At 69.7% G+C, this 54739-nt stretch carries 53 protein-coding genes (1 of these 53 cut by a window edge); 28 read left to right on the forward strand and 25 right to left on the reverse strand.

The features are described 5' to 3' along the window. Positions 1–89, reverse strand: partial view of an NAD-dependent epimerase/dehydratase family protein gene (locus ACY0MJ_RS13765; protein WP_462639040.1) — the 5' portion only. It extends 1027 nt beyond the left edge of the window; 89 of the gene's 1116 nt are visible here — the first part of the coding sequence; its start codon is at positions 87–89; its stop codon lies beyond the left edge, outside the window. A 187-nt stretch (positions 90–276) separates the two neighbouring features. On the opposite strand from ACY0MJ_RS13765, the gene ACY0MJ_RS13770 reads away from it, so the two are divergent. From ACY0MJ_RS13770 to ACY0MJ_RS13780, 3 genes are read left to right on the forward strand one after another with little or no spacing between them, the layout of a single operon-like run. Further along, positions 277–1428, forward strand: a complete 1152-nt coding sequence (locus tag ACY0MJ_RS13770) for an inositol-3-phosphate synthase (RefSeq protein ID WP_462639041.1) — start codon at positions 277–279, stop codon at positions 1426–1428. A gap of 10 nt (positions 1429–1438) precedes the next feature. Beyond that, a complete protein-coding gene (locus tag ACY0MJ_RS13775; protein ID WP_462639042.1) occupies positions 1439–2368 on the forward strand; it encodes a glycosyl hydrolase in 930 nt (309 codons plus the stop codon). Further along, positions 2365–2964 carry a histidine phosphatase family protein gene (locus tag ACY0MJ_RS13780; RefSeq protein WP_462639043.1) on the forward strand — a complete coding sequence of 200 codons (600 nt, stop codon included), beginning with the start codon at positions 2365–2367 and terminating at the stop codon, positions 2962–2964. The genes ACY0MJ_RS13775 and ACY0MJ_RS13780 overlap by 4 nt, the downstream gene beginning before the upstream one ends. A gap of 27 nt (positions 2965–2991) precedes the next feature. On the opposite strand, the gene ACY0MJ_RS13785 is transcribed toward ACY0MJ_RS13780, so the two are convergent. Next, positions 2992–3978 carry a glycosyltransferase family 9 protein gene (locus ACY0MJ_RS13785; protein WP_462639044.1) on the reverse strand — a complete coding sequence of 329 codons (987 nt, stop codon included), beginning with the start codon at positions 3976–3978 and terminating at the stop codon, positions 2992–2994. Continuing rightward, positions 3975–5024 (reverse strand): UDP-glucuronic acid decarboxylase family protein, encoded by a 1050-nt coding sequence (locus ACY0MJ_RS13790; protein ID WP_462639045.1) that lies wholly within the window; start codon positions 5022–5024, stop codon positions 3975–3977. Before ACY0MJ_RS13790 ends, ACY0MJ_RS13785 begins: the two co-directional genes overlap by 4 nt. 196 nt (positions 5025–5220) lie before the next feature. On the opposite strand from ACY0MJ_RS13790, the gene ACY0MJ_RS13795 reads away from it, so the two are divergent. Genes ACY0MJ_RS13795 through dcd form a run of 3 tightly spaced genes read left to right on the forward strand, consistent with a single transcriptional unit; the run spans position 5221 to position 8187 of the window. Then, positions 5221–6294, forward strand: a complete 1074-nt coding sequence (locus ACY0MJ_RS13795) for a BMP family ABC transporter substrate-binding protein (RefSeq protein WP_462639046.1) — start codon at positions 5221–5223, stop codon at positions 6292–6294. A gap of 5 nt (positions 6295–6299) precedes the next feature. Beyond that, on the forward strand, positions 6300–7586 hold the full coding sequence (guaD, locus tag ACY0MJ_RS13800; protein WP_462639047.1) for a guanine deaminase: 1287 nt from the start codon (positions 6300–6302) through the stop codon (positions 7584–7586). A gap of 34 nt (positions 7587–7620) precedes the next feature. Continuing rightward, the gene (dcd, locus tag ACY0MJ_RS13805; RefSeq protein WP_462639048.1) at positions 7621–8187 is read left to right on the forward strand and encodes a dCTP deaminase; all 567 of its coding nucleotides are present in this window, start codon (positions 7621–7623) and stop codon (positions 8185–8187) included. Between the two features lie 15 nt (positions 8188–8202). Here the strand turns inward: dcd and ACY0MJ_RS13810 are convergent, their stop codons facing one another. Continuing rightward, complete coding sequence (locus ACY0MJ_RS13810; RefSeq protein ID WP_462639049.1) at positions 8203–9144, reverse strand: delta(1)-pyrroline-2-carboxylate reductase family protein; 942 nt, start codon at positions 9142–9144, stop codon at positions 8203–8205. 106 nt (positions 9145–9250) lie between these two features. Here ACY0MJ_RS13810 and ACY0MJ_RS13815 point away from each other — a divergent pair, with 106 nt between their 5' ends. Then, positions 9251–9568: a hypothetical protein gene (locus ACY0MJ_RS13815; RefSeq protein WP_462639050.1), complete on the forward strand. Its 318-nt coding sequence runs from the start codon at positions 9251–9253 to the stop codon at positions 9566–9568. A 7-nt stretch (positions 9569–9575) separates the two neighbouring features. After that, entirely contained in the window at positions 9576–9905 is a 330-nt protein-coding gene (locus tag ACY0MJ_RS13820) for a hypothetical protein (RefSeq protein WP_462639051.1), read from the forward strand. A gap of 1 nt (position 9906) precedes the next feature. Here the strand turns inward: ACY0MJ_RS13820 and recJ are convergent, their stop codons facing one another. After that, positions 9907–11616, reverse strand: a complete 1710-nt coding sequence (recJ, locus tag ACY0MJ_RS13825; RefSeq protein ID WP_462639052.1) for a single-stranded-DNA-specific exonuclease RecJ — start codon at positions 11614–11616, stop codon at positions 9907–9909. Beyond that, positions 11613–12545: a phosphoglycerate mutase gene (locus ACY0MJ_RS13830; RefSeq protein ID WP_462639053.1), complete on the reverse strand. Its 933-nt coding sequence runs from the start codon at positions 12543–12545 to the stop codon at positions 11613–11615. The genes recJ and ACY0MJ_RS13830 overlap by 4 nt, the downstream gene beginning before the upstream one ends. A 79-nt stretch (positions 12546–12624) precedes the next feature. On the opposite strand from ACY0MJ_RS13830, the gene ACY0MJ_RS13835 reads away from it, so the two are divergent. Together ACY0MJ_RS13835 and lolD are read left to right on the forward strand one after the other, a co-directional pair. Then, positions 12625–13878 (forward strand): lipoprotein-releasing ABC transporter permease subunit, encoded by a 1254-nt coding sequence (locus ACY0MJ_RS13835; protein ID WP_462639054.1) that lies wholly within the window; start codon positions 12625–12627, stop codon positions 13876–13878. Beyond that, positions 13871–14599 carry a lipoprotein-releasing ABC transporter ATP-binding protein LolD gene (gene lolD / locus ACY0MJ_RS13840; RefSeq protein WP_462639055.1) on the forward strand — a complete coding sequence of 243 codons (729 nt, stop codon included), beginning with the start codon at positions 13871–13873 and terminating at the stop codon, positions 14597–14599. The genes ACY0MJ_RS13835 and lolD overlap by 8 nt, the downstream gene beginning before the upstream one ends. Positions 14600–14704: 105 nt before the next feature. Here the strand turns inward: lolD and ACY0MJ_RS13845 are convergent, their stop codons facing one another. Genes ACY0MJ_RS13845 through ACY0MJ_RS13860 form a run of 4 tightly spaced genes read right to left on the reverse strand, consistent with a single transcriptional unit; the run spans position 14705 to position 18761 of the window. Then, a complete protein-coding gene (locus ACY0MJ_RS13845) occupies positions 14705–15745 on the reverse strand; it encodes a VWA domain-containing protein (RefSeq protein ID WP_462639056.1) in 1041 nt (346 codons plus the stop codon). Positions 15746–15759: 14 nt separating this feature from the next. Further along, on the reverse strand, positions 15760–16758 hold the full coding sequence (locus ACY0MJ_RS13850; RefSeq protein ID WP_462639057.1) for a DUF58 domain-containing protein: 999 nt from the start codon (positions 16756–16758) through the stop codon (positions 15760–15762). After that, a complete protein-coding gene (locus ACY0MJ_RS13855; RefSeq protein WP_462639058.1) occupies positions 16739–17746 on the reverse strand; it encodes an AAA family ATPase in 1008 nt (335 codons plus the stop codon). Before ACY0MJ_RS13855 ends, ACY0MJ_RS13850 begins: the two co-directional genes overlap by 20 nt. A gap of 28 nt (positions 17747–17774) precedes the next feature. Next, positions 17775–18761: a S1C family serine protease gene (locus ACY0MJ_RS13860; protein WP_462639059.1), complete on the reverse strand. Its 987-nt coding sequence runs from the start codon at positions 18759–18761 to the stop codon at positions 17775–17777. Positions 18762–18877: 116 nt separating this feature from the next. Here ACY0MJ_RS13860 and ACY0MJ_RS13865 point away from each other — a divergent pair, with 116 nt between their 5' ends. Continuing rightward, a complete protein-coding gene (locus tag ACY0MJ_RS13865; protein WP_462639060.1) occupies positions 18878–19696 on the forward strand; it encodes a TatD family hydrolase in 819 nt (272 codons plus the stop codon). A 2-nt stretch (positions 19697–19698) separates the two neighbouring features. On the opposite strand, the gene ACY0MJ_RS13870 is transcribed toward ACY0MJ_RS13865, so the two are convergent. Then, on the reverse strand, positions 19699–20649 hold the full coding sequence (locus ACY0MJ_RS13870; protein WP_462639061.1) for a hypothetical protein: 951 nt from the start codon (positions 20647–20649) through the stop codon (positions 19699–19701). A gap of 176 nt (positions 20650–20825) precedes the next feature. Between ACY0MJ_RS13870 and ACY0MJ_RS13875 the strand changes: the two genes are divergently transcribed. From ACY0MJ_RS13875 to ACY0MJ_RS13910, 8 genes are all read left to right on the forward strand, one after another. Next, positions 20826–21575 (forward strand): spermine/spermidine synthase domain-containing protein, encoded by a 750-nt coding sequence (locus ACY0MJ_RS13875; protein ID WP_462639062.1) that lies wholly within the window; start codon positions 20826–20828, stop codon positions 21573–21575. A gap of 138 nt (positions 21576–21713) precedes the next feature. After that, the gene (gene tfpB / locus ACY0MJ_RS13880) at positions 21714–23498 is read left to right on the forward strand and encodes a type IV pilus assembly ATPase TfpB (protein ID WP_462639063.1); all 1785 of its coding nucleotides are present in this window, start codon (positions 21714–21716) and stop codon (positions 23496–23498) included. A 95-nt stretch (positions 23499–23593) separates the two neighbouring features. After that, a complete protein-coding gene (locus ACY0MJ_RS13885) occupies positions 23594–24082 on the forward strand; it encodes a tripartite tricarboxylate transporter TctB family protein (protein WP_462639064.1) in 489 nt (162 codons plus the stop codon). A gap of 15 nt (positions 24083–24097) precedes the next feature. After that, entirely contained in the window at positions 24098–25609 is a 1512-nt protein-coding gene (locus ACY0MJ_RS13890) for a tripartite tricarboxylate transporter permease (protein ID WP_462639065.1), read from the forward strand. Positions 25610–25684: 75 nt separating this feature from the next. Next, positions 25685–26614, forward strand: coding sequence for a DMT family transporter (locus ACY0MJ_RS13895; protein ID WP_462639066.1), 930 nt, complete (start codon positions 25685–25687; stop codon positions 26612–26614). A gap of 137 nt (positions 26615–26751) precedes the next feature. Next, on the forward strand, positions 26752–27069 hold the full coding sequence (locus ACY0MJ_RS13900; RefSeq protein WP_462639067.1) for an HAD family hydrolase: 318 nt from the start codon (positions 26752–26754) through the stop codon (positions 27067–27069). 8 nt (positions 27070–27077) lie between these two features. Then, the gene (locus tag ACY0MJ_RS13905) at positions 27078–27845 is read left to right on the forward strand and encodes a fumarylacetoacetate hydrolase family protein (protein ID WP_462639068.1); all 768 of its coding nucleotides are present in this window, start codon (positions 27078–27080) and stop codon (positions 27843–27845) included. Positions 27846–27871: 26 nt separating this feature from the next. Next, complete coding sequence (locus ACY0MJ_RS13910) at positions 27872–28879, forward strand: 2-dehydropantoate 2-reductase (protein ID WP_462639069.1); 1008 nt, start codon at positions 27872–27874, stop codon at positions 28877–28879. A gap of 109 nt (positions 28880–28988) precedes the next feature. Here the strand turns inward: ACY0MJ_RS13910 and ACY0MJ_RS13915 are convergent, their stop codons facing one another. Together ACY0MJ_RS13915 and ACY0MJ_RS13920 are read right to left on the reverse strand one after the other, a co-directional pair. Further along, positions 28989–29897 carry a M48 family metalloprotease gene (locus ACY0MJ_RS13915; RefSeq protein ID WP_462639070.1) on the reverse strand — a complete coding sequence of 303 codons (909 nt, stop codon included), beginning with the start codon at positions 29895–29897 and terminating at the stop codon, positions 28989–28991. Further along, positions 29894–30460, reverse strand: coding sequence for an SH3 domain-containing protein (locus ACY0MJ_RS13920; RefSeq protein WP_462639071.1), 567 nt, complete (start codon positions 30458–30460; stop codon positions 29894–29896). The genes ACY0MJ_RS13915 and ACY0MJ_RS13920 overlap by 4 nt, the downstream gene beginning before the upstream one ends. Positions 30461–30494: 34 nt before the next feature. On the opposite strand from ACY0MJ_RS13920, the gene ACY0MJ_RS13925 reads away from it, so the two are divergent. Then, positions 30495–31292: an SDR family oxidoreductase gene (locus tag ACY0MJ_RS13925; RefSeq protein WP_462639072.1), complete on the forward strand. Its 798-nt coding sequence runs from the start codon at positions 30495–30497 to the stop codon at positions 31290–31292. A 64-nt stretch (positions 31293–31356) separates the two neighbouring features. Here the strand turns inward: ACY0MJ_RS13925 and ACY0MJ_RS13930 are convergent, their stop codons facing one another. Next, a complete protein-coding gene (locus ACY0MJ_RS13930; RefSeq protein ID WP_462639073.1) occupies positions 31357–34884 on the reverse strand; it encodes a two-partner secretion domain-containing protein in 3528 nt (1175 codons plus the stop codon). A 180-nt stretch (positions 34885–35064) separates the two neighbouring features. Further along, positions 35065–35967: a DMT family transporter gene (locus tag ACY0MJ_RS13935; RefSeq protein ID WP_462639074.1), complete on the reverse strand. Its 903-nt coding sequence runs from the start codon at positions 35965–35967 to the stop codon at positions 35065–35067. A gap of 107 nt (positions 35968–36074) precedes the next feature. Between ACY0MJ_RS13935 and ACY0MJ_RS13940 the strand changes: the two genes are divergently transcribed. The 3 genes from ACY0MJ_RS13940 to ACY0MJ_RS13950 all read left to right on the forward strand — a co-directional run bounded on the left by ACY0MJ_RS13940 (position 36075) and on the right by ACY0MJ_RS13950 (position 38414). After that, a complete protein-coding gene (locus ACY0MJ_RS13940; RefSeq protein ID WP_462639075.1) occupies positions 36075–37058 on the forward strand; it encodes a quinone oxidoreductase family protein in 984 nt (327 codons plus the stop codon). After that, entirely contained in the window at positions 37055–37843 is a 789-nt protein-coding gene (locus tag ACY0MJ_RS13945) for an NUDIX domain-containing protein (RefSeq protein ID WP_462639076.1), read from the forward strand. Before ACY0MJ_RS13940 ends, ACY0MJ_RS13945 begins: the two co-directional genes overlap by 4 nt. A gap of 118 nt (positions 37844–37961) precedes the next feature. Continuing rightward, entirely contained in the window at positions 37962–38414 is a 453-nt protein-coding gene (locus ACY0MJ_RS13950) for a response regulator (protein WP_462639077.1), read from the forward strand. Positions 38415–38490: 76 nt separating this feature from the next. Here ACY0MJ_RS13950 and ACY0MJ_RS13955 read toward each other — a convergent pair whose 3' ends face one another. The 4 genes from ACY0MJ_RS13955 to ACY0MJ_RS13970 all read right to left on the reverse strand — a co-directional run bounded on the left by ACY0MJ_RS13955 (position 38491) and on the right by ACY0MJ_RS13970 (position 44804). Next, entirely contained in the window at positions 38491–40158 is a 1668-nt protein-coding gene (locus ACY0MJ_RS13955) for a Na/Pi cotransporter family protein (protein ID WP_462639078.1), read from the reverse strand. Positions 40159–40331: 173 nt separating this feature from the next. Then, complete coding sequence (lspA, locus tag ACY0MJ_RS13960) at positions 40332–40847, reverse strand: signal peptidase II (protein ID WP_462639079.1); 516 nt, start codon at positions 40845–40847, stop codon at positions 40332–40334. Continuing rightward, entirely contained in the window at positions 40847–43690 is a 2844-nt protein-coding gene (gene ileS / locus ACY0MJ_RS13965) for an isoleucine--tRNA ligase (RefSeq protein ID WP_462639080.1), read from the reverse strand. The genes lspA and ileS overlap by 1 nt, the downstream gene beginning before the upstream one ends. A gap of 103 nt (positions 43691–43793) precedes the next feature. Beyond that, complete coding sequence (locus ACY0MJ_RS13970) at positions 43794–44804, reverse strand: bifunctional riboflavin kinase/FAD synthetase (protein ID WP_462639081.1); 1011 nt, start codon at positions 44802–44804, stop codon at positions 43794–43796. Between the two features lie 173 nt (positions 44805–44977). Between ACY0MJ_RS13970 and ACY0MJ_RS13975 the strand changes: the two genes are divergently transcribed. Next, positions 44978–45535 (forward strand): HNH endonuclease, encoded by a 558-nt coding sequence (locus ACY0MJ_RS13975; protein WP_462639082.1) that lies wholly within the window; start codon positions 44978–44980, stop codon positions 45533–45535. 179 nt (positions 45536–45714) lie between these two features. On the opposite strand, the gene ACY0MJ_RS13980 is transcribed toward ACY0MJ_RS13975, so the two are convergent. The 4 genes from ACY0MJ_RS13980 to ACY0MJ_RS13995 are packed head-to-tail and all read right to left on the reverse strand — an operon-like array spanning position 45715 to position 50132. Next, positions 45715–47085: an alpha/beta fold hydrolase gene (locus ACY0MJ_RS13980; protein WP_462639083.1), complete on the reverse strand. Its 1371-nt coding sequence runs from the start codon at positions 47083–47085 to the stop codon at positions 45715–45717. Next, entirely contained in the window at positions 47085–48200 is a 1116-nt protein-coding gene (locus ACY0MJ_RS13985; protein WP_462639084.1) for an acyl-CoA dehydrogenase family protein, read from the reverse strand. Before ACY0MJ_RS13985 ends, ACY0MJ_RS13980 begins: the two co-directional genes overlap by 1 nt. Before the next feature lie 55 nt (positions 48201–48255). Further along, entirely contained in the window at positions 48256–49434 is a 1179-nt protein-coding gene (locus ACY0MJ_RS13990) for an acyl-CoA dehydrogenase family protein (protein ID WP_462639085.1), read from the reverse strand. A gap of 26 nt (positions 49435–49460) precedes the next feature. Next, positions 49461–50132, reverse strand: a complete 672-nt coding sequence (locus tag ACY0MJ_RS13995; protein ID WP_462639086.1) for a YceH family protein — start codon at positions 50130–50132, stop codon at positions 49461–49463. Between the two features lie 27 nt (positions 50133–50159). Between ACY0MJ_RS13995 and purN the strand changes: the two genes are divergently transcribed. The 4 genes from purN to ACY0MJ_RS14015 all read left to right on the forward strand — a co-directional run bounded on the left by purN (position 50160) and on the right by ACY0MJ_RS14015 (position 53863). Continuing rightward, positions 50160–50741, forward strand: a complete 582-nt coding sequence (purN, locus tag ACY0MJ_RS14000; protein WP_462639087.1) for a phosphoribosylglycinamide formyltransferase — start codon at positions 50160–50162, stop codon at positions 50739–50741. 5 nt (positions 50742–50746) lie between these two features. Further along, complete coding sequence (locus ACY0MJ_RS14005; RefSeq protein ID WP_462639088.1) at positions 50747–52015, forward strand: RsmB/NOP family class I SAM-dependent RNA methyltransferase; 1269 nt, start codon at positions 50747–50749, stop codon at positions 52013–52015. 118 nt (positions 52016–52133) lie between these two features. Then, positions 52134–53348, forward strand: a complete 1215-nt coding sequence (locus ACY0MJ_RS14010) for a DesA family fatty acid desaturase (RefSeq protein ID WP_462639089.1) — start codon at positions 52134–52136, stop codon at positions 53346–53348. A gap of 164 nt (positions 53349–53512) precedes the next feature. Beyond that, a complete protein-coding gene (locus ACY0MJ_RS14015; RefSeq protein ID WP_462639090.1) occupies positions 53513–53863 on the forward strand; it encodes a hypothetical protein in 351 nt (116 codons plus the stop codon). Between the two features lie 135 nt (positions 53864–53998). On the opposite strand, the gene rpmG is transcribed toward ACY0MJ_RS14015, so the two are convergent. After that, positions 53999–54169 carry a 50S ribosomal protein L33 gene (gene rpmG, locus ACY0MJ_RS14020; protein ID WP_187081797.1) on the reverse strand — a complete coding sequence of 57 codons (171 nt, stop codon included), beginning with the start codon at positions 54167–54169 and terminating at the stop codon, positions 53999–54001. Positions 54170–54180: 11 nt separating this feature from the next. Beyond that, positions 54181–54414, reverse strand: coding sequence for a 50S ribosomal protein L28 (gene rpmB / locus ACY0MJ_RS14025; RefSeq protein ID WP_043118471.1), 234 nt, complete (start codon positions 54412–54414; stop codon positions 54181–54183). Positions 54415–54739: the final 325 nt, after the last annotated feature.

Consider the following 54739-nt stretch of genomic DNA (forward strand, 5'->3'; position numbering starts at 1 on the left):
ACCCGCACGCGGTAGCCATGCGCCAGCAGCTCGTCGGCCAGGTGCGAACCGATGAAGCCGGCGCCTCCCGTGATCAATACTTTCTGCATGCAGCTTCCCTGTTGTTTGTTGATCCTTCATGTTATGTCGATGGCTCAACCAGTGGGGGCGTTTTCAATGAAATTTGGAAAACGCCCCACGGCCGAGTTCTGAATCGGTACGATGCCCGTCCGCCTTGTCGATGAGCCATGCGCAACGCGACAGCAAGATAAGGTGCCGACGAAAAGGGAGAAGAACATGGGCAAGATCCGCGTAGCGATCATCGGCGTGGGCAACTGCGCTTCCTCGCTGGTGCAGGGCGTTCACTTCTATCGCGACGCCGCCGCCGACGATTTCATCCCCGGCCTCATGCACGTGGACCTCGGCGGCTACCACCCGCGCGACATCGAGTTCACGGCCGCGTTCGACGTGAGCGCGTACAAGGTGGGCCTGGACCTCTCGGAGGCGATCTGCGCGGAACCGAACAACACGTTCCGGTTCGCGGAGGTGCCCCACCTCGGCGTGCCGGTCTCGCGCGGCATGACGCACGACGGACTGGGTTCCTACCTGAAGGACGTGGTGCCGAAGTCGGAGCGCAGCACCGACGACATCGTCGGCATCCTGAAGGCGACGAAGACCGACGTCGTGGTGTCCTACCTGCCGGTCGGCTCGGAAATGGCGACCAAGTGGTACGTCGAGCAGATCCTGGAAGCGGGCTGTGCCTTCGTCAACTGCATCCCCGTGTTCATCGCCTCGCAGCCGTACTGGAACAAGCGCTTCGCCCAGCGGCACCTGCCCATCATCGGCGACGACATCAAGTCGCAGGTGGGCGCGACCATCGTGCACCGCATGCTCACGGACCTGTTCCGCAAGCGCGGCGTGAAGGTGGACCGCACCTACCAGCTGAACGTCGGCGGCAACACGGATTTCCTCAACATGCTGGAACGCGAGCGGCTCGTGTCCAAGAAGATCTCCAAGACGCAGGCCGTCACCAGCCAGCTCGGGCATCCCATGCTGGAGCGCGACGTGCACGTCGGCCCCAGCGACTACGTGCCCTGGCTGGCCGACCGCAAGTTCGCCTTCATCCGCATGGAAGGCACGTCCTTCGGCAACGTTCCCCTCAGTTGCGAGCTGAAGCTGGAGGTCTGGGACTCGCCCAACTCCGCCGGCGTGGTGATCGACGCCATCCGCTGCGCCAAGATCGCGCTGGACCGCGGCATCGGCGGCGCGCTCAACGGCCCCTCCAGCTACTACATGAAGTCGCCGCCGCTGCAGTTCACCGACGACCAGGCGCGCGAGCTGGTCGAGGCCTTCATCCGCGGCGACGAGGAAATCACGCTGGAACCGCGCCGGCCCGCCGGCGGCGGCAAGCCCGAGAAGCTGGGCACCCTGCAGCAGAAGAACATCTGACCCACCCGCCATGATCGAAGCCGCGAAATTCTGGAACGAGCCGAACAACAAGTCGCATTGGGATCCGGAGGTCGACCCGGGCTGGGTGAAGTACGCGGAGATGGTGAAGCTGGCGACGGCGGCCGTGCGCGCGGAGTCGCCGCGGCTGACGCGCGTGCTGGGCGGCATCTCGCCCATCGACCCCGGCTTCATCCAGAACCTGCAGGGGCAGGGCGTGCTGGACTGCGTGGACGCGGTGGCGGTGCACGGCTTCCCCCTGGACTGGAACCACTGGCAGATCGACCAGTGGCCCGAGCGCATCGCCGAGATCGAGGCGGTGACGCACCTGCCCGTGTGGGTGACCGAGGTCGGCGTCTCCACCTTCGGCGCCGAGGAGGTGCAGGAGTTCGGGCTCAAGCGCACGGCGCAGCTGCTCGCCGGCCGCGTGCCGCGCATCCACTGGTATTCGCTCTACGACCTGCCCAAGGCCTGGCCGGCCACCACGCGGCACCGCGAGGCCGAAGGCTCCAGCTACTACCGGCATTTCCACATGGGCCTGCTGCGCGAGGACGGTTCGCCCAAGCTCGCCTGCCGGCACTTTTCCGATTTCACGCCGGAGTTCGGCATCTGCCAGTGGTTCCATTTCGAGGACCACCGCCTCGACGATGCGGTGCGCTGGCTGAAGAAGCTGGGCGTGAAGAAGCTGCGCACGGGCCTCAGCTGGGCGGACAGCTTCCGTCCCGGCGCCGACGCCTGGTTCGACCGGCAGATGGCGGCGCTGGACGATTTCGACGTGACGCTGACCTTCTGCTTCACGCCCGAGCACCGCGGCATCCAGCCGCACCACACGAGCGCGCCCCAGGTGCCCGAGGAATTCGCCGAGTTCTGCGGCCGCATGGTGCGGCGCTACGCCGGCGGCTCGGCCACGCCGGTGGAGCGCGCGGCGGCCGCCGTGGCGTGACGACGTTTCTTCTGGTGCGCCACGCGGCGCACGACTGGCTGGGGCGCGGGTTCGCCGGCAGGCTGCCGGGCGTGGGCTTGAACGAGGCGGGGCGCGCGCAGGCCGAGCAGCTGGCCGTGCGCCTGCAGGGGCAGCCGCTCGCCGCGATCTACTGCAGCCCGCAGCCGCGCACGCGCGAGACGGCGGCGCCGCTGGCCGCGCAGCGCAGCCTGCCGATCCGCATCGACCCGGCCTTCGACGAGATCGACGTGGGCGACTGGCAGGGCCGCAGCTTCGACGAGCTGCGGGCGCTGGGGGAGCCATGGACGCAATGGTGCGAACGCCGCGGCAGCGCCACGCCGCCGGGCGGGGAGCCCTTCGCGGGTGTGCCGGAGCGCGCGGTCGCGGGGCTGCGGGCGCTGGCGGCGGAACATGGCGATGCGCAGGTGCTGGTGGTCTCGCACGGCGACGTGATCAAGGCGATGGTGGCGCGATGCCTGGGGCTCTCGCTCGACAACCTGGAGCGCTTCGAGGTCGCGCCGGCGTCGGTGAGCGTGATCGTCATGCAGGGAGACTGGATGCAGTTGCGGCTGCTGAACTCGCTCGGCGGGATCTAGCTGGGGTTCGCTGCGCTCACCGCCAGCCTACGAGGTGATCGCCGCAGGCCTTTCGTAGGCTGGCGGTGAGCGAAGCGAACCCCAGCATTCCAGCCCTTCACGCACCGCGCGCACCACGCTGTCCCAATCCCCCGGCCGCGGCTGCCTGAACAGGTGCGCCGTCGGATACCACGGGCTGTCGGCGCGGCGCTCCATCCAGCGCCAGTCGGCGTCGTTCTTGAGCAGGACCCAGGTGGGGCGGCCGAGCGTCGCCGCCAGGTGCGCGGGCATGGCGTCGATGCTGATCACCAGGTCCAGTCGAACCATCGCGGCGGCGGCCTGCGTGAGCTCGCGCGTGCGCGGCGACAGGATGTCGATGCCGAAGCGCTGCAGCAGCGGGTCTTCCGCGGCCGGCCCCTGCTGGAGCGAGAAGAAGCGCACGTGCGGCAGTGCGAAGAGCGGCGCCAGCGCCTGCAGCGGCACGGAGCGCGAGAGGTCCCATTCGCTGGACGCCCACAGCAGGCCGACGCGCAGGCGGCCGTCGTCCTCCGGCAGCAGGTCGTCGCACGGCGGCAGCTGCGCGGCCAGGTGCGGGCAGGGCGGCGGCAGCGTCGCGGCCGTGACGCGCAGGGCGTAGGCGAGTTCCATCACTTCCATGTCCACGTCGTGCGGCGGCAGAGGGTCCTCGGTCCAGTAGTTGCGCACCTCGCCCAGCCCGGGCGCGCCGCGCAGCAGGCCCACCAGCGGCGGCTGCACGAGGAAATGGACGTGCCGCGCGCCCAGCCGCGGCAGGAAGCGCATGAACTGCAGCGTGTCGCCGAGTCCGTGTTCGCAGCGCACGAGCACCGTGCGGCCGGCCGGCGGCGTCCCGTCCCAGCGCAGGTGTTCGGGGCCCGGCGTGAAGCCCGGCTGCCGCTGGCGGGCGCGCCGCGGCAGCTCGATCCGGTCGGTGGCGCGCCACGCGGCCTCGAAGTCGCCGCGGCGCATGGCGGCGAGCCAGTCGCCGCAGACGTCGGGGGAGCGGACCTTGCTCAAGCGGCCAGCACCGCGCTCCGGCCGTTGGCGCGGCGGCCGTTCACGCGGCGGCGGGGCGCCGGGCTGGCATCGGCCGGATGCGTGACGGCGCCGTTGGTGAGCAGTTCGTCGAAGTACGCGATGGTCTTCACCAGGCCATCCTTCAGGTCGACGGTCGGCACCCAGCCCAGCTTCTCCTGCGCGATCGTGATGTCGGGCCGGCGCAGCATCGGGTCGTCGACCGGGCGCTTGGCGAACACGATCTTCGACTTCGAGCCCGTGAGCTCGATCACCTGCCGGGCCAGCTCCAGGATGGTGAATTCGCCCGGGTTGCCGAGGTTGATCGGCCCGGGGCAGGGCGCCTCCAGCGCCATGAAGCGCAGGAAGCCCTCGATCAGGTCGTCCACGTAGCAGAAGCTGCGCGTCTGCTCGCCCTGGCCGTACACGGTGATGGGCTGGCCGCGCAGCGCCTGCACGATGAAGTTGGACACCACGCGGCCATCGTTGGGGTGCATCCGCGGGCCGTAGGTGTTGAAGATGCGGCCGACCCGGATGTCCACGCCGTACTGCCGGTGGTAGTCGAAGAACAGGGTCTCGGCGCAGCGCTTGCCTTCGTCGTAGCAGCTGCGCGGGCCGATCGGGTTGACGTTGCCCCAGTAGCTCTCCGGCTGCGGGTGGTAGTTGGGGTCGCCGTACACCTCGCTGGTCGACGCCTGGAAGATCCGTGCCCGCGTGCGCTTGGCCAGCCCGAGCATGTTGATCGCGCCGTGCACGCTGGTCTTGGTCGTCTGCACCGGGTCGTGCTGGTAGTGCACGGGCGAGGCCGGGCAGGCGAGGTTGTAGATCTCGTCCACTTCGACGTACAAGGGCAGCGTCACGTCGTGGCGCACCAGCTCGAAGCGCGGGTCGTCCAGCAGGTGCTCGATGTTGTCCTTGGTGCCGGTGAAGAAGTTGTCGACGCACAAGACGTGATGTCCCTGCGCCACCAGCCGCTCGCACAGGTGGCTGCCGAGAAAGCCAGCGCCACCGGTGACCAGGATGGTGCTGCAGCCGTTGTACTTGCGCATGTCGTTTTCCCTGTCGTGATGAATTTTGTCGAAGCACTCTTTGCGGTGCTTCGGGTTTCTTTATACGCAAACACGGGCCTTCCGTGGGGCGATGGAACGCGGCCTTGCGGCACGGCCGCGCTTAAAATGCGTGGATGAGGTCGCGCCCCGGCGGCCTTTTTCTTTTTGTCATCCCGGGGCCATGTAGAGGAACACCATGTACAAAAACCTCGCCGCCATCGCCATGGCGGCACTCTCCTTCTCCCTGGGCGCGCAAGCACAGCAGGCGGAACCGCTGAAGGTCGGCTTCGTCTACGTCGCGCCGCTCTCCGACGCCGGCTGGGTGCACCAGCACGAGGTGGCGCGGCAGGCGGTGCAGGCCGCCTTCGGCGCGCGCGTGAAGACCTCGTACGTGGAGAACGTGCCCGAGGGTCCCGACGCCGAGCGCGTGATCCGCGACCTCGCGGCCACGGGGCACAAGCTCATCTTCACGCCCAGCTTCGGCTACATGGAGCCGACGCTGAAGGTCGCGAAGGATTTCCCCGGCGTGAAGTTCGAGTCGATCACCGGGCTGAAGACAGCGCCCAACGTCGCGATCGCGAACGCGCGCTACTACGAAGGCCGCTATCTCGCCGGCATCGCGGCGGGCCGCATGACGAAGAGCAACCTGGCCGGCTACGTCGCGGGCTTCCCGATTCCCGAGGTCCTGCAGGGCATCAACGCCTTCACGCTGGGCATGCGCTCGGTCAACCCGAAGGCGCAGGTGCGCGTGGTCTGGCTCAACACCTGGTTCGATCCGGGCAAGGAACGCGACGCGGCCATGGCGCTCATGGACCAGGGCGCCGACGTGCTGTCCTTCCACACCGCGTCCACGGCCGTGATGGCGGCGGCGCAGGAGCGCGGCAAGCTGGCGATCGCGTACCACTCGGACATGCGCAAGGTGGCGCCGGACGCGCAGGTCCTGGCCGTCACGCACCAGTGGGCCGACTACTATAAGGCGCGGGTGAAGGCGGTGCTGGACGGCACCTGGAAGCCCGTGGCCGTCTGGGGCGGCGTGAAGGAGGGGATGATCCGCGTCGGCTGGTTCGGCAGCAAGGTGCCCCGGGCCGTGCAGCAGGAGGTGCTGGCGCGGCAGAAGGACATCGCGTCCGGGAGGCTGCGGCCCTTCGCCGGCCCGATCGCCGACAACCAGGGCCGGCAGGTGCTGGGCAAGGGCCAGGTGATGACGGACGCGCAGATACTGTCCATGAACTTTCTCGTATCGGGCGTGCTGGGCAAGGCTGGACAATAGCGGCCATGCACGCCTACCGAGCCGCGCTCCTCTCCTTTGCCGACGACGGTTCCGCCCGCCTCGAAGAAGACGGCCTGCTGGTGGTCGGCCCCGATGCAGGCGGCCGCCGGGTCGTGCGCGCGGCCGGCCCGCATGCGCAGCTCGCTTCGAATTTCCCCGGCGTGGCCGTCACGCACCTGCCGGGCCGCATCCTGGCGCCGGGCTTCATCGACCTGCACGTGCACTTCCCGCAGACGGACGTGATCGGCTCGCCGGCCGCCGGCCTGCTGCCCTGGCTGGAGAACTACACCTTCCCGCACGAGGCGCGCTTTTCCGACCACGCTTATGCGCTGGGCGTCGCCCAGGTGTTCCTGGACGAACTGCAGCGCAACGGCGTCACCACCGCGCTGACCTTCTGCACCTCGCATCCGCACTCGGTGGATGCGCTGATGGAGGCGAGCGAGGCGCGCGGCCTGCGCATGATCGCCGGCAAGGTGCTGCAGGACCGGCATTCCCCGGACGGCGTGCGCGACGAGACCGAGCAGTCGCTGGTGGACACCGAGGCGCTGATCCGCCGCTGGCACGGGCGCGGCCGCCTGGGCTACGCCATCACGCCGCGCTTCGCGCCCAGCTGCAGCGAGGCGCAATTGCGCGGCGCCGGCGCGCTGGCGGCGCAGTATCCCGACGTGTGGATCCAGTCGCACGTGGCCGAGAACCGCGACGAGGTCCGCTGGGCGCGCGAGCTGTTCCCGCAGGCGCGCAGCTATCTCGCGATCTACGAGGGCTTCGGCCTGATGCGCGAGCGCGCGATCTACGCGCACTGCATCCACTTCGACGACGCCGACCGCGCCCTGATGCGCGACACGGGGGCCGCGGCCGCCGTCAGTCCCACCAGCAACCTGTTCCTGGGCAGCGGCTTCTTCGATTACGAGGGCGCGCGGCGCATCGGCTTCCGCCACGGCCTGGCCAGCGACGTGGGCGGCGGCACCAGCTTCTCGCCTTTCCACACCATGCTCGCGGCCTACTACGTCGGGCGCGAAGGCCAGACCAAGCCGGGCCTGAGCCTCAGCCCGCAGGACCTCTGGTGGCAGCACACCGCCGGCGCCGCGCAAGCCCTGGGCCTGGACGGCGTGATCGGCAACCTGCGCCCCGGCTGCGAAGCGGACTTCCTGGTGCTGGATCCCCGGGCCACGCCCCTGCTGGCGCGCAAGACGGAGCACGCGCGCGACCTCGACGAACTGCTGTTCTCGCTGATCGTGCTGGGGGACGACCGGGTCGTCGAGCGGACCTACGTGAACGGCCAGGCGCTCTGAGGCCCATACAATCCGCCCGCAGGAGCCCCCGCAAATGAGCATCAAGAGCGACAAGTGGATCCGCCGGATGGCGGAGCAGCATGGCCTGATCGAGCCCTTCGAGCCGGGGCAGGTGCGCGAGGTGGAGGGGCGGCGCGTCATCAGCTACGGGACGTCCAGCTACGGCTACGACATCCGCTGCGCCCCGGAATTCAAGGTCTTCACCAACATCCACAGCACGGTGGTGGACCCGAAGAACTTCGACGAGAAGAGCTTCGTGGACTTCCACGACGACGTCTGCATCATCCCGCCCAACAGCTTCGCGCTGGCGCGCACGCTCGAATACTTCCGCATCCCGCGCAACGTGCTGACCATCTGCCTGGGCAAGAGCACCTATGCCCGCTGCGGGATCATCGTCAACGTGACGCCCTTCGAGCCCGAATGGGAAGGCTACGTGACGCTGGAGTTCTCCAACACCACGCCGCTGCCCGCCAAGATCTACGCGGGCGAGGGCTGCGCGCAGGTGCTGTTCTTCGAGAGCGACGAGGAATGCGCGGTCAGCTACAAGGACCGCGGGGGGAAGTACCAGGGGCAGCATGGGGTGACGTTGCCGAAGGCCTGAGCCTCGCGACCGCCCTCACCCCGGCCCTCTCCCGCCAGCGGGAGAGGGAGCAAGAAGCGCCGCGCGCGCGGCGGCCAGGTCCCAGCCGGCCCAGCCGCAACTCTTGAACAGCACCGGCCCGCGCCCGCGCGGCGCGGACGCATCGACATCGCGCAGGCTGGGGATCGCCGGGACGTCGAGTCCCGCCTGCAGCAGGTCGCCCGCTTCGTGATCGGCGTCGCGCGTGTCCACCACGATGCGCCCGTGGCGCGCGCAGTGCCGCGTGAACGCGGGATCCAGTTCGATCATCTGCGGCGTGAACGCGCCGACCGCCGCCACGAAGGCGTCGTCGCGCGGCAGGGCGCGCAGCACCACGCCCGCGGCGGGCGTGCACGTGACCACCAGAGGGCATTCCGCGAGTGCGGAATCAGGTTCGGAAATCACGCGCGCGTGTAGTCCCAATTCACGTGCCCGGGAGGCCAACACGTGTGCGCTCGCTTCGGTGCGTGAATGGATGAGCACCTCGCGGATGCCCAATCCCTGGGCAAATGCCTCCACGTGGGCGTGTCCCTGGGCCCCCGCGCCGACCACCAGGAGGGGTCCTTGCGTGTTGGGCGCAAGCCACTGCGCCGCCAGCAGCGACACCGCCGCGGTGCGCCGCGCCGTCACCGCGGGCCCATCGAGCACCAGGCGGCGCGCGCCCGATTCCACGTCGAACACCACCACATCGCCCTGGATCGTCGGCGTTTTCGTGCCCGTATTGCGGGGCGTGAAGGTAATCAGCTTGGTGATGGCGACGCGCGCATCGCACGCCGGCATGACCAGCAGGCTCCCGCCGCCGGCCAGTTTCTGCACCAGGCGCGGTGGCACTTCCGCAACAGGGTCGTGCATGACATTCACGAGCTCGCGCACCAGCAGCGGGTAGGGCAGGCGCGCGGCCGTGGCGCGCGGATCGAGGGTGTCGTTCATGGTCGGCATGGCTCCAACGGTAGCGCCAGGATTTTGTCCTACAGCATGTCGCGCCAGCCACTCTGGCGCGGCGGCAGGGCCGGGCCTAGGATCGATTCACTCAAGGAAGTCCGCCATGTCCCTCGCCGCCAACGCCATGCAACCCGCCCCGCAGCAACAAGAACGCGGCCGCCTCTGGTGGGTGCTGCTCGGCGCGCTGGTGGCGGGACAGCTGTTCGCGTTCTGGCTCGTGTGCAGCCACCAGGTCCGCAAGGCCGAGGCCCGCCACAACGAGCAGATCGTGCAGCAGATGGCCCTGGCGGACTGCCTGCAGTACATCCCCGGCTCCACCATCGCCAGCTGCACCAGCCAGAGCGATGCGGTGCAGGCCGCTTCGCATCCGACGGTGACCACCGTCAGCGGTGCCGTCCCGGTCAGTTTCAGCTATCGCTGAGGTCGCCATGAACCGCTTGCACGCGCATCCCGCCGCCCCCGAGGTCCAGCCAAAGGTCGAAGCCCCGTCGCTCGAGGCGAGCGACGACCTCGAAGGCCTGCAGTCTTCGCCGCGCTACTGCCCCACCGGGCTGCTGGCGAGCTTCGCGCTGCTGATGGCGGGCCACGGCCGCTGCGTCATCACCGACATGATGCTGGGCGACCGCGAATACGCGATGTGGCAGCTGGCCTGCGCCCGCGCCACCGAGGACCGCGAACTCCAGGAAGTGGCCGCGCGCCTGTTCGCCTACTTCGACGAGCCGCAGCAATCGGCGCTGCCGGTGATGGGCACCGCCTGACCTAGAGCTCCGCGCCTTCCACCAGGAAGCGCACCCTCCGCGTCCCCTGCCACTCGTCCGCCTCCAGCCGGAAGGCGATCTTCACCTTCGCCGGGAGCGGTTCGGTGTGGCCGAACCAGATGCCCTCGACCGGCTGGCCCTGGTGGCGCAGCTTGATCGCGAGGTGCTTCTCGCCTACCAGCTTCTGCGACAGGATCTCCACCTCCTCGCTGAACACCGGCGGCGCGAAGCCCTGGCCCCAGACTTCCTGGTGCAGCGTGTCGACCAGGTCGGGGCGGCGGTACTCGGGCGCGAGCGGGCCGTCGGTGTGCAGGCTGCGCAGCAGCGTCGCCGTGTCCAGCCATTCCTGCGCCACCTGCGCGAGCGCCTGCTCGAAGGTGTCGAAGTGTTCTTCCGCGACGGTGCAGCCCGCGGCCATGGCGTGGCCGCCGAAGCGCAGCAGCACGCCCGGATGCCGCTTGGCCACGAGGTCCAGCGCGTCGCGCAGGTGGAAGCCGGGGATGGAGCGGCCCGATCCCTTCAGCTCGTGTTCCTTGCCGGGCGCGGCGCTCGCGGCGAAGACGAAGGTCGGCCGGTGCAGCTTGTCCTTGATGCGCGAGGCGACGATGCCGACCACGCCCTCGTGGAAGTCGGGGTCGAAGACGCAGATCGCGGGCGGCGGCTCCTCGCCCTCCTCGAACAGCGATTCCGCCATGGCCAGCGCCTGCTCGCGCATGTCGCCCTCGATCTCGCGCCGTTCGCGGTTGATGCCGTCGAGGGTGCGCGCGAGTTCGTCCGCGCGCGCCGCGTCGTCGGTCAGCAGGCATTCGATGCCCAGCGTCATGTCGGCCAGGCGCCCGGCCGCGTTCACGCGCGGGCCCAGCGCGAAGCCGAAGTCGAAACTGGTCGCCACCTCGGGCTTGCGCGCCGCCACGGCGAACAGCGAGCGCAGGCCGCAAGGCATCGCGCCCGCGCGGATGCGCTTGAGACCCTGCGCCACCAGCCGCCGGTTGTTGGCGTCCAGCTTCACCACGTCGGCGACGGTGCCCAGCGCCACCAGCGGCAGCAGCGCGTCGAGCTTGGGCTGCGTGCGCTCGTCGAACACGCCGCGCGCGCGCAGCTCCGCCCGCAGCGCCAGCAGCACGTAGAACATCACGCCGACGCCGGCGATGGACTTGCTCTCGAAGCCGCAACCCGGCTGGTTGGGGTTCACGATCAGCGCGCCTTCGGGCAGCACCGGGCCGGGCAGGTGGTGGTCGGTCACCAGCACCTGCAGGCCCAGCTCCCGTGCCGCCGCCACGCCGTCGAGGCTGGCGATGCCGTTGTCCACGGTGACCAGCACGTCCGCGCCCTGCGCCTTCACGCGCTGCGCGATCGGCCGCGTGAGGCCGTAGCCGTCCACCACGCGGTCCGGCACGAGGTAGCCCACGTGCTGCGCGCCGAGCAGGCGCAGCCCGCGCACGGCGACGGCGCAGGCGGTGGCGCCGTCGCAGTCGTAGTCGGCCACGATGCACAGCCTGCGCCCGGCGGCGATGGCGTCGGCGAGCAGCACGGCGGCTTCGGCCGCGCCCTTCAGCGACGCGGGCGGCAGCAGGCGGGCGAGGCCGTTGTCCAGTTCCTCCTTGGCCAGCACGCCGCGCGCGGCATAGAGGCGCGCGAGCAGCGGGTGGATGCCGGCCTGTTCCAGCGCCCAGGCGGCGCGCGGGGGGACGTCGCGGGTGAGGATCTTCACAGTCCCTCCAGCAGGCGGGCCGCCGTGGGCGCCGAGAACAATTGCTTCACGCGCTGCCAGCCGCTGGCCGCCGCCGACGACCAGGTGCGGGCGCCGGCTTCGCCGCACAGCGTGATGCGCACCGGGCGGCCGCGTTCCAGTTCCTGCAGCAGCAGCGCGCACTCGCGTCCGTCGAGGCGCTGCCAGGCGGCGGCCCAGGCCCGCCAGTCGCCCAGGAGGGCGGCGTCGCGCAGGTGCGGCGAGACCTGCAGGCCGGGCGCGCGCGGCGCCGTGCCCGCGGGCAGCGCGCCGCTGCCGCTGGCCCAGAAGGAGTTGATCGGCAGCAGCCCGCCGCGCTCCCGCGCGTCGTTCAGCGGCAAGGTGTAGAGCAGCATCTGCATTTCCTGTTGCAGCCGGCGCAGGGGCGCGCCGGACTCGCCGGCGGGCAGCCAGCGGTCGATCGCGCGGCCGACCACGCGATCGAGCGAGGCGGTGGGCAGCCGCCGGAAGAGCGGGCCCCGCGCCAGCCAGCGCAGCGGGGCCTCGTAGCTGAGGGTGATGCCGTCCTCGGCGAAGAAGGGCTGCATCGCCGCGAGCAGCGCCTGCGAGTCCTCGGCATCGAGCTGCAGGTCGCGCTGCAGCGCCATGGCGACGTGGTCGCGGCCGACGTTCCAGTGGCTGGGGCTGATCCAGGCCCAGCCCTCGCCGGCCGCGTCGCCGCCGGCCTGCAGCACCTGCAAGGCCGCCAGGGGCACCAGGCCATCGGGCACGTCCAGGCCGTAGGCGCGCGCCAGCGCCCGCTCGTGCGGCGGCGACAGGCTGGCTTCGTCGCCGGCGTCCTCCGCTTCCAGCGCGAGCCGGCGCAGCAGCCGCTGCAGGTTGGGCAGGGCGAGGGCGCCCCGGGCCTCGGCGCAGCCGGCGGCCGAGCACGAGGCGAAGGGAACGAGCAAGTGGACTCCGTCTGACACAGCCGTATTGTCGGGGATGCCACAATGCCGCCGGAATGGAAAAACGATCCTGAGGGCCACGATGGCCCTTCCCTACGAGCTCGTGCTGGGCTGGCGCTACACCCGCGCCGGCCGCGCCACCCGCCGCAACGGCTTCATCTCCTTCATCTCCGGCGTCTCGATGCTCGGGATCGCGCTGGGCGTGGCCGCGCTGATCATCGTGCTGTCGGTGATGAACGGCTTCCAGAAGGAGGTGCGCGACCGGATGCTGGGCGTGGTCTCGCACATCGAGGTCTACGGGCCGGGCGGCGGCGTGCTGCCGGACGTCAACCGCACGCTCACCGAGGTGCGCCGCAACCCCGAGGTGGTGGGCGCCGCGCCCTTCGTGGCGGCGCAGTCGCTGCTGGCCCGGGGCGACGACATGCGCGGCACCATCGTGCGCGGCATCGACCCGAAGCTGGAGCCACAGGTGACCGACCTCGCCGCCACGGCGCCGCGCGCGCTGGACCGGCTGGTCTCGGGCGAATTCAACATCGTGCTGGGCGTGGAACTGGCGCGCAACCTGGGCGTGCGCGAGGGCGACGCCGTGACCATGATCGCCCCCGGCGGCCAGGTGACGCCCGCGGGCATCGTGCCGCGCCTGAAGCAGATGAAGGTGGTGGGCACCTTCGACTCCGGCCACTTCGAATACGACAGCGGCCTGGTGCTGATGCACATCGAGGACGCCGAACGCCTGTTCCGCCTCGACGGCCCCACGGGCGTGCGCGTGAAGCTGCGCGACCTGGACCGCGCACGCGAGGTGGCCGCCCAGCTCACGCAGACGCTCAGCGGCGACTTCCTGGTGCGCGACTGGACCCAGCAGAACCGCACCTGGTTCGCCGCCGTGCAGCTGGAGAAGCGGATGATGTTCATCATCCTGACCCTGATCGTCGCCGTGGCCGCCTTCAACCTGGTGAGCACGCTGGTGATGACGGTCACCGACAAGCGCGCCGACATCGCCATCCTGCGCACGCTGGGCGCGAGCCCGGGCAGCATCATGGGCATCTTCGTCGTGCAGGGCGCCGCGGTGGGCGTGATCGGCACCCTGGCGGGGCTGGTGTTCGGCCTGGCGGTGGCGCTCAACATCGACGTGATCGTGCCGGCGCTGGAGCACGCGCTCAACGCGAGCTTCCTGCCCAAGGACATCTACCTGATCAGCCGCATGCCCAGCGACCCGAAGTCCTCGGACATCGTGCCCATCGCCCTGATCTCGCTGGCGCTGGCCTTTGTCGCCACGCTGTACCCGAGCTGGCGCGCGAGCCGGGTCAACCCGGCGGAGGCCCTGCGCTATGAATGACACGACGCTCGCCGCCGCGCCCGCGCCGCTCGCCGCGGTGGAGCCGCACACCGGCGTCGTGCTGGCCTGCCAGGGGCTCACCAAGCGCTTCAGCGAGGGCGGGCTGGACGTGGAGGTGCTGCGCGGCGTGGACCTCGAGGTGCATGCCGGCGAGACGCTCGCGATCGTCGGCGCCTCGGGTTCGGGCAAGAGCACGTTGCTGCACCTGCTGGGCGGGCTGGACGCGCCGACCTCGGGCTCGGTGCAGCTGATGGGCCAGGAGATGGCCAGGCTCGACCCGGCCGCGCAGGGGCGCCTGCGCAACCAGCACCTGGGCTTCGTCTACCAGTTCCACCACCTGCTGCCGGAGTTCAGCGCGCTCGACAACGTCGGCATGCCGCTGCGCATCCGGCGCATGGCCGTGGAGGACATGCACCGCGCCGCGGCCGACATGCTGGGCGCGGTGGGACTCAAGGAGCGCATGCAGCACCGTCCCGCCGAACTCTCGGGCGGCGAGCGCCAGCGCGTGGCGATCGCCCGCGCGCTGGTGGCGCACCCGGCCTGCGTGCTGGCCGACGAGCCCACGGGCAACCTCGACCGCGGCACGGCGGACGTGGTGTTCGCGCTGATGCTGCGGCTGGCGAAGGAACGCGGGACGGCGTTCGTGATGGTCACGCACGACGAGGCGCTGGCGGCGAGGTGCGGGCGCACCTTGCGGTTGACGTCGGGGCGGTTGGGCTGAACAGCCTTGTCATTGCGGCCTTGAGCCGCAATCCATGGTGGAGTGGCACGCAACCGTGGATCCCGGGTCAAGCCCGGGATGACAAGGCATGGTGAGGGACGACGCTCAGAGGATCCGGTTGAACCACACCAGCGACAGCCCTGCCGACAGCAGGGCCAGCGCCGCCGCCGCCATCGCGAACAGGGCGGAGATTTCCGTTTCCTTCTTCTCCACCGTCAGGCGCGAGCTGAGCGTCTCGTAGACCTTGCGCAGGTCCTGCGCCGTGCCGGCGTAGAAGTATTCGGCCGAGGTCTTGTTGGCGATGGCCTTGAGCGTTTCCTCGTCCAGGCGCACGCGCATGGACCAGCCCTCGAAGCCGATGGTCTCGCCGTCGACCGTGCCGATGCCCACCGTGTAGACGCGCACGCCGCGGTCGGCGGCCATCTTGGCGGCTTCGATCGGGTCCACGCCCGTGGTGCGCTGGCCGTCGGTCAGCATGATGATCGCGGCGGAGGGGTAGGAGCCCGGCGCCACCGGCACGAAGTCCTTCCTGGGCTTGCGCTCGGCGTCGATCGCGAAGCCGCGCTGGCGGTCGCGGCCGACCTGCAGCGACTCCAGCTCGATGCCGGCGTCGGGGAACAGCGTCGCGAGCGAGATCACGATGGCGTTGCCCGTGGCCGTGGCGCGCTGCAGCTGGAAGCGGTCGATGGCCGTGACCAGGTCCTCGCGGTTCACCGTGGGCAGCTGCGCGACCTGCGCGGAGCCGGCGAAGGCGACCACGCCCACCTTCACGTGGCGCGGCAGCTCCTGCAGGAAGGCCTTGGCGGCATTCTGCGCGGCGACCAGGCGGTTCGGCTGCACGTCCGTGGCGCGCATGCTGCCCGACACGTCCATCGCCAGGATGATGGTCTGCTGGTTCGAGGGCAGCGTGACCACCGCCACCGGCCGCGCCGCGGCCAGCAGCAGCGCCGTGATCGCGAGCAGGAACAGCGCCGGCGGGATGTGGCGGCGGATCTGCGAGCCCGTGCCCATCGCTTCCTTCACGATGGACAGCGAGGCGTAGCGCACCGCCATCTTCTTCTTGCGCCGCAGCAGCAGCACGTACAGCCCCACCAGCAGCGGCAGGGCCAGCAGCAGCCAGAGGAATTGGGGCCAGAGGAATTGCATGGTCGTCTCCGGATTCAGGCGGCGTGGCGCAGGTGCGCGGGCAGGCTGCCGCCCGCCAGCTGGCTGCGGCGCTTGCGCATCTCGACGAAGCGCACGATGGCGTCCACGAGGTCGGCGTCGGTGGCGAGCTCGAGCGCGTCCACGCCGCTCGCGGCGAGCGCCTGGCGCAGTTCCGACTCGCGCTGCGCGGCGATGCGGGCGAAGCGCTTGCGGAACCCCGCGTCGTGCGTGTCCACCACGACCTGCTCGCCGGTCTCGGCGTCGCGCAGGGTGAGCAGGCCCAGGTCGGGCAGGTCCAGTTCCAGCGGGTCGAGCACGCGCACGGCCACGACCTCGTGGCGCTGCGCCAGCTGCGCCAGCGCCTTTTCCCAGCCGGGCTCGCTGATGAAGTCGGACACCACGAACACGGTGGAGCGGCGCTTGATCAGGCTGGCGGCGGAAGCCAGCAGCTCGTGCAGGCGGGTCGGGCCCGCTTCGGCGACGGTGACCCGGTCCAGCATGCTGTGCAGCAGGTGCAGGACGTGGCGGCGGCCGCTGCGCGTGGGGATCACGGTGTCCACGCCCGATCCGTACAGCAGGGCGCCGACGCGGTTGCCGTGGCGCGTGAGCACGCGCGCGAGCACCGTCACGAATTCGGCCGAGACGTTGCGCTTGCGCAGTTCGCCCGAGCCGAAGTCCACCGAGGGGCTCAGGTCCAGCAGGAACCAGGCCGACATCTCGCGGTCCTCGGTGAACACGCGGACGTAGGGCGACTGCATGCGCGCCGTCACGTTCCAGTCGATGTGGCGCACGTCGTCGTGCACCTGGTATTCGCGCAGGTCGGCGAGGTCCAGGCCGGTGCCGCGCAGCAGGGTGCGGTAGTCGCCCTGCAGCAGGCCGTCGAGGCGCCGGATCACCTTCCATTCGAGGCGGCGCAGCACCTGCTCGGCGTGGTGCGCGGCCGTGGGCAAAGCCGCGCTCGCCTCCGCCGCGGCGGGAGTTTCTCCCGCGCCTTTACGCCACCAGCTTTTCATGCTCGAGCGGCTTCGCCGGGGGCGGGATCTTGGCCATGATCTTCTGGACGATGGCGTCCGAGCTCAGGCCTTCGGAGAGCGCCTCGTACGAGAGCACGACGCGGTGGCGCAGCACGTCGGGCACCAGGTCCACCATGTCCTCGGGCAGCGCGTAGCCGCGGCCCCGCAGCATGGCCAGCGCGCGCGCGCCTTCGGTGAGGTTGATCGTGGCGCGCGGGCTGGCGCCGTAGGTGATGAAGCGGCTCAGGTCCTTCAGGCCGTGGCGCTCGGGCGCGCGCGTGGCCGACACGAGCTTCACCGCGTACTGCACCAGCGAGGGATCGACGTAGACCTGGCGGCATTCGCGCTGCAGGGCGGCCAGCTGTTCGGTGCTCGCCACCGGCGCCACGTCCACGGCGGCGCCGGTGACGCGCTGGACGATCACGAACTCCTCCTCGTCGGTCGGGTAGTCCACCAGCACCTTCATCATGAAGCGGTCCACCTGCGCTTCCGGCAGCGGGTAGGTGCCCTCGGTCTCGATCGGGTTCTGCGTGGCCATCACCAGGAAGGGGCTGGGCACCTTGTGCGTCTCGCCCGCGATGGTCACCTGGCGTTCCTGCATCACTTCGAGCAGGGCGCTCTGCACCTTGGCGGGCGCGCGGTTGATCTCGTCGGCCAGCAGCAGGTTGGCGAACACGGGGCCCAGCGAGGTGGAGAAGTCGCCCGTCTTCTGGTTGTAGATGCGCGTGCCCACCAGGTCGGCCGGCACGAGGTCGGGCGTGAACTGGATGCGCTTGAACTCGCCCCGCATGGTGTTGGCCAGCGTCTTCACCGTGAGCGTCTTGGCCAGCCCGGGAACACCCTCGACCAGCAGGTGGCCCTGCGCCAGCATCGCGACCATCACGCGCTCGAGGAAGCGGTCCTGGCCGACCACGACGCGCTTGACCTCGTAGAGGATCTGTTCCATCAGTTGCGCCGTGGCGCTGTCGGTGCGGCTGGTGTTGTCCATGGAGTCCCTGGGTGGAGGAAAGGAAGGCTCAGAAGGGCGGCAGGCCGGCGGCCGCGGCGGCGTTCTCGATCGGCACGGCGAAGCCGATGCCGAGGAAGGTGCGGGCGGACGTGGGGTTCAGGATCGCCGTGACGATGCCTACCACCTCGCCGTCCATGGTGACCAGCGGGCCGCCGGAGTTGCCGGGGTTGGCCGCCGCGTCGAACTGGATCAGGTTCTTCATCTCCTGCTTGCCTTCCGGCGAGCGGAACACGCGACCCAGGCCGGAGATGACGCCGCCGGAAGCCGAGGGGCCGATGCCGAAGGGGAAGCCGACGGCCATCACCTTGTCGCCGGGGGCGAGGTCGCCGGTGGAGCGCATGGTGGCGGCGATCAGGTCGTCGGGGATCTTGCTGGCCTGCAGCACCGCGAGGTCGTTCTCGGCCTGCACGCCGGTGATCGTGGCCTGCGATTCCAGCCCGTCGTGGAAGGTCACGCGGATCCGGTCGGCGCCGTTCACCACGTGCAGGTTGGTGAGGATCACGCCCTTGTCGATGATCACCACGCCGGTGCCCACGCCGTTCTCGACCTCGTCGTTCTCGGGGCCCCCGTCGGCCGCCGGGCCCAGCGACTTGGGCCGGGCGCGCAGCGCCTTCTGGTCCTCCTCGCGCAGGCGGCTCTTCTTGACGTAGCTCACCACCCGCACCACGGCCGGGCGGATGTTGTCGTAGGCCCGCGCGTACTCGGACGGCATGACCTGCGTTTCCATGGTCTTGAGCACCGCGGCGTTGATGTCCTCCTGCGTCAGCTTGCGCTGGGTCGGCCGCAGCGCCAGCGAGCTGGCGAGCGCGATGCCGAGCAGCAGGATCGCCGCCCACAGGAGGGCGGGGCTGGAGGGCGAGAGGAGACGCCGCCAGCGGCGCGGCGCCGGCGCGGCCACCGCGGGCTGCGGATCCACAGGGGAAGGCGCCGCCCCGGAAGGGGCCGCCGCGGTGCGGGCAGGGCGGCTGGAGCTGTAGAGGGCGGGCCTGCGCATCCGTAATCCTTGGCTGTTCCGGGAAAGCTGGGGCCACGCCGTTGCAGCCCTGGCGATGGCACACGGTATCACGGTTTTCCCCCCGCTGCACGGCTTGCGGCATCATCGCCGGCGCGATGTGGATTGATACGCACTGCCACCTGGATGCGCGTGAATTTGACGCCGATGTGGACGCCGTGCGCGGCCGGGCGGCGGCCGCCGGCGTGGCCCATTGCGTGCTGCCGGCGGTGGCTCCCGGCAACTTCGACGCGGTGCGGACCCTGGCCCGCTGCCACGGCGACAGCTACGCCCTGGGCATCCATCCGCTGTGCACGCCGACGGCGACCGACGAGGACCTGCTGCGGCTGGACCGCGCGCTCGCCGCGCACCGCGACGACCCGCGGCTGGTGGCGGTCGGCGAGATCGGCCTGGACTACTTCGTGCCCGGACTGGACGGCGCGCGCCAGGAGCACTTCTACCGCGAACAGCTGGCGCTGGCCCGCCGGTACGGGCTGCCGGTGCTGCTGCACGTGCGCCGCTCCGCCGACCAGCTGCTCAAGGAGCTGCGCAAGGGCGGCGTGGGCGGGATCGCCCATGCGTTCAACGGCAGCGCGCAGCAGGCGGCCGAGTTCGTGCGGCTGGGTTTCCGGCTGGGGTTCGGCGGCACGGTGACCTTCGACCGCGCGCTGCAGATCCGCCGGCTGGCGCGCGAGCTGCCGCTGGAGTCGCTGGTGCTGGAAACGGATGCGCCGGACATCCCGCCGCACTGGCTGTACCGCACCGCCGGGGAGCGCGAGGCCGGCGCGGCCCAGGGCCGCAACGAGCCGGGCGAGCTGCCGCGCATCGGCGGCGTGCTGGCGGAACTGCGGGGGATGACGCCGGAGGAGCTGGCGGCGGCGACGACGCGGAATGCCTGCGAGGCCTTGCCGCGGTTGGGCGCCCTGCTGTGCCCCTGACTTCAGCCCAGCTGCCGCGCCTTCTCCGCCATCTCCTGCAGCTGGTTCGCGATGTCCTGCTCGCCCGCGCGCAGTTGCGCGACCTGCGCGGCGGCCTGGGTCAGCGCGACCTGGAGGGTGTGGCGGGCGTCGATCGCGCCTATCAGTTCGGTCGGGACCAGCGCCCGGTAGCCGGCCGCGTGCAGCAGGGGCTGCAGCGCCTGCTCCAGTTCCTTGCAGGCCGGCAGCACCTCGGCCTGCAATTGCGTGCACAAGGCCGAGCGCTCGGCCGCGACCTGTTCGCACAGGCCGTGCACCGTGCGCGCCTGCCGGCACAGCCGGTGCGCCGTCTGCAGCTTCTCGTGCATGGCGGCGCCGCGGCGGGCGAGCTGCTCGATCGCGCGCAGCGTCACGTCGGTGTTGGAGCCCCTGCGGCGCACCTGCAGGTCCCGGTCCATCTCGGCCAGCCAGTGGGCGCCCTGGCGCACGCGCTTGTGCAGCGAGCCCGATTCCAGCACCAGGTCGATCCAGACCAGGCGCGCCACCGGCGATTCGCTGCCGTGCCGCTCCACGAAGGGCGTGACCAGGCCGGCGACGGCCTCCATCGCCGCGGCGAGGACCTCGCCCTGGCGCAGGAAATCGGTCGACTGCTCGCCGCCGCAGCGGCCCGCCAGGAAGTCCAGCGCGGTCGTGGCCCCGTGCAGGGCCCGCAGCGCCTCCTCGACGCCATCGAGCTCCATGCCCGTGCGGGCCTGCACGACCCGCTCGCGCACGGCGTCCAGCCGGGGCACCCGCTTGCGGGCCATCGATTCGAGCAACTCGTTCACGTCGGCCGCGAGCGCGGGCGCGGAGCGCCGCAGCGCGCGCCCGGCCGGCCGGGCGGCGTTCGCTTCCTGGTTCGGCGCGGGGCGGCTGGACTCCCAGAACTCGGGGGCGGCCGTCGAAGGCGTATCGGACCAGCGGGACTGCGGCATGAAATCCGTCATCGAAAGGTGTCGTGCATGGGAATGGCTACATTCTGTAACGACTCGCGTGCGCGACCCCGCCGCCGCCCGTGAATTGCGTCACGCGTGCGTGCCGGTCCGCCCGCCTGCCCGCGCACGGCGACGGACGGCGGGGCCGTTGTGGCGAATGGTCATAATCCGCCGCCGTGAAGTCCGCTGTCCGCAAGCTCCCCGAAGTCAACTTCTCCGACCACGGGGACGTGCGCTACCTCCACCTCGGCACCGAATGGGTCCAGGGCTCCATGCGGCTCGACGCGCCCTTCGAGCTGGAGCTGGAATACGTGCAGCGCATGATGGCGTGGCTGCTGTTCGTCGACCCCAAGACGGTGCCCGCTCGCCACGCGATGCAGCTGGGGCTGGGCGCCGCGGCGCTGACCAAGTTCTGCCGCCGCAAGCTGCGCATGCGCACGACAGCCATCGAGCTCAACCCGCAGGTGGTGGCCGCGTGCCGCCTCTGGTTCAAGCTGCCGGCGGACGACGCCAAGCTCTCGGTGATCCTCGGCGACGCGCAGGAGGTGGTGGCGCACGAACACTGGCGCGGGCAGGTCGATGCCCTGCAGGTGGACCTGTACGACCACGAGGCGGCGGCGCCGGTCCTGGACAGCGAGGAGTTCTATCGCGGCTGCCGCAGCCTGCTGACCGAGGACGGCTGCATGACCGTCAACCTCTTCGGCCGCTCCTCCAGCTACCAGCGCAGCCTGGGCCACATCCAGTCCGCCTTCGGCCGCGACGCCACCTGGGCCTTCCGGCCCACGCGCGAAGGCAACACGGTGGTGCTGGCGCTGCGCGAACCCGTCTTCCCCCTGCGCGGCCAGCTCGCCGCCCGCGCCGACGAAATCGAATCCCGCTGGGGCCTGCCCGCGCGCAAGTGGCTGCGGGTCTTCAAACCGGCCTGAATCCGGACATCCGGACGCAAAAGTCGCAAAGGTTACGCAAAGATCGCCAAAAAGCCATTGGATGTCCTTTCGCGACTTTCGCGGAACCTTTGCGACCTTTGCGTCCGGTAGTCCTGTTCCCCTGAGTACCATTCGTCCATGAGCGCCCAGCCCCGCATCTCCGCCCGCACCCCGCCGCGCGGGCCCTTGCATTGGCAGCAGCTGGTGGAGTGGTTGTCGGAGGACGGGGTGATCTCGGCGGAGGAGGCGCGCCGCACGATCGCGCGCTGCGCGCAGGCGGAGAGCGCGCAGCACCCGCTGGTGCGCCTCGCGGCCGTGGCGATGACGCGCGCGGCCGACGGCAAGCCGCTGGACATCGAGTCGCTCACGCAATACCTCGCGGGGCGCGCGCAGATGGAATACCTGCGCATCGACCCGCTGAAGGTCGACGTCGCCAAGGTCGCCGACGTGATGAGCGCCGCCTACGCCGAGCGCCACCGCGTGCTGCCCGTGCAGGTGAACGCCAACGAGGTGGTGGTGGCGACGGCCGAGCCCTTCCTCGGCGACTGGATCGAGGAAGTGGAGCGCCAGGCGCGCCGCAGCGTGCGCCGCGTCGTCGCGAACCCGCAGGACATCCACCGCTATACGGCGGAATTCTTCGCGCTCGCCAAGTCGGTGCGCGCGGCGCAGAAGTCCGGCGGCAACAGCGGCGCGGCCAGCTTCGAGCAGCTGGTGGAGCTGGGCAAGGCCAACAAGCAGCTCGACGCCAACGACCAGGGCGTGGTGCAGGTCGTCGACTGGCTGTGGCAGTACGCCTTCGACCAGCGCGCGAGCGACATCCACCTGGAGCCGCGGCGCGAGCAGGGCGTGATCCGCTTCCGCATCGACGGCGTGCTGCAGCCGGTCTACCAGATGCCCATCGCGGTGCTCAACGCCATGACCGCGCGCATCAAGCTGCTGGGCCGCATGGACGTGGTGGAGAAGCGGCGGCCGCAGGACGGCCGCATCAAGACCCGCAACCCGCGCGGCGACGAGGTGGAGATGCGCCTGTCCACGCTGCCCACGGCCTTCGGCGAGAAGATGGTGATGCGGATCTTCGACCCCGACACCGCCGTCAAGGACCTGGACGCCCTGGGCTTCTCGCCGCACGACGCGCAGCGCTGGGAGGCGCTGGTGCAGCGGCCCCACGGCATCATCCTGGTGACCGGGCCCACCGGCTCGGGCAAGACCACCACGCTCTATTCCACGCTCAAGCGCCTGGCCACCGAGGAGGTGAACGTGAGCACGGTGGAGGACCCCATCGAGATGATCGAGGCCTCCTTCAACCAGACGCAGGTGCAGCCGCAGCTGGATTTCGGCTTCGCCGAGGGCCTGCGCGCGCTGATGCGGCAGGACCCGGACATCATCATGGTGGGCGAGATCCGCGACCTCGCGACGGCGGAGATGGCCGTGCAGGCCGCGCTCACCGGCCACCTGGTGTTCTCGACGCTGCACACCAACGACGCGCCCTCGGCCATCAGCCGCATGCTGGAACTGGGCGTGCCCTCCTACCTGATCAACGCCACGGTGATCGGCGTGCTGGCGCAGCGCCTGGTGCGCACCCTGTGCCGGCAATGCCGGCAGCCGGACACGGCGACGCCCCGTTCGGCGCTCGACGACGTGGTGAAACCCTGGAAGGTCACGGGCACCTGGCAGCCGTACCGGCCCGTGGGCTGCGTGGACTGCCGCATGACCGGCTTCCTGGGCCGCATGGGCCTGTACGAGCTGCTCGCGGTGAGCGACGCGTTCAAGGAGCAGGTGACGCGCGAACCGAGCATGCAGGCGCTGAAGCGCCAGGCCATCGCCGACGGCATGCGGCCCCTGCGCCTCGCCGGCGCGCTGCGGGTCGCGGAAGGCCAGACCACCCTGGAAGAAGTCCTGAGCGCCACGCCTCCCCTCGACTGACGGGCGCGTAACGGGATGTAGGTGGAATCCACATCCGGAGCCCCTTTCTTTGCCTCCAGAATCCGCCGGTTCCATTTCCGTGACTGGAGACAACAATGAGGATCAAGAGCCAGAGGGACTTCTATTCCGGGCTCATGTTCATGGCGGTCGGCATCGCCTTCGCATGGGGCGCCACGAACTACACCATCGGTGAGGGCGCCCGCATGGGCCCCGGCTACTTCCCGCTGATGCTGGGCATCCTGCTGGCGGTCATCGGCCTGTTCATCACCTTCGAGGCCATGGTGGTCGAGACGGAAGACGGCGAGAAGGTCGGCAAGTGGGCCTGGAAGCCCCTGTTCTTCATCATCGCGTCCAACGTGGTGTTCGGCATCTGCCTGGGCGGCATCCCGAAGATCGGCATTCCCGCCATGGGGCTGATCGTCGGCATCTACGCGCTCACCTTCATCGCGGCGCTCGCCGGCGAGGAGTTCAAGGCGAAGGAAGTGGCGGTGCTCGCCACCATCCTCGCGATCCTCAGCTACGTCGCCTTCATCGTGCTGCTGAAGCTGCAGTTCCCGGTGTGGCCCAGCTTCCTGACGGCCTGACGGACGGAGTACGACATGGATCTCTTCAGCAACCTCGCCCTCGGCTTCAGCGTCGCCTTCACGCCGATCAACCTGCTGTACGCCTTCATCGGCTGCGTGCTCGGCACGGCCATCGGCGTGCTGCCCGGCATCGGCCCGGTGGCGACCATCGCCATGCTGCTGCCCGCCACCTACGCGCTGCCTCCCGTGTCGGCGCTGATCATGCTGGCCGGCATCTACTACGGCGCCGCCTACGGCGGCTCCACGACGGCCATCCTGGTGAACCTGCCGGGTGAATCGTCCTCGGTGGTGACAGTCATCGACGGCTACCAGATGGCGCGCCAGGGCCGCGCGGGCCCCGCGCTCGCGGCCGCCGGCATCGGCTCGTTCACGGCGGGCTGCTTCGCCACGCTGGTGCTGGCCGGCTTCGCCGCCCCGCTGACCGAAGTCGCCTTCAAGTTCGGCCCGGCCGAATACTTCTCGCTGATGGTGCTGGGCCTGATCGGCGCCGTGGTGCTGGCCTCCGGCTCGCTGGTCAAGGCGATCGGCATGATCGTGCTGGGACTGCTGCTGGGCCTGATCGGCACCGACGTGAACTCCGGCGTCGCCCGCTACTCCTTCGACATCCCGGAACTCACCGACGGCATCGGCTTCATCGTGATCGCCATGGGCGTGTTCGGCTACGGCGAGATCATCTCGAACCTGGGCAAGCACGAGTCCGAGCGCGAGGTCTTCACCTCCAACGTGCAGGGCCTGTTCCCGACCAAGGAAGACTTCAAGCGCATGGCCCCGGCCATCCTGCGCGGCACGCTGCTCGGCTCCGGCCTGGGCATCCTGCCGGGCGGCGGCGCGCTGCTGTCCGCCTTCGCGGCCTACACGATCGAGAAGAAGACCAAGCTGAAGCCGGGCGAGGTGCCCTTCGGCAAGGGCAACATCCGCGGCGTCGCGGCGCCGGAGTCGGCCAACAACGCCGGTTCGCAGACCTCCTTCATCCCGCTGCTGACGCTGGGCATCCCGCCCAACGCGGTGATGGCGCTGATGGTGGGCGCGATGACCATCCACAACATCCAGCCGGGCCCGCAGGTGATGACCAGCAACCCCGAGCTGTTCTGGGGCCTGATCGCCTCGATGTGGATCGGCAACGCCATGCTGGTGATCCTGAACCTGCCGCTGATCGGCGTGTGGATCAAGCTGCTGACCATCCCCTACCGCTGGCTGTTCCCCGCCATCGTGCTGTTCTGCGCCATCGGCGTGTACTCCACGAACAACAACACCTGGGACATCTGGATGGTCGCGATCTTCGGCGTGATCGGCTACCTGTTCATCAAGCTGGGATGCGAGCCGGCGCCGCTGCTGCTCGGCTTCATCCTCGGCCCGATGATGGAGGAGAACCTGCGCCGCGCCCTGCTGCTGTCGCGCGGCGACTGGGGCGTGCTGGTCACGCGGCCGCTGTCGGCCGGCCTGCTGGCCGCGGCCCTGCTGCTGGTGGTGATCGTGGCGCTGCCCGCGGTGAAGAGCAAGCGCGAGGAAGCCTTCGTCGAGGACTGATCGCGCGAAGCCTCGCTTCGCCAAGAGAGAAGGGCGCCCCGCGGGGCGCCCTTTCGCATGCGCGACAATCGACGCATGCCCCAGACCACCGCGTCGCCGCCCCAGGCGACGCTGCCACAGACCAGCCCCCGGCTGACGGGCATCCTGCTCGCCCTGGGCGGCGCGATGGCCTTCAGCGGCAAGGCCATCATCGTGAAGCTCGCGTACCGCTACGGCGTCGATGCCGTCACGGTGATCATGTACCGCATGCTGTTCGCGCTGCCCATTTTCCTGGCGATGTCCTGGTGGGCCGGGCGCGGGCGCGCGGCGCTCACCGGCCGCGACTGGCTGGGCGTCGTGGGCCTGGGCTTCAGCGGCTACTACCTCTCCAGCTTCCTCGACTTCATCGGCCTGCAGTACATCACCGCCTCGCTGGAGCGGCTGATCCTGTACCTGAATCCGACGCTCGTGCTGCTGCTCGGATGGCTGCTCTATGGCAAGCGCTGGTCGCGCGCGCAGGTCGCCGGCATGGCGATCAGCTACGCCGGCGTGGTGCTGGTGTTCGGCCAGGAGGTGCGGCTGGAGGGCAGCAACGTGGCGCTGGGCGCGCTGCTGGTGTTCGTGAGCACGATCAGCTACGCGCTGTACATGGTGTACAGCGGCCAGATGGTGCAGCGCCTGGGCGCGCTGCGGCTCGTGGGGCTCGCGACCAGCGTGGCCTGCGTGCTGTGCATCGTGCAGTTCCTGCTGCTGCGGCCGGTGTCCGTGGCGCTGACGGTGGCGCCGGAGGTGATCTGGCTGTCGCTGCTGAACGCCGTGCTCTGCACCGCGGTGCCGGTGCTGCTGGTGATGATGGCCATCGAGCGCGTCGGCGCCTCGGTGACGGCGCAGACGGGGATGATCGGCCCGGTGTCCACCATCCTCATGGGCGTGTGGCTGCTGGGCGAGCCCTTCACCGCCTGGGTTGCGGCGGGCACGGTGCTGGTGATCGCGGGGATCTTCGTGTTCAGCCGCGGGGCGCGCTGAATTTCTCCCTCTCCCGCTTCGCGGGAGAGGGAGAAAGAGTATCAACGATCGTCGATGGTGACGATCAAATACTTTCACTATCCTTTATCGCTGCGGCCCCCTAGATTTCCTTCCAGTTCGCATCGAAGGAGATCATCTTGCTGCCCCAACCCCTGCACCCGCCCGCACCGGCCGACGCGGCCTCCGAGGCGCACCGCCACGCCTACAACAGCGCCTTCCACGCGCTGGACCTGCCCTGGCACTGGGACCGCGAGACCTTCGCGCGCCTGCACCCCTACGGGCGCGCCGGCATCCGTTCCTACCTGGAGAACGAGCAGCCGCACCTGCTGCGCGCCTACGAGGCCGACTTCCTGGTCGACGTGATCGAGCGCACGCAGGCGGACTGCCACGCCCGCATCGTCCAGGCGCGGCACGCGCCTGCCGAGGGAGCCCGCGCCACGCGCCGCTTCGGCTAGGAGCCGCCATGCAGCTCCAGTGGGTGCGCTTCAGCGAAGGCGGCACCGTGCGCTTCGGCACGCTCGAGGGCGAGCGGGTGCGCGTGTGGCACGGCGACATGTTCGAGTATCCGCAGCGCGGCGACCGCACGGTCGCGCTCGCCGACGTGCGCCTGCTCACGCCGGTGCAGCCGAGCAAGGTGATCGCGCTGTGGAACAACTACAAGGCCCTGGGCGACAAGCTCGGGCTGGCCGCCCCGGCGGAACCGCTGTACCTGGTGAAGACGCCCAACTCCTGGCTGGAGCCGGGCGGCACCATCCGGCATCCCGGCGGCAGCGCCAAGGTGGTGTTCGAAGGCGAGCTCGGCATCGTGATCGGCAAGGCCTGCAAGCAGGTGGCCGAAGCGGATGCGCTGCGGCACGTGTTCGGCTACACCTGCGCCAACGACGTCACCGTGGCCGACATCCTGAACCGCGACGCCTCCTTCGCGCAGTGGGTGCGGGCCAAGGGCTTCGACACCTTCTGCCCCTTCGGGCCGGCGGTGGCCTCGGGGCTGGACCCGGAGAAGCTCACGGTGCGCACGCTGCTCGACGGCCAGGTGCGGCAGGACTACCCGGTGAGCGACATGCGCTTTTCCGTGGCGCAGCTGGTCAGCCTGATCTCGCAGGACATGAGCCTGCTGCCGGGCGACATCATCCTGTGCGGCACCTCGGTCGGCGTGGGCTCCATGAAGCCCGGCAGCCTGGTCGAGGTGGAGATCGCCGGCATCGGCCGCCTCAGCAACCGCTTCGAATAAACCCCTCAATCCCTCCGGGAGGGACCATGAAGATCGCGATCATCGGCGCCGGCGCCATCGGCGGCTATGTCGGGGCGAAGCTCGCCCTGGCGGGCGAGGAAGTGACCTTCGTCGTGCGCGGCGACAACCTGCGCGCCATCCGCGCGCAGGGCATGCGCCTCGTGCTGCACGACGGCACGGAGCAGGTCGCGCGCGACGTGCGCGCCACCGACGACTACGGCGAGGCGGGGGCTCAGGATTTCGTGATCCTCGCGACCAAGGCGCACCAGGTCGCTGCCGTCGCCGGGCAGCTGCCGCGCCTGTTCGGCCCCGGCACGGCCGTGGTGACGATGCAGAACGGCATCCCGTTCTGGTACTTCCACAAGACCGGCGGCGCGCTGGAGGGCAGCGCGGTGCGCAGCGTGGACGGCGACGGCCAGCTGGCGCGCCTGATCCCGCCGGAGCGCGTGATCGGCTGCGTCGTCTATCCCGCCTCGGAGCTCGTGGCGCCCGGCGTGGTGCGACACATCGAGGGCGACCGCTTTCCGCTGGGCGAGCTCGATGGCAGCCGCAGCGAGCGCGTCGTGCGCATCTCGGAATGCTTCGCGCGGGCCGGCTTCAAGGCGCCGGTGCTGGAGGACATCCGCTCGGAGATCTGGCTGAAGCTGTGGGGCAACCTGAGCTTCAACCCGATCAGCGGCCTCACGCACGCGACGCTGGTGGACATCTGCCAGGACACGCTGTCGCGCGGGCTGGCGGCGGACATGATGCGCGAGGCGCAGCAGGTGGCGCACAAGCTGGGCATCGCCTTCCGCGTGCCACTGGACAAGCGCATCGCCGGTGCCGAGAAGGTGGGGAAGCACAAGACGTCGATGCTGCAGGACATCGAGGCGGGTCGGGCGCCGGAGATCGATGCGCTGGTGGGGTCGGTGGCGGAGCTGGCGCGGTTGACGGATACGCCGACACCGCATATCGACACGGTTTATGCGTTGGTGAAGTTGCTGGCGAAGAACATGGAGGCGGAGGGGGCGGGGGTGCGGATGATGGCGGGTTGAGTGCTGGGGTTCGCTGCGCTCACCGCCAGCCTACGAAAACCCGGCGCTCTACGAACACCCGGCGCTCGTAGGCTGGCGGTGAGCCGAAGGCGAACCCCAGCTCCCGCGCTCACCGCTGCTGCACCCGCCTCTCGATCGCCACCGACGGCTTGCCTGAGAGCGCGTCCAGCCGCGATCCCATCGCGACCTCCAGCTGCTCCAGCCGCCGCTGCGCCGGCGGATGCGTGCTCAGCGTCAGCGTGAACAACGGGTTGTCCGGCGCCGCGCTGCGCAACTGCTGCAGCACCGCCGGCAAACCGTAGGGATCGAACCCCGCCCGCGCCGCGAGCGCGACGCCCTGCCGGTCCGCGTCGAATTCATCCGCCTGGTCCAGCCCGCTGGAATACAGGTCGCGTCCCAGCGCGAGCATCCGCGACGAGATCGCGCCGCCCAGGTTGTTGCGCAGCTGCGAGCCGATCAGCTGCGCCGCCAGCCCCGAGCGCGCCTTGGCCGCCAGCGCCTGCAGGTGGTGCTTCGCCGTGACGTGCGTGATCTCGTGCGCGAGGATGCCGGCGAGCTCCGCCTCGTCGACGCGGTCCACCAGTCCCTTGGTGACGAACACGTAGCCGCCCGGCGCCGCGAAGGCGTTGAAGCCGGGGTCGTCCAGCACCCCGAAGGTCCACGGCAGCTGCGGCCGCGGCGACTGCAGCGAGATCCAGCGGCCGAGGCGGTTGACGTAGCGCTGCAGCGCCATGTCGCGGTGCAGCGGCTTGCTTCCGAGCAGCACCGAGGCGAGCTGCCGGCCGATCTCGATCTCCTTGGGCTCGTCGATGTTCTCGAGCGACTGCGACAGCAGCTCGACCAGGTCGCCCGCGGCCGGCGCGCGCTGCGGCGCGGGCGGCGTGAACAGGTTGCCCGGCGTGACCTGGCGCAGCAGGCCGCCCAGCGCCTTGGCCGGATCCTGCGCGTGCGCCGTGGGTGCGAGGGCCAGCGCGGCGGCGAGCGCGAACGCGGCCAGCATCGAAGGCCGGCGGCTCATGGCAATTGCTCCGGGTTGCGGTTGCCGGCCGCGGGGGCGGGCGCAGGCGCGGGCAGCGGATCCACGGCTGCGGGGACCCACGGCGCGCGCGCGGCGAACGAGCGCGCCTCCGCCTCGCTTTGCCGCAGCCGTTCCATCTGCGTCACCGCGGCGGCATCGGGCTGCGCCTGCGCGAGGTCCTCCGCGCCGAGGCCGCGGATGCCGCTGGTGGTGGCCGCCTGCGTCGCGGGCCGGCCGCCGAACAGGCTGGTGACGCCGCGCAGCGCACCGCCGACGATGTCGCTGCCGCCGCTTGCCGACCCGCCGGCCGAGGCCGGACCCAGGTCGAACAGGTGCACCCAGCCGGTCGTGCCGTCCGCCGTGCGCACCTGCACCCAGGGGCCCTTGCGTTCGGCGGTGCGGGTGACGGGCGCCTGCGCCGGCAGCGCCGCGAGGCTGCGGCCGCCGTCGGCCGGCGCGTCGCGCAGGTCGGTGGCGCGGCGCGTGAGCGCGGCTTCCTGCGCCCAGGCGGCGGGCAGCAGGAGCAGGGCCAGGAGGGCGGCGTGCAGGGCGATGCGTATCATTCGCGGGTCATTCCTCTTCACTGTCGGGCATTCTATGAACTTGGGCATCACGGGCAAATGGGCGCTGGTCTGCGGGGCCAGCAAGGGACTGGGCTACGGTTGCGCGCAGGCGCTGGCGCGCGAAGGCACGCACGTCGTGATCGTGGCGCGCGGCGCCGAGGCGCTGCAGGCGGCCGCCGAGCGGCTGCGCGCCGACCCGGAGGTGCCGAAGGGCACGCAGGTCGAACCGATCGCCGTGGACATCACCACCGCCGAGGGCCGCGCGAAGGTGTTCGCCTTCCGCAAGGACTACGACATCGTCGTCACCAACGCGGGCGGCCCGCCGCCCGGCGACTTCCGCGACTGGGACCGCGAGGCCTGGATCAAGGCCGTGGACGCCAACATGCTCACGCCCATCGAGCTGATCAAGGCGACCGTCGACGGCATGGCGGCGCGCGGCTTCGGGCGCATCGTCAACATCACGTCGAGCGCGGTGAAGGCACCCATCGACATCCTGGGCCTGTCGAACGGCGCGCGCAGCGGCCTCACCGGCTTCGTCGCCGGCGTCGCGCGCACCAGCAAGCTCGCCTCGGCCAACGTCACGATCAACAACCTGCTGCCCGGCGCCTTCGACACGGACCGGCTGAAGGCCACGATGGAAGGCGGCGCGAAGAAGAGCGGCAAGTCGGTGGAGGAAGTGCGCCAGCTGCGCATGAAGACCATCCCCTCGCTGCGCTTCGGCACCTCCGACGAATTCGGCGCGACCTGCGCCTTCCTGTGCAGCCAGCACGCGGGCTACATCACGGGACAGAACGTGCTGATCGACGGCGGCGCGTACCCCGGTACGTACTGACCTTGACTTCCCTCCCCCTCTGGGGGAGGGTCAGGGTGGGGGCACCCCGTCGCGCGCCGCGCTCTTACGGCACGCACTGCTCCCCGTTGTCGGACGGCTCGTCGCGCTCGCGCTTCTTCCTGGCCACCAGCTTCACGGGCTCGATGACCGTCGTCTCGAGCTCGGCGACGCCTTGCCGCACATCTGAAACGGAGGCCTTGCCTTCGAGGATGTCCTCGATGCGGTCGTTCTGCGAAGCGGGCGGGGGCGCGGGTGCGGGCGTCGGCGCCGGGCTCGGGGCCGGTGTGGGCGCAGGGCTCGGGGCAGGCGTCGGCGCGGGACTCGGAGCCGGCGAAGGCGCAGGCGTCGGCGCTGGTGTTGGCGCTGGTGTTGGCGCGGGAGTCGGTGCCGGCGTCGGTGCCGGCGTCGGTGCCGGCGTCGGAGCAGGCGTCGGTGCAGGCGTCGGCGCAGGAGTCGGCGCAGGAGTCGGCGCTGGTGTCGGCGGGGGCACGGACTCGCCTGCGAGCGCGAGTCTCAGCGCGCTTGCTTCTGCGTCGGTACTCCAGTCATTCGAGGGAAGCACCGTAGCGAGCCCGTTCAGCGAAACGCCTGAACTGGCGGACACCACGTCAAAGGTCGCGCCTGGATGCAGCGTTGATGTCCCCGTCCTGATCGCTTCGAGCGTGCCGCTCAAGAGGGCTGATCCATTGACGCTCAGCTGGTCGAATTCAGCGGGCGAGGCGATCCGCACGATAAGCCGGCCGCTGCTGCCCTGCACGTAATCGCCAAAGATCGTCAGTGTTCCGGGTTGGGAAGCATCCCCCGGACGGATCGTCCCGTCGTTGCGTAACGTGGCCCCAGCGAGCACGCCGGCGCCTCGGATCAGGCCCGTGTTGACGAGGTCGTTCTCACCCGTCGTAAAGGCAGCACCGCTGCGAACGTCGATCGTGCCGGCATTGTGCAGAGGGACCAGCATGCCGAGCACGCCGCGTTCGACGCGGACCACCGAGTTCGCGCCCAGCTGGACGGTCAAGTCCGTTCCGACCAGACCTGCGGTGCCGTCGCCTGTCTTCGTCACCAGGCCTTCGTTGTTGAAGCTGCACGGGTTGCAGCTGGTGTTGGCACCGACGAAGCCACTGCTGCCGAACGCAAAGACGCCACCCGCCAGATTGTTGATGACGGCGTTCCCCTGCGTGATGTCGCCATCGATCACGAGCGGCCCGTTGACGTTGACGGTGCCGGCGTTGTCCAGCGTGTTCGACAACGTGGAATGGATTCCCTCGCCATTGATGTTCAGCCTCGCGCCGCCGGCGATGGCGAGCGTGCCGCCGGCCACCCTGGTGCTCCCGTCTGGAGGGCCTCCGCTCCAGTTGAAATCGGCGCCGGCCGGAATGGTCAGGGTCTCGCCCTTTTCGATATCGATGCTGCCAGCCTCGAAGTTGGTCCCGGCACCCAGGCTGACGGTGCCGAAGTGGGCGGCAGCCCCGCGCAGGTTCAGGTTCCCCGTGATCGATGCACCGCTGGTGAAGGAATGGGTTCCGCCTGTGAAGCCCACGTCGCCCAGCAGCTGGATGTGCCCGCTGTGGGTGTTCTCGGCCATGCTGGAAATGAAATCGATCCCGCCCGCCCGGGCATCGATGATTTCGTCCCGGCCTTGATAGAGCAGCCAGTCGCCGCCGATCGCGCTCCGCCCGGTGCCATCGGGGGCCCGCAGCAGCGTGCCGCGGTTCTCGAATCGCGAGTTGGCGTTGGTGGTGTCGTCGCCGCCGATCAGCCCGGCGCTGTGGAACGTGAACGTCGCACCAGCCTCGTTGCGCAGCAGCGAGCCTGCGTTGACGAGGAGTCCGTCCGAATCCCGGTAGTTCACCGCCCCGCTGTTGGCCAGCGTATGGTTCGACAGGCGATGCTCCCCACCGTGCACGAGGTTGAGCGTCGCCGCCGGGCCGATGGTCACGCTACCGTTCTGCCAGGTCGTGCCGCCGGTCCAGTTGGCGGTGCCGCTCTCGATGGTCAGGTTGCCACCCGTCAATCCGAAAGGCAGCTCGATGCTGCCCGCCGACCTCAGGTTTCCGGAAACGGCGACATTGGAGATGCGGATACCGTTCGTGCCCGGCACGTCGATGTTGCCGCCGTGCGTGTCGACATCGGCCTTGACCTGCACGTTGCCGTTCACCGCATTCAGGTTCAGGTCGAGCCGGCCCTGTTCCGAGGTGATCGGCTTGTTGATGATGATGTTCTGGTCGGCGTTGAGCGTGAGGGTGCTTTCTTTCTCGGTATGACGCTCGATCGCCTTGCTGATGGTGATCGTGCCGCGGCGGGCGGTGCCTCCTTCGACGGTCGTGTCGATCGACATGCTCATGCCGAGATCGAGCGCCCTCGTGAGTTCCTTGACGTCCACCTTGCCCTTCGCGCCTTCGGCATGCGGCTTCTTCCCGTGGCCGTGCGTCTCGATGTTCTCGTCCACCGGGTAATCGTCGATGTCGACGTCCTCCGGATCGAGCAGCCAGGTTCCGCCCTTGCCCTTGCGCGCCGAGGCATCCACGCCCTGGCTGACCGACAGCACGCGCGCCGACGTCTCCACGAACCCGCCATCGCCGCCCTTCGGCCCACCGCGCGCGGTGATGCTCCCATGCACCCCCGCCGTCTCGTCGCCCCACACGATCACCCGCCCGCCGTTGCCGTTCTCCAGCGCGTCGGCGCTCACCACAGTCCCTGCGCCCAGGTGCACGTCGCGCGCGTTGTCCACGCCCGCCACCGCCATCGCGCCGCGCTGCTCGCCACCGACCAGCACGGTGCCGCCACCGCGCGCGCCCGACGCATCGATGCGCCCGGGAGCTTCCAGCGCGATGTCCTTCGCGAGCAGCACGACCTTCCCGCCTTGCTGCAAGGCCGTCGTCGCGGAGATCACGCCCGAATGCCGCAGGGTCCCGGCGAACACGCCCACCGCATCGCCCTCCAGGCGGCCGAGGTTGCGCGCCTCGCCCGTGGGCTTCAGCTCGAAGTGGATGCCTTCCAGGCCGCGCCCCGTGATCGCGGCGGACTGGCCGGCAGCGAGCACCACCGTGCCGTTGGCGGCCTGCACCACGGCGGGCGCGCCCACCTCCACCTTCGGCGCGAGCAGCACGACGTCGCCGTTGCGCGAGCGGATGCTGCCGTCCACCTGCAGCGGCCCCGCATTGCCCGCGTCCCGGAACAGCAGCCGCCCGGCCGACCAGTCCGCGTCGCTGATCGAGAGCGTCGACGCCGTGAAGCCCGCCGTGTCCACCATCGCGCCGCGGCCGACCGCGATGCCGGCGGGATTCACCAGGATCACCTTGCCGTTGGACGTCATCGTGCCCAGCAGTTGCGAGGGCGTCGCGGTGGTCACGCGGTTGAGCACGCTGCTGGCCGCATTCGGCTGCTGGAAGTGCGTCGTCTCGCCCGGCGCGATGGAGAAGCTGCGCCAGTCGATCGCGGCGCCCGCGGAATTGGTGACGGTCAGGCGGTTGCCGATGGTGCGGAAGCTCGCCTGCCCGTGCACGACCGTCGCCCCTTGCGGATTCGCGTGGACCACGCCGGGAAGCAGCAGCGACAGCAAGCTGCCCGCGAAGGCATGCGCGAGCGCGCGGCTCAATGGATGAGGTGAAGCGGCAGGCGAAGGTGCGGCGGCACGCGTTGCGCGTGGTCTGACGTGCGCAGAGGGTGACGCCATGGAGCCTCCGCGGTCCCGGGACATGCGGACCGAGGCGCGAGATTACCCGTTTTCGGCACGCGTAAGGTGCCGTAAAAATGCCGCTTTCGAAGTTTCAGTGCGTCACGTCCTGCGCGAGGACACGACGATGCCGCCAACGATGAGCACGAAGGCCACCGCGTGGAAGACATGCGGCGGCTCGCCGAGGAAAGCGGCCGAGAGGATCGCCGCGAACAGCGGCGTGAGGTTGGAGAAGAAGCTCGCGATGTTGGGCCCCACGCGCTGCACGCCCAGGCCCCAGCTGCGGTACGCGAGCAGCGCGGGGCCCAGCGCGATGTAGGCCAGCGCGGCGGCGAGCGGCCAGCCCCACTGGATCGTCTGCGTGCCCAGCACCGTCTCGCCGGCGGCGAACAGGCCGGACCACAGCAGGCCGGGCACCATCTGCGCCATCAGCATGGCGGCCCAGTCGCCGCGGATCTCCTGCGGGTCGCCGGGGCGGGTGAGCAGCCAGCTGTAGAGCGCCCACGACGCCGTGGCCACCAGCATGTACAGGTCGCCCGGGACGAAGCGCACCTGCGCCAGGTGCGTGATCTCGCCGTGCGACAGCACGACCAGCACGCCGCCGATCGAGAGCGCCGCGCCCACCAGCTGCCGGCGCGTGATGCGCTGGCCGAAGAAGGCCGCGCCCAGCCCCAGCATGAAGGCCGGGATGCTGGAGCCCACCAGCGTCACGTTGATCGGCGTGGAGGTCTTCAGCGCCAGGTACTGGAAGGCGTTGTACGCGCCCACGCCGAACAGCCCCAACGCGGCGAAGCGCGGGAAGCGCTGCCACAGGGGGCTGCCGCCGCGCAGCAGCTGCCAGGCCAGCGGCAGCAGGATCACGAAGGCGAGCGCCCAGCGCAGGAAGTTGAGGGTGAGCGGCGGCACGAGCGGTGCCACCACGCGCCCCACCACCGCGTTGCCCGCCCACATCAGCGGCGGCGTGGTGAGCAGGAGGGCGGTGCGGAGATTCAGTCGCTGGTCCATGGCCAACCGCGCACTTTAGCCGACGCGGCGAACGGCCCCTGCGCGGACGGTGGCGTGCGATTCGTGGCAGGATGCGCCGCATTCGAAGCCACACACAGGAGACACAAGTGAGCAAAGCGGTCCAGATCCGCCAGAACGGCGGCCCCGAGCAGATGGAACTGGTGGACGTGCAGGTCGGCGACCCCGGCCCCGGCGAGATCCGCATCCGCCACCGTGCCATCGGCCTGAACTTCATCGACGTGTACCAGCGCACCGGCCTGTACCAGCTGCCGCTGCCGCTCACGCTGGGCATGGAAGGCTCCGGCGTCGTCGAGGCGGTGGGCGAAGGCGTCACCCACCTGAAGGTGGGCGACCGCGCCGCCTATGCCAGCAACCCGCCCGGTTCCTATTCCGAGGTGCGCGTGATGCCGGCCAAGACCGTGTGCAAGCTGCCCGACGCGATCAGTTTCGAGACCGGCGCGGCCATGATGCTCAAGGGCCTCACCGCCCAGTACCTGCTGAAGCGCACGCAGCCGCAGGGTGGCCTGAAGCCGGGCGACCACGTGCTGTTCCACGCGGCCGCCGGCGGCGTCGGCCTGATCGCGTGCCAGTGGGCCAAGGCCATGGGCCTGCAGCTGATCGGCACGGCGGGCAGCGACGCGAAGTGCGAGCTCGCGAAGTCGATGGGCGCCGCGCACGTCATCAACTACAGCAAGGAAGACTTCAAGGAGCGCGTCAAGCAGATCACCGGCGGCAAGGGCGTGAAGGTCGTCTACGACTCGGTGGGCAAGGACACGTGGGAGAAGTCGCTCGACTGCCTGCAGCCTTTCGGACTGATGGCCAGCTTCGGCAACGCCTCCGGCCCGGTGCCGCCGTTCGCGCCCGGCATCCTGGGCGTGAAGGGGTCGCTGTACGTCACGCGCCAGACGCTGTTCACGCACATCGCCACGCGCGAGGCGACGCAGGAGATGGCCGACGACCTGTTCGGCGCCGTCACCAGCGGCAAGGTGCAGATCCGCATCGACCAGACCTTCCCGCTGGCGCAGGTGCGCGAGGCGCACCAGGCGCTGGAGGCGCGCAAGACCACCGGCTGCACCATCCTCACGCTGTGACGCAGCTGCGCGTCGCGCCGGCCTGGCGCGCCGCGCTGGCCGCCGCCCTGCGCTCGCCGCCCGCACGGGCGCGCGAGCCCCTGCGCTGGCGCGGCCACGCCCTCGGCTCGATCGAACCGGACCTGCCCGCGCGCGCCGGCCTGCAGCAGCTGCTGCGGCGGGATGCCGAGGGCTGGGAGGTGCAGGGCGAACTCACGCCCGCCATGGAAGCGATCGCGCAGGCCCTGCGCGACGCCGGACTCACCGGCGCGTGGCGCGGCGAGCTGCTGGCCGTGCGCAATCCCGCGCGCGAGGTGCTGGGCGTGGTGGAGCGCGCCGCCGCGCGGCCGCTGGGCCTCTTCACGCAGGCCGTGCACCTGCTCGCCACCGATGCGCAGGGCCGCCACTGGCTGCAGCGGCGCTCGCTCGCCAAGGACAGCGACCCCGGCCTGTGGGACACGCTCGTGGGCGGCATCGTGCCGGCGCACGAGAGCGTGCCGCAGGCGCTGGAGCGCGAGACCTGGGAAGAAGCGGGCCTGCGCCTCGCGCGGCTGCGTGAGCTGCGGCGCGGCGGCGTCGTCGGCGAGACGCGGTCCTGTCCGGGCCGGCTCGCGCACGCCTACATCGTGCAGGACCTGGAGTGGTTCACCTGCGTGCTGCCCGAGGACGTGCGGCCGCGCAACCAGGACGGCGAGGTCGCCGAGTTCCGCGCGATGGAGCCCGCCGAGGTCGCGCGGCGCATGGAGGCGGGCGAGTTCGCGCCCGACGCCGCGCTGCTGCTGCTCACGGCCTTCGGCAACGGCTGAGCAACACATTCCTACACGGGCATGGCTTCGCCGCTTTCAGCGCGGCGGGGTGCGCGCGCCCAGAATCGATCCCCAGGCGCGGCCCGGACGCCCTGGACCGCCGCATGGAGACACCGCAATGACGTTTCGCGCGTACATCGTCGAGGACAGCTCGACGATCCGGGACAATCTCGTCGCCACCCTGAAGGAACTCGCGCAGTTCGAACCGGTGGGCACCACCGGCTCGGAACACGAGGCGAAGCGCTGGCTGGCCGGCAACCCCTGGGACCTGGCCATCATCGACCTGTTCCTGCACGAGGGCAGCGGCATGAACGTGCTGGAAGCCTGCCGCACGCGCCAGGCCGGGCAGAAGATCGTGGTGCTCAGCAACCATTCCTCGCGCGACGTGCGCTGGCGCTGCATGCAGCTGGGCGCGGACGCGGTGTTCGACAAGTCGACGGAGCTGGAGGCGCTTGTCGCGTATTGCGACGAGCTGCGGGCGCGGAATGCGCGGGAGGATGCTGGGGTTCGCTCCGCTCACCGCCAGCCTACGGGAACCGCTGTCGATGGCGCTGCGGCACAAGCCGCGTAGGCTGGCGGTGAGCGCAGCGAACCCCAGCTTGCGGGTGGTTCCGTAGGCTGGCGGTGAGCGCAGCGAACCCCAGCGATCACATCGCTTCGGAAGGCTCCTCCGGCAACACCTGCCGATAACGCGTCGGCGCCAGCGCGCCCGCCGAATCGAGGATCGGGTACGCGATCGCGCAGATGTGCGAGTTGATGCGCTTCAGGTCGCTGATCAGGTCCAGGTGCAGCGAGCTGGTCTCGATGCTCTGCACCGTGTTCTCGGCCAGGCGCGTGAGGTGCGTGTCCGAATAGGCGCGCTCCAGGTCGCGGAAGCGCGCCTTCTCCTCCAGCAGCTTCTTGGCATCGCGCACCGAGCCGTTGAGGAACACGCTCATCCCCAGGCGCAGGTTGTCCACGAGGCGCGCGTGCAGCTCGCAGATCTCCGCCATGCCGGCGTCGGAGAAGCTGCGGCCCTTCTTGATCTTCTTGTCCTCGATGTCCTGCAGCACCCGCTCGATGATGTCGCCGATCTGCTCCATGTTGATCGTGAAGCTGATGATGTCGGCCCAGCGGCGGCTCTCCTCCTCGCCCAGCGCCTCGCGCGAGATCTTGGTCAGGTAGTACTTGATCGCGGAATAGAGCTGGTCGACCGTGTCGTCCATGCGGCGCAGCTCCTGCGCCAGGGCCAGGTCGTTGTCCTTGATCACGCGCAGCATGCCAAGCAGCATGGTCTCCACCACGTCGGCCTGGTGCAGCGCCTCGCGCGCGGCATTGGAGATGGCCAGCGAGGGCGTGGACAGCGCCGAGGGATCCAGGTGGTGCGGGCGGCCCGCCACCAGGCTCTTCTCCCCCTTGGGCAGCCACTGCTCGACCCAGCGGGCGATCACGTGGGTGAAGCCCAGGAAGATCGCGCCGATCAGGATGTTGAAGACCAGGTGGTACAGCACCACCACCGTGGCCGGCTCGGGCAGGTAGGGCGCCAGCAGCGTCAGCCACATGTCGACGAAAGGTGCCGCCAGCACCACGCCCACGGCCTTGAACACGAGGTTGCCCATGGGCACCTGGCGCGTCTCCACCGAGGACTTGGCCATGGCCAGCACGCCCAGCAGGCCGCTGCCCAGGTTGGCGCCGAGCGTCAGGCCCAGGGCGACGTCCAGCGGGATGGCGCCCGAAGCGGCCAGCGTCGCCGTGAGCAGCACGATCGCGAGGCTGGAATAGGCGACCACCGAGATGACGGCGCCGACGGTGATCTCCAGCAGGATGTCGCTGGAGAGGGACTCCAGCAGCGCCTTCACGGCCGGCGACTGCACGATGATGGCCGTGGACTCCGAGATGAGCCGCAGGGCCAGCAGCATCAGCCCCAGGCCGATCAGCACCCGGCCGAAGCGGCCGCCGGCGCTCGCCTGCCTGGTGATGAACAGGACGACCCCCACGAAGATGAACAGGGGCGACAGCCAGGAGAGGTCGAAGGAGAAGACCACGACCATGAAGCTGGTGCCGACGTCGGCGCCGAGCATCACGGCGAGCGCGGTCGGCAGCGCCACCAGCCCCTGGCCGACGAAGGACGCGACGATCAGCGCCGTGGCCGTGCTGGACTGGACCAGCGCGGTGACGCCCAGGCCGGCCATGGCGGCCGCGGGTCGCGTGGAGATGCTGCGGGCCAGCACGTGGCGCAAATTGGCGCCGAAGACCCGCAGGATGCCCGTGCGTACGAGATACGTACCCCAGACCAGCAGCGCAACGGCCGCCAGCAGGTTCAGCAGATGCTTCATGTTTGAAGCATGATACGACGCGGAACGCTGCGGATGGGTAAAGCTGTCTCGGGGACGCGTCAGGTCCTCGCACCCTCTCCCGCTTGCGGGAGAGGGCAGGGGTGAGGGCAGTGGCGCGCCTCCTCCCCCTCACCCCAGCCCTCTCCCCCAAGGGGGAGAGGGAGGAAGTCGAGTCAGCGGGTTCGCCGGACCCGCAGCAGTTCGTCGAGGATCAGCCCGGCCGCGCCGACGGTGATCGCCGCGTCGGCGATGTTGAAGGCCGGGAAGTACCAGCGGTTGGCCCAGTGGAACTGCAGGAAGTCCACCACGTAGCCATAGAGCAGCCGGTCGATCACGTTGCCCACCGCCCCGCCCAGGATGCAGGCCAGCGCGAAGCAGAACAGCTTCTGCCCGGCGTGCTTGCGCATCAGGTACAGGATGAACAGCGTGGCCGCCACCCCGATCCCCGTGAACAGCCAGCGCTGCCAGCCCGAGGCCGCCGCCAGGAAGGAGAAGGCTGCGCCCGTGTTGTGGGCACGGACGATGTTGAAGAAGGACGTGATCGTCGTCGACTCGCCGTACTGGTAGGTGCCCAGGATCAGGATCTTGCTGAACTGGTCGGCGATCAGGATCACGAGCGCGAGCGCCAGCCAGGGCAGCATGCTGCCCGTGCGCGTGCGGTCGCTCAGGAAGCTGGGCCCGGCCCCCATCAGGCGTGCACCCGGTCTTCGCCGGTCCCGTACAGGTTGGTCACGCAACGCCCGCAGATCGTGGGATGGGCCGGGTCGCTGCCGACGTCGGCGCGCCAGTGCCAGCAGCGCTCGCACTTGGTGTCGGGGCTGGGCAGCGCCTGGATCCCCAGCGCCTCGCCGCGCTCCAGCCGCACGGCGGACGTGATGAAGACGAACTTCAGGTCCTCGCCCAGGCCGGCCAGCAGCGCGTGGTCCTCGGGCCCGGCCGTGATCACGAGGTTGGCCTGCAGCGAGGAGCCCACCTGGCCCTTCTCGCGCAGCGCCTCGATCTCCTTGTTGGCCGCCTCCCGGATCTCGCGGATGCGCTGCCACTTCGCCAGCAGCGTCGTGTCGGGGCCGCCGATCTCGGCGTACTCCTCGATGAAGATCGAGGGCGAGTGGCCGAAGACCTGCCAGGCCTCTTCCGCCGTGAAGCTGAGGAAGGGCGCCATCCAGCGCAGCATGGCGTGCGTGATGTTCCACAGGGCCGTCTGCGCGCTGCGGCGGGCCAGCGACTTGGGCGCCGTGGTGTACAGGCGGTCCTTCAGCACGTCGAGGTAGAAGGCGCCCAGGTCCTCGGAGCAGTACACCTGCAGCTTGGCGACCACCGGGTGGAACTCGTAGACCTCGTAGTGCGCCAGCACTTCGGCCTGGAATTCGGCCGCGCGCGACAGGGCATAGCGGTCGATCTCCAGCATCTCGGCGAGGGGCACGGCGTCCTTCGCCGGGTCGAAGTCGCTCACGTTCGCCAGCAGGAAGCGCAGGGTGTTGCGGATGCGGCGGTAGGCGTCGACGACGCGGGCCAGGATCTTGTCGTCGCCGGCGATGTCGCCCGAGTAGTCGGAGGCGGCCACCCACAGGCGGATGATCTCGGCGCCCAGCTTGCCGCTCACCTGTTGCGGCTCGATGCCGTTGCCGAGCGACTTGCTCATCTTGCGGCCCTGGCTGTCCACGGTGAAGCCGTGCGTGAGCAGGCCGCGGTAGGGCGCGCGGCCATACATGGCGCAGGCCGTCAGCAGCGAGGAGTGGAACCAGCCGCGGTGCTGGTCGTGGCCTTCCAGGTAGAGGTCGGCTTCCGGGCCGTTCTCGTGCGCGGCGCCGGCGTGCGAGCCCTTGAGCACCGTGGTGTGCGTGGTGCCCGAGTCGAACCACACCTCCAGGATGTCCTGGCTCTTGGTGTAGTTCGGAGCGTCCGCGGCCGCGCCCACCCTGGCGAGGATCTCCTCGGTGCTCGCCTTGCTCCAGGCCTCGATCCCGCCGCCGGCCACCATTTCGGCGGCCACGTCGAGGATCTCCATCGTCTTCGGGTGCAGGTCGCCCGAGTCCTTGTGCAGGAAGAAGGGCAGGGGCACGCCCCAGCTGCGCTGGCGGCTGATGCACCAGTCGGGCCGGCCGGCGATCATGTCGCGCAGGCGGGCCTTGCCGTTTTCCGGGAAGAAGCTGGTGTCCTCGATCGCTTCCAGCGCCATCTGGCGCAGCGTCTGGGGCGCCTTGTCCTTGGTGAACACGCCCTCGCCTTCGTCCATGCGGATGAACCACTGGGCCGCGGCGCGGTAGATCACCGGCGTCTTGTGGCGCCAGCAGTGCGGGTAGCTGTGGGTGATGGTCTCGGTGGCGAACAGGCGGCCGGCGTCGCCCAGCGCCTCGATGATGCGCGGCACCGCCTTCCAGATGTTCTCGCCGCCGAACAGCGCGAAGTCGGCGGCGTAGGCGCCGTTGCCCTGCACCGGGTTGAGGATGTCGTCGTACTTCAGGCCGTGGGCGACGCAGCTGTTGAAGTCGTCCAGGCCGTAGGCGGGCGAGGAGTGCACGATGCCGGTGCCGTCCTCCGCCGTGGCGTAGTCGGCCAGGTACACGGGCGACAGGCGCCGGTAGCCGGCGTCGACGTCGTAGAGCGGATGGCGGAACTCCAGGCCGCCGAGGTTCTTGCCTTCGGTCGTGGCGAGGACCTTGCCTTCCAGCTTGAAGCGCTCGAGCGCCTTTTCCACCAGCGACTCGGCGAGGATCAGCTTGCCGCGCGGCGTGTCGACCAGCGCGTACACGATCTCGGGATTGAGGTTCAGCGCCTGGTTGGCCGGGATGGTCCAGGCGGTGGTGGTCCAGATGACGGCGAAGACGTCGCCGGCGCCGCTCGCCGGCAGCCCGAAGGCCGCCAGCACCTTCGCCGGTTCATCCGCGAGGAAGCCGACGTCCAGCGTCTGGCTCTTCTTGTCCGCGTACTCGATCTCGAACTCCGCCAGCGAGGAGCCGCAGTCGAAGCACCAGTACACCGGCTTCAGGCCGCGGTAGACGAAGCCGCGCTCGATCACGCGCTTGAACGCGCGGATCTCGTCGGCCTCGTTGACGAAGTCCATCGTGCGGTAGGGATGGTCCCAGTCGCCCAGCACGCCCAGGCGCTTGAAGTCGGCCATCTGGATGCCGATCTGCTCGGTGGCGAAGGCGCGGCTCTTCGCCTGCATCTCGTCGCGGGGCAGGTTGCGGCCGAACTTCTTCTCGATCGCGTTCTCGATGGGCAGGCCGTGGCAGTCCCAGCCGGGGATGTAGGCTGCGTCCAGCCCCTTGAGCTGGCGCGACTTCACGATCATGTCCTTCAGGATCTTGTTGACCGCGTGCCCCATGTGGATCTGGCCGTTGGCGTAGGGCGGGCCGTCGTGCAGCACGAACTTCTGCCGGCCGGCGCGGGCGTCGCGCAGGCGCTTGTACAGGCCTTCCTCCTCCCACTTCTTCACCCAGCCGGGTTCCCGCTTCGGCAGGTCGCCGCGCATGGGGAAGGGCGTGTCCGGGAGGTTGAGGGTGGCGCGGTAATCGGTCTTGTCGGTCATGGAAAAGCCTTGGCGAACTTGTCATGCCGGGCTTGACCCGGCATCCACGGTGGCGTGCACCCGTGGGATGGATTGCGGCTCGGTGGCCGCAATGACAAGGCCGCTAAATTCGGTCGCGCGTGGTCTGCCGCCGGGTCTCGGCGTGCGTGGAAGCGAAGAACGCCCGCGCGGCGTCGCAGTCGCGCGCGATGCCGGCCTTCAGGGCGTCGAGGCCGTCGTAGCGCAGCTCGTCGTGCAGTTTGTGCAGCAGTTCCACGCGGATGATTTTACCGTACCCCCCTTCGGCCCCCAGGCTGGCGGGCCATTGGAAGCAGTGGGTCTCCAGCAGCACGCGCCCGCCGTTGGCGTCGCGCGGGTCCAGCGAGGGCCGCACGCCCAGGTTGGCCACGCCCTCCAGCGGCGCGCCGTCCAGGCCGTGCACCAGCACCGCGAAGATGCCGCTGGCGGCCGGCTTCCAGTGGGCGAAGCGCAGGTTGAGCGTCTTGAAGCCCAGGTCGCGCCCCAGCTTGCGGCCGTGCACCACGTGCCCGCTGATGGCGTAGGGCCTGCCCAGCAGCGCGGCCGTTCCCGCCATGTCGCCCCGGGCCAGGGCCTCGCGCACCGCCGAGCTGGACACGCGCAGTCCGTGCACCTCGTAGCTGTTCATGCGGGCCACCTCGAAGCCGTTGCGGCTGCCCGCCGAATCGAGCATGGCGTAGTCGCCGGCCCGCTTGGCGCCGAAGCGGAAGTCGTCGCCGACCAGCACGTACTTCGCGCCCAGGCCGCGCACCAGCACGTCGTCGATGAAGGCCTCGGGCGACAGGCTGGACAGGTCGCCGTCGAACTTGAGGATCACGGTCTGGTCGACGCCGCAGCGGCACAGCTCGGTCAGCTTGTCGCGCACGGTGGCGATGCGCGCCGGCGCGAGCTCCGGCTTGCGGTGCACGGCGGCGAAATAGTCGCGCGGGTGGGGCTCGAAGGTGAGCACGCAGCTGGGCACGCCGCGGTGGCGGGCCTCGCTGTTCAGCAGGGCCAGCATGGCCTGGTGGCCCCGGTGCACGCCGTCGAAGTTGCCGATCGTCACCGCGCAGGCCTTGGCGATCTGGGGATGGTGGAAGCCGCGCAGGATCTGCATCTGGAGTGGTATCTTTTTGATAGCAGCACGCTACGTGGCAAAAGGCCTACGCACGCATGGCTTGCCACAAGTGCCTGGTGAAAACACGGTATATTGTGTCTCACGCCACGGAGCCTGGACACCCGGGCCCGCGAGGCGCGATCGGTCTGTTCGTCGTTGAATGGAGGCGCGTTTTGAAGGTGTTGAAGTTGTCCGCCCAGGGACTGCCCCAGTCCTGGATCTCGCTGGAGCAGGCCGTGCTGCACTATGCGGCCGACCAGGTGCGCTGGGAGGCGGGGGCGGACGTGGCCGTGTTCCGGGGCGGCATCAACGCCGCGAGCGGCCAGCAGTCGGTCATCCGGGTCAACAGCATCATCGGCACCAAGGGCGTGCCGAACATCAACCCCTTCGACCTCAAGCCCGGCCTCACCAACGGCAAGCTGTTCGCCCGCGACCGCAATGTGTGCGCCTACTGCGGCGGGCACTTCCATGAGGAAGAACTCACCCGCGAGCACATCGTGCCCTTCGCGCAGAACGGCCGCGACCACTGGATGAACGTGGTGACGGCCTGCCGCTCCTGCAACCACCGCAAGGCCAACCGCACGCCGGAGCAGGCGGGCATGTCGCTGCTGTACACGCCCTACGTCCCCAGCCTCTGGGAAGACTTCATCCTGCGCAACCGCCGCATCCTGGCGGACCAGATGGAGTTCCTGATGGCGCATTTGCCGAAGAACTCGCGGTTGCACGCCTGAGGGCGGGCACGCGGGAACGGAAGGGACAGAAGGGTTGTCATCCGGGGCTCCGGGTGTCATCCCGGGCTCAGGGGTTGTCACCCCGGGCTCGACCCGGGATCCATCGTGGAGCCGTGACACGCATGCATGGATTGCGGGTCAAGCCCGCAATGACAAGTCAGGGGTGGGTCAGGGACGCGTCAGTACGTCAGTTCCAGCACCGACACTTCATCGTTCGCCATCGGCCACGTCCGCCCCACCACCCGTTCCCCGTTGAATTCCGCCACCACCGTCCGCGGCGGCCCCGCCGGCCGGATGCGTGAGGTCGAGACCCCCGCGCCCGGCACCGCCCCCGGCGGGGGGCTCTGCCCGTCGAAGGACATCCGGTCTCTCGCCGGGTCGAAGTAGCCGCGCGGGCGCGTCATCAGCACCAGTGCCGGCGCCGCCCGGTCCGCCGCCGCGACGCGCTCCGGCCGCATGTTCACGATGCTGCTCGAGCGCGGGAAGCCGCTGCGGTAGATGTGCGTCGTCGCATACCCGGGCGCCGCGATCACGAATTCGAGCGGCATGCCGGGCTGCGTCGTGATCGGACCCCACATCCCGTCCGCGCCGATCACCTTCGCATACGCCGGCCCACCGCGCCGCTCGCTCGTGGCCGGATCGATCGCGTACACCTCCAGCCGCGCTCCCGGCAGCGGCAGGTTGTTCGCGTAGTTGCCGCTGGCCGGATCCGTCGACGACAGCCCCAGCCCCGTCACCTTGCCCGAGAGCTCCACCTGCGACTCGCGCAGGATCTCCGTCGTCGCCGGCGCCTTGCCGGTGATGAACCGGTACGCCGCCGCGAAGGCCGCCGGCGAGAACGCCGTCTCGCGGTGGTCCACGCCGGGGATCACGACGTTGGTCGCGCCCTTCAGCTCCGGGCCGGCGTACGTCACGCCGGTGGCGAGCTTCGGGTCCCCGATCCACGTGCCCAGCGGCTGCGCGTACTTGTCGTTGCGGTCCGAGCGGATGGTGAGCCACTTCACCGGGCCGGTGACCTCGTCGCCGGCCGCGTTCTTCGGTGCGTTGAGCGCCTGCAGGAAGGGGCCGTTGCCCGCGAACTCGTTGTTGGGCGCGCGGCCCGGCACGTTCCATACGCCGTGGTTCGGGACGCCGCCGAGGATCGCGTGGCTCACCTTCGCCGCGCCGCCGCCGTTCTGGATGTAGTTGCGCACCGCGTAGCCGCCGCGCGAATTGGCGAACAGCACGACCTGCTTCGCGCCGGTGGCGGCCAGCACCTTCTCGACCTCCGAGCGCAGGAAGGCCATGTGCTCCGCGGTGGACGTCCGCCCCGGCTCCGCCTTCGTGTCGTCGCCGCGAGCGAGCGGATAGGGCAGGTCGATGGCGTGCAGCCGCTCGCGCGGCCAGCCGTTGGACTCGAAACGCCAGAGCGTGGTCTGCCACAGGGCGGCGGTGTCGCCGTTGCCGTGGACGAAGACGATGGGCGGATATTCACGCAGCGACACGCCGCTGGCGCAGCCGCCGAGGGCCAGCGCCGCGGCGCTGCCGAGGAAGTGGCGACGGGTGGCCATCAGGCGAACACCCCGGCCGTGTCCTGCATCCGCGCGGACACTTCGCCCAGGTGGTGCAGGGTGTCGCCGAAGGCGAGCTCCAGCTGCGTGAGCTTCTTGAAGTAGTGGCTGCCCACGTATTCGTCCGTCACGCCGATGCCGCCGTGCAGCTGCACCGAGTTCTGGCCCACGAAGCGCATCGCCACGCCCAGCTGGTACTTGGCGCGCGCCATCGCGCGGCGGCGCTCGTCGGCCGGCGCGTTGAGCTTCAGCGAGGCGTAGTAGCTCATGGAGCGGGCCAGCTCCTGCTGCATCTTCATGTCGGCCATGCGGTGGCGCAGCGCCTGGAAGGTGGCCAGAGGCACGCCGAACTGCTTGCGCGTGTTCAGGTATTCGGCCGTCAGCTCCATCGTCTTGTCGATCGCGCCGACGGCTTCGGCGCAGGTGCAGGCGATGGCGATGTCCACCGCGTGTTCCAGCGCCGTCAGCCCGTCCGCCGTGACCAGCGTGGCCGGCGCGTCGCGCAGTGTCACTTCCGCGGCGCGGCCGCCCTCCAGCGTGGGATAGCCGCGGGTGCTGACGCCCTGCGCCGTCCGCTCCACCAGGAACAGCGCCATCTTCCCGTCCGCCTGCGCGGGCACGAGGAAGGCGTCGGCCTGGTCGCCGGCGGGAACGATGCTCTTCTCGCCCGAGACCTTCCAGGCACCGCCGGACTGCGTCGCCTTCGCCTCGCAGACGTCCAGCCGGTACCGCGCCTTGCGCTCCTGCTGCGCGAGCACGACCAGCGCCTCGCCGGAAGCGATCTTCGGCAGCCACTGCGACTTCACCGCATCCGGCGCGTACGCGCCGATCACGCCGCTCGTGACGAGCGCCTGCGCCAGCGGCTCCAGCACGATGCCGCGGCCCAGTTCCTCCAGCGCCACCATCGCCTCGACCGGGCCCATGCCCATGCCGCCCTGGTCCTCGGGGACGTAGATGCCCGCGAGCCCGAGCTCCGCCAGTTCGCCGTAGGCCTTGCGGTCGAAGCCGCCCGCCTGCGTGATCGCGCGCCGGCGCTCGAAGCCGTAGCTGCGGTCCACCCACTTGCGCACGGCGTCGCGCAGCTGTTCCTGGTCGTCGGTGAAATTGAAGTCCATTTGTGTTCTCCGGAAGCCATGGATTGCGGCTCGAGGCCGCAATGACAAGACGGGGTCAGCCCAGCACGACCTGCGAAACGATGTTGCGCTGCACCTCGTTGGAGCCGCCGTAGATGGTGGTCTTGCGCATGTTGAGATAGGTGGCGGCGAGCGGCGCGATGTAGGCGGCGCCGACGTAGTCGCCCTGGTAGCCCGCTTCCATCGCCTCGCGGATGAAGGGGATCGCGTACGGGCCGGCGGCCAGCATCATCAGCTCCGTGTAGCGCTGCTGGATCTCGCTGCCCTTGATCTTCAGCAGGCCGGCGATGTCCAGCGGGTTCTTGCCCGACTTCTCGGCCGACAGCACGCGCAGCACCAGCATCTCCAGCGCCACCACGTCCACTTCCAGCTTGGCGATCTCGTCGCGGAAGCGCGTGTCGTCGTACACGCCCTCGCTCTTGGCGATGCGCTTCAGGCGCTCCAGCTCGCGCTTGGCGCGGTTGACGTCCGCGATGTTGGTCCGCTCGTGCGACAGCAGGTGCTTGGCGTAGGTCCAGCCCTTGTTCTCCTCGCCGATCAGGTTCTCGGCCGGCACTTCGACGTTGTCGAAGAACACCTCGTTCACCTCGTGGCCGCCATCGAGCATGATGATCGGGCGCACCGTGACCCCGGGCGACTTCATGTCGATCAGCAGGAAGGAGATGCCGGTCTGCGGCTTGCCCTCGGTGGACGTGCGCACCAGGCAAAAGATCCAGTCGCCGTACTGCGCCAGCGTCGTCCAGGTCTTCTGGCCGTTGACGATGTACTTGTCGCCCTTGCGCTCGGCGCGCGTCTTCAGCGAGGCGAGGTCCGAGCCCGAGCCCGGCTCGCTGTAGCCCTGGCTCCACCACACCTCGCCGCTGGCGATGCCGGGCAGGAAGCGCTTCTGCTGCTCCGGCGAGCCGAAGGCCATGATCACCGGCGCCACCATCACCGGCCCGAAGGGCACGATGCGCGGCGCGCCGGCCAGCGCCGTCTCTTCCTCGAACAGGTGCTTCTGCACCGCCGACCAGCCCGGGCCGCCGAACTGCTTCGGCCAGCCGTAGCCCAGCCAGCCCTTCTTGCCGAGGATCTTCGCCCAGCGCTGCATGTCGTCACGGGTCAGGTGCAGGGCGTTGTGCACCTTGTGCGCGATGTCCTGCGGCAGGTTCTCGCGCACCCAGGCGCGGACCTCCTCGCGGAACTTCTGTTCTTCAGGGGTGAATGCAAGGTCCATGGAATCTCTCCGATGCAGGCGGGGATTTAAGCACGGTCGTTCGATTCGGGGTGTCCAGGGGGTGACAAACCGAGCTGCGCGGCGAGGTCCGCGAACTGCGCGCGCAGTTGCGCGACTTCCTCCTCCAGGGCGGCGACGCGCTGGGCCAGGCCGGTCGGCGCTTCCGGCGCCGCCGGGGCGGCCATCGCTGCCACGTCCACCGGCCCGCACAGCAGGTGCGCCCAGCGCGCCTCGCGGGCGCCGGCGGCGCGGGGCAGCTGCACCACCAGCGGGCCGCCCTTGTCCTCGCTGCGGTTGGCCAGTTCGTCCAGGAAGGCCTCCACCGAGGAGATGTCCGCGAAGCGGTACCAGCGCTCGGCGTGGATGCGCAGCTCGCCCGCCGTCTGCGGGCCGCGCAGCATCAGCAGGCCCAGCAGCACGGCCGACTGCTCCGGCACCACCAGCGCGCGCTGGAAGTTGTGCTCCCAGCGCGCCACCCGGCCGCCGCTCGACGCGAAGGCCAGCGAGCGCCGCTTGAGTCCGTCCAGCGCCTCCTGCACCTCGGCCTCGCCCAGGTTGGTGATCGGCTCGCGGCTGCTTTTCTGGTTGCAGCCGGCCACGATCGCGTTGAGCGTCATCGGGTAGCTGTCGGGGACGGTACGTGCCTTTTCCATCAGCGTGCCCAGCACGCGGGCCTCTGCAAGCGTCAGTGGTTCCATGGGCTCGCAACGATAATCGCGCTCGACATGAAGAACATCGTGATCCTGGTCTCCGGCGGGGGCTCCAACATGGCCGCCATTGTGCGCGCCGCCCGGCGCGAGCACTGGGCCCAGCTCTACGGCGCGGAGGTCGCGGCGGTGGTCAGCAATCGGCCCGACGCCGGCGGCCTGGCCTTCGCGCGCGAGCAGGGCATCGCCACTGCCGTCGTGGACCACAAGCAGTACGCGCGGCGCGAGGACTTCGACGCGGCGCTGGCCGCCGCCATCGACCGGTTCACGCCCGCGCTGGTCGTGCTGGCCGGCTTCATGCGCATCCTCACGCCCGGCTTCGTGGAGCGCTACCGCGGCCGCCTGCTGAACATCCATCCCTCGCTGCTGCCGGCCTTTCCCGGCCTGCACACGCACCAGCGCGCGCTCGACGCCGGCTGCCGCTTCGCCGGCGCCACCGTGCACCAGGTGACGGCGGAACTCGATTACGGTCCCATCCTGGAACAGGCGGTGGTGCCCATCCTGCCCGGCGACACCGCCGACGCGATCGCCGCGCGCGTCCTGACGCAGGAACACCTGATCTACCCGCGCGCCATCGCGCAGCTGCTGCCCACCCTGTAGGAACCATGCATCCCAAGGCCTTGCTGGAGGCCTGCGCCGAACTGGTGGCGCAGGTCCTCAAATTCGAGCATCCCGCCGACGCCGTCGTCTCGCGCTACTTCCGCGAGCACCGCGCGCTCGGCCCCCGCGAGCGGGCGACGCTCGCCGAAACCGCGTACACCGTCGTGCGCAAGAAGCTGCTGTTCGAGCACTTCGCCGGATCCGGCAGCGGCCCGCGCGAGCGGCGCCTCGCCATCCTGGGCTTCGCCGGCCCGCGCGACTTCCTCAAGAGCGCGCTGAACGAGCAGGAAAAGGCCTGGCTGGACGCCTGCGATGCGGTGGACCCGGCAACGCTCTCGGAGCGGCACCGCCACAACATGCCGGAATGGCTGGTCGAGCCGCTGAAGGCACAGCTCGGAGACGACTTCTGGCCGCTGGTCGAGGCCCTGCAGCAGCCCGCTCCGCTGGACCTGCGCGTCAACGCGCTCACCGACAAGCGCGAGGACGTGCGCCAGGAGCTGAAGCTCGCCGGCATCGCCGCCCAGCCCACGCCCTATTCGCCCTGGGGCCTGCGCGTGGACGGCAAGCCGGCGCTCACCAGGCTGGACGCCTTCGCGCGCGGGGCGATCGAGGTGCAGGACGAGGGCTCGCAGCTGCTGGCGCTGCTCACCGATGCCCGCCGCGGCCAGATGGTGGTGGACTTCTGCGCCGGCGCCGGCGGCAAGACCCTGGCGCTGGGCGCGGCGATGCGCAACACGGGCCGGCTGTACGCCTTCGACGTCTCGGCCCACCGGCTGGACAACCTGAAACCGCGCCTCGCGCGCAGCAAGCTCTCGAACGTGCACCCGGCCGCCATCGCCCACGAACGCGACGAGCGCATCAAGCGCCTGGCCGGCAAGATCGACCGCGTGATCGTCGACGCCCCATGCTCGGGCCTGGGAACCTTGCGCCGCAATCCGGACCTGAAGTGGAGGCAGTCGCCGCAGTCCGTGGCTGAACTGGTGGCCAAGCAGGCGGCCATCCTGGAGAGCGCGGCGCGCCTGCTCAAGCCCGGTGGCCGCATCGTCTACGCCACGTGCAGCCTGCTGCGGGCCGAGAACGAGGACATCGCGGCGGCCTTCAGCGCCGCCCACCCGGGCTTCCGCCGGCTGGCTGTGCAGGAACTGCTGGAACAGGCCAAGGTGCCGGAGGCGGCGAGCCTCTGCAGTGACGGCGGGCAGGACCTGCGGCTCTGGCCGCAGAGGCACGGCAGCGACGGTTTCTATGCCGCTGCGTGGGAAAAAGGCCAATCCTGACGCGGTCTTGCCAAAAAAATGGCCCCCCCGGTGAACCCCGCGCCCTAGAATCCCTCCAACCCGGGCACGCAGCGCCCCTGCGCGCTTTTGACTTACAAGAGAAAGAGACTCCCCACCCATGTTGCTTCCCGATTGGGCCGTCCTGAACGCGGCGATCGACTGGCTCGCCAACGGTCTTTGGGATCTGTCCTGGTGGCAGATCGTGCTGTACACGCTGGTCACCACGCACATCACCATCGCCAGCGTCACCATCTTTCTGCACCGCGCCCAGGCGCACCGGGCGATGGACCTGCACGCCATTCCCTCGCACTTCTTCCGCTTCTGGCTCTGGCTGGGCACCGGCATGGTGACCAAGGAGTGGGTCGCGATCCACCGCAAGCACCACGCCCGCTGCGAGACGCCGGATGACCCACACAGCCCGCAGACCCGCGGCATCGAGACCGTGCTGTGGCGCGGCGCCGAGCTGTACCGCGCCGAGGCCAAGAACAAGGAAACCATGGCCAAGTTCGGCCACGGCACGCCGGACGACTGGCTCGAGCGCAACCTGTACACCCGCTACAGCTGGCAGGGCGTGGGCCTCATGCTGATCCTGAACCTGGCCCTGTTCGGCGTCATCGGCCTGGCCGTGTGGGCCGTGCAGATGCTGTGGATCCCGATCACCGCCGCCGGCATCATCAACGGCATCGGCCACTACTGGGGCTACCGCAACTTCGAGGCGCCGGACGCCAGCACGAACGTGTCCCCCTGGGGCATCATCATCGGCGGCGAGGAACTGCACAACAACCACCACACCTACCCGACGTCGGCCAAGTTCTCGGTGAAGCCCTACGAGTTCGACCTCGGCTGGGTCTACATCAGCCTGATGCGCAAGATCGGCTGGGCCACCGTCAAGAAGGTCCCGCCGAAGCTGCGCCTGGGCGCGATCCGCCCCGTGGCCGACGAGAAGACGCTCGAGGCCGTGATCGCCAACCGCTACGAGGTGATGGCCGGCTACGCCCGCGAAATGAAGCGCGCCTGCAAGGCGGAAATCGCCGCCCTGAAGGAAAAGGGCCACGACATGGCCCAGCTGAAGTCCGCCAGGCGCTGGCTGCACCGCGACGCCGACAAGGTGCCGGCCGCCGCGCGCCCGCAGCTCGAGCAGGTGCGCGCCGCCCACCCGGTGCTGGACCAGATGGTCAGCATGCGCGAGGAACTGCGCCAGATGTGGCTCAACACGAACCACTCGCGCGAGCAGCTCGCCGCCGACCTGCAGGCCTGGTGCCGCCGCGCCGAGGAAAGCGGGATCGAGGCCCTGCGGCAGTTCTCCCTGAAGCTCCGCGCCGCCCACGCCTGAGGCACGCCGCAGAGCTCGCGAAAAGGCCCCTGACGGGGCCTTTTTTCTTGGCTGTTACCTGCCGTCGCCGTCCCACAGCAAAACGCTACACGGGCGACATGCGCGCTCGACGTGGCGGCGCTCCAATGTCCACATGGCGGGGTGTCCCCGCGAAGGAGTTTCGAATGAAAAAACTGATCGTGGCATTGGCGGTGGCTGGAGCGGCCGGCATGGCGATGGCGCAGTCCGGCTCGGCCGAATGCGCCGGCGCGGCCTCGAACCCCAACGCCTTCCCGGACTACTGCTTCGGCGGGCCGCAGGGGCGTCCGTATTCGGGCTACCAGGTCTTCCGCGGGCCGGGCTACAACGTCACCCCGTACGGCGGCTACGGCAACCCCTGGGGGATCATCGCGCAGGCGCTGCCGTATGGGACGGTGCCGTACGCGTCGCAGTATCCGCGCACGCGCAACGACCGCGACGGCGACGGGATCCGGAACCGGCGGGACCGGTATCCGGATGATCCGCGGTATCGTTGAGGCATGAAAAAAGCCCCGCGTCGCGGGGCTTTTTCTTGGATTGCGGGTCGAGCCCGCAATGACAAGGCCGAGGTTGGTGAGCGGGAGGGTTGTCATCCCGGGCTTGACCCGGGATCCATGCCCCCCACCCAAGCCTCACTTCAGCTTCGTTTCCTTGTACTCGACGTGCTTCCGAGCCTTCGGGTCGAACTTCATGATCGACATCTTCTCGGGCATCGTCTTCTTGTTCTTGCTGGTCGTGTAGAAGTGGCCGGTGCCCGCCGTGGACTCCAGCTTGATCTTTTCGCGTCCGCCTTTTGCTGCCATGGTGGTGCTCCTTAAGCCTGGCCGCGGGCACGCATGTCTGCGAGCACGGCGTCGATGCCATTCTTGTCGATGAGGCGCAGCGCGGCGCTGGAGACGCGCAGGCGCACCCAGCGGTTCTCGCTCTCGACCCAGAAACGGCGGTATTGCAGGTTCGGCATGAACCGGCGCTTGGTCTTGTTGTTGGCGTGGGAAACGTTGTTCCCCACCATCGGGCCCTTGCCCGTCACTTCGCACACGCGTGCCATGTGGAATTCTCCGAAAACCGCCCGTCACTCCCGTGAGGGGCTCACCTCGCCCTGACGGGGGCGGTAACCGGCCGGGGGATGCCCGGCGAAGCCCGCGATTATAGCGCGGGTGGCCGGGGGAGTGCCGCGCAGGGGTGGATCCCGGGTCGAGCCCGGGATGACAACCCTTGACTTGTCATTGCGGGCTTGACCCGCAATCCATGCAACCTTGACTTGTCATTGCGGGCTTGACCCGCAATCCATGCAACCCTTGACTTGTCATTGCGGGCTTGACCCGCAATCCATGCAACCCTTGACTTGTCATTGCGGGCTTGACCCGCAATCC

Source organism: Ramlibacter sp. bp-362, assembly GCF_054956735.1.

Coding starts and splice junctions, on each gene's coding strand:
- ACY0MJ_RS13955 (WP_462639078.1), bottom strand. CDS start 40,158: ATGAAGCATCTGCTGAACCTGCTGGCGGCCGTTGCGCTGCTGGTCTGG.
- rpmB (WP_043118471.1), bottom strand. CDS start 54,414: ATGGCACGCGTGTGCGAAGTGACGGGCAAGGGCCCGATGGTGGGGAAC.
- ACY0MJ_RS13910 (WP_462639069.1), top strand. CDS start 27,872: ATGAAGATCGCGATCATCGGCGCCGGCGCCATCGGCGGCTATGTCGGG.
- ACY0MJ_RS13865 (WP_462639060.1), top strand. CDS start 18,878: ATGTGGATTGATACGCACTGCCACCTGGATGCGCGTGAATTTGACGCC.
- ACY0MJ_RS13915 (WP_462639070.1), bottom strand. CDS start 29,897: ATGAGCCGCCGGCCTTCGATGCTGGCCGCGTTCGCGCTCGCCGCCGCG.
- ACY0MJ_RS13845 (WP_462639056.1), bottom strand. CDS start 15,745: ATGCAATTCCTCTGGCCCCAATTCCTCTGGCTGCTGCTGGCCCTGCCG.
- ACY0MJ_RS13770 (WP_462639041.1), top strand. CDS start 277: ATGGGCAAGATCCGCGTAGCGATCATCGGCGTGGGCAACTGCGCTTCC.
- ACY0MJ_RS13985 (WP_462639084.1), bottom strand. CDS start 48,200: ATGGACTTCAATTTCACCGACGACCAGGAACAGCTGCGCGACGCCGTG.
- ACY0MJ_RS13860 (WP_462639059.1), bottom strand. CDS start 18,761: ATGCGCAGGCCCGCCCTCTACAGCTCCAGCCGCCCTGCCCGCACCGCG.
- ACY0MJ_RS13905 (WP_462639068.1), top strand. CDS start 27,078: ATGCAGCTCCAGTGGGTGCGCTTCAGCGAAGGCGGCACCGTGCGCTTC.
- ACY0MJ_RS13790 (WP_462639045.1), bottom strand. CDS start 5,024: ATGCGCAAGTACAACGGCTGCAGCACCATCCTGGTCACCGGTGGCGCT.
- lolD (WP_462639055.1), top strand. CDS start 13,871: ATGAATGACACGACGCTCGCCGCCGCGCCCGCGCCGCTCGCCGCGGTG.
- ACY0MJ_RS13810 (WP_462639049.1), bottom strand. CDS start 9,144: ATGCCGACCATGAACGACACCCTCGATCCGCGCGCCACGGCCGCGCGC.
- ACY0MJ_RS13885 (WP_462639064.1), top strand. CDS start 23,594: ATGAGGATCAAGAGCCAGAGGGACTTCTATTCCGGGCTCATGTTCATG.
- lspA (WP_462639079.1), bottom strand. CDS start 40,847: ATGGGGGCCGGGCCCAGCTTCCTGAGCGACCGCACGCGCACGGGCAGC.
- ACY0MJ_RS13795 (WP_462639046.1), top strand. CDS start 5,221: ATGTACAAAAACCTCGCCGCCATCGCCATGGCGGCACTCTCCTTCTCC.
- tfpB (WP_462639063.1), top strand. CDS start 21,714: ATGAGCGCCCAGCCCCGCATCTCCGCCCGCACCCCGCCGCGCGGGCCC.
- ACY0MJ_RS13895 (WP_462639066.1), top strand. CDS start 25,685: ATGCCCCAGACCACCGCGTCGCCGCCCCAGGCGACGCTGCCACAGACC.
- ACY0MJ_RS14015 (WP_462639090.1), top strand. CDS start 53,513: ATGAAAAAACTGATCGTGGCATTGGCGGTGGCTGGAGCGGCCGGCATG.
- ACY0MJ_RS13950 (WP_462639077.1), top strand. CDS start 37,962: ATGACGTTTCGCGCGTACATCGTCGAGGACAGCTCGACGATCCGGGAC.
- ACY0MJ_RS13890 (WP_462639065.1), top strand. CDS start 24,098: ATGGATCTCTTCAGCAACCTCGCCCTCGGCTTCAGCGTCGCCTTCACG.
- ACY0MJ_RS14005 (WP_462639088.1), top strand. CDS start 50,747: ATGCATCCCAAGGCCTTGCTGGAGGCCTGCGCCGAACTGGTGGCGCAG.
- ACY0MJ_RS13870 (WP_462639061.1), bottom strand. CDS start 20,649: ATGCCGCAGTCCCGCTGGTCCGATACGCCTTCGACGGCCGCCCCCGAG.
- ACY0MJ_RS13850 (WP_462639057.1), bottom strand. CDS start 16,758: ATGAAAAGCTGGTGGCGTAAAGGCGCGGGAGAAACTCCCGCCGCGGCG.
- ACY0MJ_RS13920 (WP_462639071.1), bottom strand. CDS start 30,460: ATGATACGCATCGCCCTGCACGCCGCCCTCCTGGCCCTGCTCCTGCTG.
- dcd (WP_462639048.1), top strand. CDS start 7,621: ATGAGCATCAAGAGCGACAAGTGGATCCGCCGGATGGCGGAGCAGCAT.
- purN (WP_462639087.1), top strand. CDS start 50,160: ATGAAGAACATCGTGATCCTGGTCTCCGGCGGGGGCTCCAACATGGCC.
- ACY0MJ_RS13970 (WP_462639081.1), bottom strand. CDS start 44,804: ATGCAGATCCTGCGCGGCTTCCACCATCCCCAGATCGCCAAGGCCTGC.
- ACY0MJ_RS13980 (WP_462639083.1), bottom strand. CDS start 47,085: ATGGCCACCCGTCGCCACTTCCTCGGCAGCGCCGCGGCGCTGGCCCTC.
- ACY0MJ_RS13925 (WP_462639072.1), top strand. CDS start 30,495: ATGAACTTGGGCATCACGGGCAAATGGGCGCTGGTCTGCGGGGCCAGC.
- ileS (WP_462639080.1), bottom strand. CDS start 43,690: ATGACCGACAAGACCGATTACCGCGCCACCCTCAACCTCCCGGACACG.
- ACY0MJ_RS13815 (WP_462639050.1), top strand. CDS start 9,251: ATGTCCCTCGCCGCCAACGCCATGCAACCCGCCCCGCAGCAACAAGAA.
- ACY0MJ_RS13855 (WP_462639058.1), bottom strand. CDS start 17,746: ATGGACAACACCAGCCGCACCGACAGCGCCACGGCGCAACTGATGGAA.
- ACY0MJ_RS14010 (WP_462639089.1), top strand. CDS start 52,134: ATGTTGCTTCCCGATTGGGCCGTCCTGAACGCGGCGATCGACTGGCTC.
- ACY0MJ_RS13835 (WP_462639054.1), top strand. CDS start 12,625: ATGGCCCTTCCCTACGAGCTCGTGCTGGGCTGGCGCTACACCCGCGCC.
- ACY0MJ_RS13935 (WP_462639074.1), bottom strand. CDS start 35,967: ATGGACCAGCGACTGAATCTCCGCACCGCCCTCCTGCTCACCACGCCG.
- ACY0MJ_RS13995 (WP_462639086.1), bottom strand. CDS start 50,132: ATGGAACCACTGACGCTTGCAGAGGCCCGCGTGCTGGGCACGCTGATG.
- ACY0MJ_RS13820 (WP_462639051.1), top strand. CDS start 9,576: ATGAACCGCTTGCACGCGCATCCCGCCGCCCCCGAGGTCCAGCCAAAG.
- guaD (WP_462639047.1), top strand. CDS start 6,300: ATGCACGCCTACCGAGCCGCGCTCCTCTCCTTTGCCGACGACGGTTCC.
- rpmG (WP_187081797.1), bottom strand. CDS start 54,169: ATGGCAGCAAAAGGCGGACGCGAAAAGATCAAGCTGGAGTCCACGGCG.
- ACY0MJ_RS13775 (WP_462639042.1), top strand. CDS start 1,439: ATGATCGAAGCCGCGAAATTCTGGAACGAGCCGAACAACAAGTCGCAT.
- ACY0MJ_RS13990 (WP_462639085.1), bottom strand. CDS start 49,434: ATGGACCTTGCATTCACCCCTGAAGAACAGAAGTTCCGCGAGGAGGTC.